The organism is Sinomicrobium pectinilyticum (assembly GCF_003725735.1).
GTDB classification, from domain to species: Bacteria; Bacteroidota; Bacteroidia; order Flavobacteriales; family Flavobacteriaceae; genus Sinomicrobium; species Sinomicrobium pectinilyticum.
Genome location: NZ_RJTM01000011.1, coordinates 57,672 through 115,342, shown reverse-complemented (window position 1 = coordinate 115,342; position 57,671 = coordinate 57,672). Strand labels below are relative to the sequence as shown.

The following is a 57,671-nucleotide window of genomic DNA, read 5'->3' as shown; positions in this document are numbered from 1 at the left end:
AGGTCCGTAACAGCCTTAAGTTCTTCTTCGGAGAAAGTCACATCCACTGCCGCGGCATTTTCTTCGAGGTACCTGACCTTTTTGGTGCCGGGGATCGGGATAATATCTTCTCCCTGGTGGAGCAACCAGGCAATGGCCAGTTGTGCCGGGGTACAGTTTTTACGCTCTGCTATTTCTCCCAGTTTATCTACCAGTTTTTTGTTATGCTTAAAGCTTTCTTCCTGAAACCGGGGTAGGTTTTTCCTGTAATCTTCTTCTCCTGCCGGGATATCTTTTAACGTTCCCGTGAGCATTCCTCTCCCCAGCGGGCTGTAGGGTACCAGGGTAATTCCCAGTTCCCGGCAAACGGGCAGGATTTCCTTTTCCAGGTCGCGTGTAAAGAGGGAATATTCGCTTTGCAATGCCGTAATGGGATGTTCGACAAAGGCTTTTTTCAGGGAAGCGGCAGAGGCCTCGGAAAGTCCCAGGTAGCGCACCTTACCTTCCTTAACCAGATCGGCCATGGCACCGACGGTTTCCTCTATGGGTACATTCGGGTCTACGCGATGGCTATAATAGAGATCTATAGTATCTGTTTTTAATCTCTTCAAACTGGCCTCACATGCTTGTTTAACATATTCCGGGCGTCCGTCAAAATAAGTTCCCGGTGTACCGCTGAACCCAGAACTGTTCTCTTTTTGACGAAAGCCGAATTTCGTTGCTATAAATATCTTATCCCGGTTCGGAACCAGTATTTCGGAGATAAGAGATTCGTTATGCCCCATACCATACATGTCTGCCGTATCCCAGAAGCTCACCCCGATATCCAGAGCGTGTTTCAGGGTATCCACAGACTGTTTATCATCTCTGGGGCCATAAGCAAAACTCATCCCCATACAACCAAGTCCAATAGCAGACAGTTTTTCTCCTGTTTTCCCAAGTGTTCTGTAATTCATGTTATTTGATTTAGATTTGTACCTCAAAGATATCCCGGAAAGAAGGCTGATCGATTGTCATATTCAAACCAAAAACTATAAAATTCAAACCATCCGGGCCGGGACACTCAAAAAATATCCGGATCGATACCGAATATCAACACTGTATATCAACACAATACAAACACAAAAGTATCAAACACTAAAAATCCGGCTTTTAACACCTATAGAAATAAAATCAACTTCTATATACTAATGCCTGGCCCGAAAACAAAAAACTTTCCGTTTTTTGCCGGAATCCCTACCTTAGCACAAATGCTGAACAACATGGAAAAACATCGATGCGGCTGGTGTGCGGGAGATCCGCTTTATGAAAAATACCACGATGAGGAATGGGGTGTTCCGGTATATGACGATGCTACCTTATTCGAATTCCTGGTCCTGGAAACTTTTCAGGCCGGACTGAGCTGGATAACCATTCTGCGCAAGCGGGAAAACTTCAGAAAGGCCCTGGACAATTTCGATTACCGGAAGATCGCGGATTACGAGGAAGACAAAATACTGGAACTCCTGGAAGACCGGGGCATCATACGCAACAAGCTGAAAATACGCGCTACCGTAAGCAATGCCCTTGCCTTTATAAAAGTACAGGAAGAATTTGGCAGTTTCAGCAGCTATATATGGGGGTTTACAGACGGAAAACCTATCCGGAACGAACTTTCCGACTATCGCCATGCGCCTGCCAACACCCCGCTCTCGGACAAGATCAGTAAAGATATGAAGAAACGGGGGTTTAAATTTGTGGGGACTACGGTAATCTATGCTCACATGCAGGCCACGGGAATGGTCAACGACCATGAGGTACATTGCTTCCGTTATCCCGAAGTGCAACAGCTGTAAAAAGGCATCAGTGATGGTGCCCGTTTTCTTCTTTTAATATTCGTATAAAAGCACCCCGCGATATTTCCCTTGCGCCCAGGCTGGCAAGATGTGAAGTATATACCTGGCAATCTATCAGCTTATAATTCTCCTTTTTCAGTTTTTCCGTCAGGGTAATAAAACCTGCCTTGGAGGCGTTACTTATTCTGGAAAACATGCTTTCTCCACAAAATACATTTCCCAGGTCCACACCATACAGTCCCCCTGCCAATGTATCTCCCTGCCATACTTCCACGGATTTTGCATGCCCCAGGGCATGTAAATGACAATATGCCTCTATCATGTCGTCGGTTATCCACGTATCGTCTTGTCCCATTCGTTTTATTTCCGCACATGCCCGGATAACGGAACGAAAATCCCGGTCAAAGGTTACCGTAAAAATCTCCCTGTCGAGTATTTTCCGCATACTTTTGGATATTTTCAATTCTTCCGGGAAGAGCACCATCCTCGGATCGGGGCTCCACCACAATATGGGACTGTCCTTGTCGAACCAGGGAAAGATTCCGTTCCGGTAGGCCAGCATGAGGCGTTCTGGAGAAAGGTCGCCGCCAATGGCAATGAAACCTTCCTTGGATGCCCGGGAAACCGGAGGAAAAGCCAGCGTTTTATCCAAGAAGAACATAACAAAATATTTCCAAAATGTTTTTACCCGCTAAAAAAATAAAAACATTTTTGATTTTACAAATTTTTTATTCATATTTGTCATGTCTTTGTGAGCATTTATTTTTCATCATTGCTTTTTGAGTTTGTCACAAAGGCAAAACCTAAAACCACAACATTAAGTCCCGATTCAACCTGTCGGGACTTTTTCTTTGTAAGCACCTATTGCAGGTTCGCAACTTACGGTATTTTCCCCGTAATTTTTTATCATACGTACCTGGGTCTTCGTATAAAAAACGAATCCCGGGCCTGTGAGCCCGGGACACCATTATTCTTGTATGCGGCTACGCCTGTTTAAAAAGGCAGGTCGTCGTGTTCTTCCTCGTTAAAATCATTGGCAGGCTCAAAAGCATCGGCCGGGGGTACCGGAGGCATCCCGGGAGAAGGCTGCTCTGCCTGTACGTTTTCTATACGCCATCCCTGGATAGAGTTGAAATATCTGGTTTCTCCCTGTGGGTTTACCCATTCTCTTCCTCTGAGGTTAATTCCTATTTTGACCTGTTGGCCCACCTGGAAACTATTGAGCAGATCACATTTATCCTGAACAAACTCTACCAGGATATGCTGGGGGTATTGTTCCTCTGTCGTTACAACTACCTCACGCTTCCTGAACCCGTTGCTACCATAAGATTTCGTTTCGTCAATAAGCTTGATTCTTCCTTGAACTTCCATAATTAAACTCTCTTTTATCGTTATTTCACCTGTATTTACGTATCTAATTACTTTTCATGAACGTGATGTTCTATATTTTCCCGCCGCTCGGCCAGCAAAAGCTTCCAGGCCGACTGAACGTCATTTTCTCTCAAATATTCCTGCGCTTTTTTGTGGATCTTATCCTCATCATCCGAGCTCAACAATCCTTTTATCTCCACGGAACCCTTCACAAAATCCTCTATCTCTTCTGTTGAAGGCAGTTGCTCAACATTTCCCAGCATCCCGAGGTCATTACCGGTAAGCACCCTGCTTTTCCGGATCATTTCCGGGACCTGGTCTATTCCGATACCCAGGGTCGCCAGAGGTTTGGGTATTTCAAAAAAACCATCCCTGGCCCTCGAATAATAATTTCCTCCCGCTCTTGCCACCAGGTCAATTTTATACTGGTCTATCTGCCCGTCCTCGTCCATCACTGCTTCATGGACATGCATTTTCAGCACTTCGCATATAATAAGGTTTCCGGCTCCTCCTTCTTTACCGAGCTCTACCACCTCTTTTACCCTGCACTCAAACTGTACGGGAGATTCGGCGACCCGGAACGGCTTTACCATATCGGAAGGAAGCATCGTAAGCCCGGCTTTTACAAATTCATTGACGCCTTCCGGATATTCGGTACTGGACAATGAAGCCTGCTGCACTATGTCATAATTCACCACATTGATCACCACTTCTTCCGTAGCCCTGGCATTTTTCAGGGTGTGTTTGGTGGTATTGTCCCGCACCCTCCTGCTCGGGGAAAAAATGAGGACCGGCGGATTGGAGCCGAATACGTTAAAAAAACTGAAAGGCGACAAATTAGGGTTCCCTTCCGCATCTACGGTACTGGCAAACGCTATAGGCCTGGGAGCCACCGCACCAAGTAGCAATCCGTGAAATTTTGCTGTGGGAACATCTTTGGGCTCTATGGAATACATACCTCGTTTTATAAAAACAAAAGTAATTAAACCTACAGATATATAAAATCTTTATACCACATAAACAATAAATTTGCGGCTTTTACTTTATATTTATTGAAGTTATCCGAATAGCCCATGACCTCCGTCAAACAAAAAAGCATAGCCAAATGGATCCTGATAAGTATGTCCGTATTAGTGGTTTCCCTCATTTTGTGGAACACCTATGCTTTTTTTCAGCGCTTTAAGGAAGAGGAACGTATTAAAATGCAGATATGGGCAGCAGCACAGGCCGAGCTTTTGCAGACCTCGGACCTGGATAAAGACCTGGGGGAACTTCCTCTGAAAGTCCTCACCAACAACTCCAGCACCCCCATGATACTGGTCAATGTAAACGGTATCATTACCCCCGGGAACATGAGCGAAAAGGTAATCAAGGACCCGGAAATGATTCAAAGGAAGATACGGGAATTTGCCAGGGAAAACGAGCCCCTCGAAATCAGCTATAAAAACGAGAAGCTCGCTACGCTGTACTACGGAAATTCGGACGTACTCACGAAACTCAAGTATTATCCCATAGCCCTTATCCTTATTATTCTGCTTTTTATTGCCGTGATCCTACTGTTCTACAGGACCTCAAAAATATCGGACCAGAACAGGCTATGGGCGGGAATGGCCAAGGAAACGGCTCACCAGATCGGTACACCACTATCTTCCCTGGTAGGATGGGCGGAAATCCTGAAAACCCAGGATACGGACCCCTCTATAATTGTCGAAATAGAAAAAGACATTACGCGGTTACAGACCATTACGGACCGTTTTTCCAAGATAGGATCTGTACCGGTACTTACGCCGCTGGATATTGTCGAGGAAACCAAAAGTGCTTTTGATTATTTAAAAGAGCGAAGCTCCAAACTTGTTTCGTTTGAGTTTATAGCCCCCGATCACCCCATCATGGTCAAAATAAATGCGCAATTATTCAGCTGGACCATAGAGAACCTGGTAAAGAATGCCATCGATGCCATGAAAGGCAAAGGAGATCTCCGGCTTGAAATAAAAAATTCGGGAAAGCATGTAAACCTATTGGTCACAGACACGGGGAAAGGTATCCCGAAAAATCTTTACAAATCTATTTTTTCACCGGGGTTCACCACAAAAAAAAGAGGATGGGGACTGGGATTATCCCTGGTACAACGTATCATAGAGGATTACCATGAAGGGAAGGTAAAAGTGTTGCACTCGGATATAGGTAAAGGAACAACCATGCAAATTACGCTAAAAGTCATTTTTTAACGTTAAATAAAAAGATCCAATCATAACAAACACTTAACAGGCCATGTCTTCAAGTGAAAAACTTATTCCTATCAGAGAAGCTTCTCTTTCGAATAACTGCCCCGAATGTTATACGGATTCCGGGCTTACGCTTACTTTTTATCAAAAGCATATAGAAAACCGATGGTTTAAAAAGGTTACCGGCGAAGTTTCCAGTACCCTTCGTTGCAATAAATGCAATTCGACCATTTATCCGGTAAAATGGACAGATGATATAGAGCGGGTTATGGACTATTATACCAAAACCGTCATCCCTAACAGGGCATCCTTCCGGTTATCCAGGTTGTCTGCTATCCTTATTCTGCTTTTGATAGTGATCGTAGCGGGAATTTTCGCCATACTCCACTACATGGGATACGGACAGGAGATCACAACTGCTCCCTGATCTTTGAGGCTATTGCTTCAAATTCCTCCCGGTCCATGGATACCTTATGCTGAAAGGTCATTTCCTTCATTTCGTTAAGGGGTATCAGGTGCACATGTACATGGGGCACTTCCAGGCCAACCACGGCCACACCTACACGCTTGCAGGAAACTGCTTTTTCCAGGGCCAGGGCCACCTTCCTGGAAAATGCCATGAGCCCCGTATATGCTTCCTCATCGAGGTCGAACAGTTTATCTGTTTCTTTTTTAGGAATACATAAGGTGTGCCCTTTTGCGTTCGGGTTGATATCCAGGAAAGCAAAATGATTTTCATCCTCCGCCACTTTATAACAGGGAATTTCCCCGTTAATGATCTTGGTAAATAGGGTTGCCATAGTAAAGTTTTTCTTTTTATTCCGGTTTATATGTTCTGTCCCGGAGACCGGAACATCGGTTATTCTCTATATTTACGACCTGCACCGGGGTTCATGTTCCGGTTGCGTTATGTGCTAAAAATAAAAAATCCTTTTCTGAACACATCAAAAAAGGATTTGTTTTTCTTCGGAAAAAGTTTAATCCCTGGTAATCTCAAGGACCTCTAACTTCAGAACGCCGTTAGGCACCTGGATCTCGGCAATATCTCCGGCCTTTTTCCCCAGAAGCCCTTTCCCTATGGGAGAACTTACTGATATTTTCCCGGTCTTGAGATCTGCTTCGCTCTCGGCCACCAGGGTGTATTTCATTTCCATACCGTTGTTAAGGTTCTTGATTTTAACCGTAGACAACACCAATACCTTGGAAGTATCCAGCTGAGATTCGTCTATAAGCCTGGCATTGGCCAGAACTTCTTCCATTTTAGAGATTTTCATTTCAAGCAGGCCCTGTGCCTCTTTTGCGGCATCGTATTCTGCATTCTCGGATAAATCCCCTTTATCTCTCGCATCCGCTATGGCCTGGGATGCCCTGGGTCTTTCCACGCTCTTAAGGTGGTCCAGCTCGTCCCTTAACTTCTTTAATCCTTCTGCCGTGTAATAAGATACGTTACTCATAACTTCATTGTTTAAATACAAAAAATCCCCTTCAGGAGAGGATTTAAGCAAATATACAAATTTTTAGATAATTTTAATTCTGTGCCTACAAACAATACTCAGATTGCCGGAACGTTTTATAGCATAAACTCTTTACCTTTACATCCGTATAGCAAAAACGACTAAAACCCGCATCCGTGAAAACAAAAATATTCGTAGCCGTTTCTCTTCTTTTACTGTTTATCTGTTCCTGTAGTGACAATTCGAGGGAAAGGAACCCCTATCTGCTGGAAACAGAATTCAGCTTTGACATCAATCTGAACCTTCCGTTGTACAACAGTCTGAATACCCCCGGAAATTCCGTATACATCGGTAATGAAGCCGTTGGGCTCAGAGGTATTTTTGTCATAAATACCGGTGGCGGTTTCTACGCCTGGGAAGCCAGTTGTCCGAACCACTCTCCCAACGATTGTTCTACCATGGAAATAAAAGGAGGTACCAATTGTATATGTCCCTGCGAAGACTACGAATACAACCTGTTTAACGGACAAATGCTGAACAGGCCGGACACGGAGGAAAGGACATATGACCTGTTGTTCTACCAGACCCAGGTACGCGGCAGTACCATAAGGGTCTACAATAATTAAAAAGGCTCTCCGCTCCGATGGTTATAATGTTGCCCGCACACCTTCGGATGCGGCAACAACGTGTTCCGGAAAGCCCGTTTGTTCCTTCGATATTATTACTAGAACTTCAGCGTTGCTCCCACTAGGAAGTTGATCCCGGCTTGCGGATAATAACCCGCCTCTTCTACTGTGGTTATACTTCCCGGATTAACCTGATCGCTGTCGTAGATATAAAAGAAACCGTTGGATTCATATTTGACGTCAAAAATATTGTTCACAAGGCCATTCAGAATAATCGATTTAAAGATGGTATTGGTTTTTATTTCGTACTGTACATTAAAATCATTCACAAAATAATCATCCAGTTTAGAGCTTTCGGCATCTATATTTCCCATATACTGCTCTCCGACATATTTGGAAAGAAAGGAAATCTGCAGATCGTCGACCGGTAGAAAAGTGAGTATGTTCCCGGCGATGATCTTCGGGGAAAATGCAATATTGGTATTTCCGAGATCGTGAAGTTCCCCGTCGCGACGGAAAACGAAATCGACATTCCTGTTATCACTCCAGGCTACGTTTGGCCTTAATACCCATTTATCGGACAGGAAAACGGTAGCATCGGCTTCCAGCCCCAGGCGATAACTGTCCCCGCTATTTTCCCGGATCGGTGCGCCTACATCGTTGAGTTCGCCGGTGAGCACCAACTGATCTTTATATCGCATATAATACGCATTAACATTGAGTTTGACCTTCCCTGACAAATACCGCCATCCAAGTTCGAAATCGTTCAGGTATTCCGGCCGGGGGTTCCCGTCTTCATAATCGTTCCTGTTGGGTTCCCGTCCTGCCCTGGCATAAGAGAAATAAAAATTGTGGAAAGGATTAAGGGTATAAGTCACACCTGCCTTCGGGTTAAAGAAATTGAACGAATCGTCAACCAAACCCGTATCTTCTCCGTTTGCCTCATACCGGATAGTCCTGTACTGCATATCTCCGAAAAGGCTCCAGTGTTCGTCCAGCCGGTAATTTGCTTTTGCAAAGACATTTAAATCCGTTTTCCTGGAAGTATCGTCGTAATACCTGTCGCGGATCTCGCTCTGAGAAGCATAACGTGCCCAGATAATCTCCCCGAAATGGTCTCCTTCGTATTTATTCCACGCCCCTCCGATAATAAGGTCTGTTTTATCCTCTTCATAATGTGCTGAAAACGTGGTTCCGTAAAAATCATTATCCAGCCACCGCCGGCGGATAAGATCCGTACGGTTTACAGTATCGTTCTCGGAAATAACGGGTGCCAGTCCGTATATGGAAAACGGATCATCTTCCCGGTATTGTTCAAAATACCCCCTTCCATAGGTATAATGGAATGCGAGGTTGGTACTCCAGTTTTCTGATAATTTCTGGTTCCAGTGCAACTGGGCATGGTCCTGTGCATAATCGTCCACCTCGTTATCGTAGAAGCGAATATTCCCCTGAGCATCTGTGTATCTCCCTGCGGAGTTGTATGTCCTGTTGGTCTCCAGGGTTTCGGCATCTACACCATTCCACGCCTGGTATGTGGTCTGGTGGCCCCCAAACACCAATGCCTTGATAAGTGTATTGTCGCTAACATAAGCCCCTTGCAGGAAATAGGACTTAAGATCGGAAGAAGCCCTGTCTATATAACCATCCGAACGTATTACGGAGAGACGTCCTGCCATTTCAAAATGGTCATTTAATTTCCCCGTACTGAACTTTACCGTATGTTTCCTGGTATTAAAACTTCCGTACGAATTCGATATCTCTCCGCTGGCTTCTTCGGAAACTGCGTCCGTAAGCAGGTTAAGACTGGCCCCAAAAGCTCCGGCGCCATTGGTAGAAGTGCCTACCCCGCGCTGTAATTGCAGATTTTCTACCGATGAAGCAAAATCCGGCATGTTAACCCAGAAGGTCCCATGCGATTCCGAATCGTTATACGGGATACCGTTGATCGTAACATTTACCCTGGTAGCATCGCTTCCCCTCACCCGGATACCGGTGTATCCTACTCCGGCGCCGGCATCGGTTGTAGTCACTACCGAAGGCAGATAATTCATCAGTACGGGAATATCCTGCCCCAGGTTCCGGGGGGCCATTTCCGTTTTATTCAGATTACTGAAAGTCACCGGGCTCTGGGCAGTAACCCTGACAGCCGAAACCAGAACCTCATCCAGTGACACCAGTTCGGACATTGCGGAATCCTTCTCTTTTTCTTCCTGTGCCCAGGCCTGTAACCCAAAGCCCATCAATAAGGCCAGGGTTAACAAACTTTGCGGACGGAACAGTTTTCCGTCTTTCGAAAATCCATACAACATATTCATTCGTAACAATTTTGCACGAATAAAAGGGGTCATTATTCCTCGGTTAAAAAATCGATTGTTTCCGGCCGGAGAGATCTTCTATATAATTTAAAAAATCCCCGTATGCCTTATGGCTTCCCGAAATCCGGAAATCTAAATTCCCGGACACCCGGCCCTCCCTAAACAGCATTACCTGTTCCAGGTTCTATGGGTATGATCTCAGCTTGCCTCCGCCGTGTCCTGTAGACCTTAAGGCGGAGTTTAAGCACCCCTTTTGAGATATTTAAGCTCCGCAAAATTACAAGGTAAAAATATATTTTCCATACTACAGCCTGATTTTTTTAATCGCCCTGTCTTTAAAAATCAATAACACATTTACATAAGTTTGGCAGGAACTTTGTACTTTGCTCCCGTATGCCGGGATTTCGCTCCCGTATTCCTATTTTTGTTTTATGAGCACCAAAAAAAGCACAATTACTTATAAGGTCCTTCTGAGTTATATTGCCCTGGCTATACTTATTATGGCCGTAGGCTGGTTTATGTATGCCGAGTTCCAGATATTCACAAAAAATCAGAACACCAACGCCTTTGAAAGCCAGAAGCTACTGATCACAAGTTCACTCATTGCACACCTCTACGAAACAGAAAGCATGGCTCGAATGACCTTACAATCGTCTTCCTCCGATGATTTTAATGCTTTTATGAACGAAACAGCCACTTTATTTGATGAGATCGATTCTCTAAAACCCCTTATAGACAATCAGAATCAGGTAGGGCAACTGGACAGTGTAAAACTCCTGCTGGATAAAAAAGTAGATAATATCCGGGAACTCCGGACTCTGAAAAGCAGGGATGAAACAGATGTTTCCCTGGAAAAGGCAATTGCCGAAATTGCACAGATAGAATCAACAGCAGATAAACTCCGGGTACAGGATTTTGTCAACCCCGACGAATTACAGGATTTCCAGAAAAATGCTATTCAGGACCTGGTAAACCTGCTAAACGAAAATATCCCGGAGGACTCAACTGATAATGAAAAACGCCAGAGAATTGCCGATTCTGTCCTTTCAGCATCTAAAGAACTCCTTAAAAATCTGAAAATAAAAACCATAAACATAAAAAGGTCTCTCACCGTTAAAGAAAATGAACTGTTACGCAATGACATTACCATCTCGCAACAATTGCGAGAAATCCTGTCTTCCTTCGAAGGGGATATTATCAATACCACCAACACACTTAACAGGCAGAGGGATTTGGCCTTAAAAAATACGATACGGATAATTACCATAGCAGCTGTCATAGGGTTATTGCTCACTATTTTCTTTTCCTACCTTATACTGAATGATTTCTGGAAAAGCCAGTCCTACAGGAAACAACTGGAAAAGGCCAAGAATACTACAGAACAACTCTTAAAGAGCCGGGAACAGCTTATCTATACCGTGGGCCATGATCTCAGAACCCCGCTCAGTACGATAATAGGGTATACGGACCTTCTGCACAATACGGAGATCAACCCAAAACAGGAACAATATGTATCCAGGGTCAGGAATGCATCCGAGTATGTAAGCAGCCTGGTAGATGACCTTCTGGATTACAACAAACTGGAGGCAGGCAAAATTAAGATAGAAAATACCTTGTTTTCACTGGAAAACATCATAACAGATACGGCAGAAGGTACCCGGGCGATATACCCCGCAAAGGCCATTGACCTCATCATAGAAATAGATGAACGCCTGAAACACCATCTCGTGGGCGATCCGTTCCGGATTAAACAAATCCTGACCAACCTCATCGGGAATGCCTATAAATTTACGGAAAAGGGACATATTCGCATCAAGGCCGGAGTACTGGAAAAATACAGTAACACATACCGCGTCCGGATCGACGTGGAAGACACGGGAATAGGGATACAAAAAGACAAACAGGAGATTATTTTTAATGAATTTACCCAGGCGGAAAGTGCCATAGAAAAAAAATACGGCGGAACCGGACTGGGACTCACCATTTCCAAAAAACTGGCAACACTTCTTAACGGCACTCTGGAACTGAGGAGTGCCGAAGGAAAAGGCAGTAATTTTACATTAAAAATACCTCTTCAGGTACCGGCTGAAGAAACAGAAAAAGTAACGCCGGCAAAGGCTGTTGCTCCAAACCTTCAAAAGAAGATAAAAGCTATCCTCGTAGATGATGACGAATCTGTCCTGAGCCTTACTTCCGAAGTCCTGAAACAACAATCGTGCAGGGTAAAAGGCTTTTCGAAAGCATCGGAGGCTCTCGATTATATAAAAGAAAATGACTTTGACATCATACTTACGGATATCCAGATGCCGGAAATGAACGGTTTCCTGTTCCTTGAGGCCCTTCACAACGACGAAAGCTTTCGCCATTCCGGCAAACCGGTAATTGCCATTACCGGAAGGGCGGACCTGAATACCGAAGAATATATAGAGGCAGGTTTTGCCGCTGTTATCCAAAAACCTTTTGCACCAGGTGCCCTCATCGAACTTATCTCCGCGCTTCTGGGAGAAAGCACTATGGACGCCGGGGATTTTCAAAACCCTGCCCGGCCGGAAGCGGAAGTCCATCTCCCTCCCGACAGTGCCGGATTGTACAACCTGGAAACACTGCGGAAACTATTGCAAAACGATGAAGAGGCATTAAAAGAAATTCTGCTGACCTTCATAGAAGCTACAGAAAAAAATATGGATACCCTCACTACTCAGTTCAGGAATAAGGATATAGAAGGGGTAAAAAATACGGCGCATAAAATGTTGTCCATGTTTAAACAAATAGAGGCCTGGGAAGTTGCCGAAATACTGGAGATCCTGGAAACCTACCGGCAGGACATCTCTGATGAAGAAGCGGAAACATACGCCAGGGAACTACAGGAAAAAATACCTGTCATACTCCGGGAATTACAAGAAGAAGCGGGGACAGCACAGCCATGACCCGTAAACAGAAAAAAACAGAAAACTAGAGTTCTATATTGTACAGCTTCAGTTTATTGTACAGGGTCTTGCGGTTCATCTTCAATAATTCCGCAGCTTTACTTTTGTTATTATTGGTTTCGCGAAGCGCATTGAGTATCATTTCCTTTTCGTTTTCGGTTTTAAAGAAACTATACTCCATTCTTTGGTTCTCCGGTTTGAAAATTTCCTGTGGAAGCGCATCTTCCTGAATATATTCGGAAGTGGTCAACAGGGTAGCGCGTTTTATCACATTCTGTAACTCACGGATATTTCCGGGCCAGCTGTAATTCTGAAATGCTTCGATCACTTCGGGAGAAAATCCCAGCACGTTTTTCCCCAGTTGCCTGTTTGCCAAATCCAGGAAATGGTCTATAAAAAGCATCAGATCGTCCCTTCTCTGGGACAGACTGGGAACATTAATAGAAAATTCATTCAGCCTGTGGTAGAGATCTTCCCGGAAATCTCCCTTGCGAACTGCTGCCTGGAGATCTTCATTAGTCGCAGTGATGAGCCTTATATCCACTTTTATCTCCTTACTGCTTCCTATCCTTTTGATCCTTCTTTCCTGTAACGCCCTTAGAAGCTGAATCTGGTTTTCGTAAGAAAGGTTTCCTACTTCGTCCAGGAAAATAGTTCCGCCGTTAGCCGCTTCGAAATGCCCTATTTTGTCATTCACCGCACCGGTAAACGATCCTTTGACATGCCCGAAGAATTCGCTGGCCGCAATCTCCTTCGGTATGGCCCCACAGTCTACTGCAATGAAATTTTTCCCGGACCTCGAACTCTTATTGTGAATAGCTTTGGCAACAACTTCCTTTCCTGTTCCGCTTTCGCCGATAATCAGAACGGACATGTCCGTAGGCCCCACAAGGTCTATGTACTGAGTGAGTTTTCTTGAGGCCGCACTGGCACCCGCAACAAACTTCTCGCCTGTATCCGGTTGCGGCATTTCTGTTTTTGCAGAAGGGGAAGGATACTTTTTCTCTACCGGGCTTTCTTTCGCTTCCCGCAGTGCTTTATTAATAATTAAAAGCACTTCATCCGGATTGAATGGTTTGGATATATAATCAAAAGCTCCCTTTTTCATAGCCTTGACAGCAGTATTTATATCTGCATAACCTGTCATGAGCACAACGGGGATCAGGGGATAATCCTGTTTTATTTCACTGAGCAGATCCAGTCCGTCATAATTAGGGAGACGTAAATCCGTAATAATGAGATCAAATGTTTTTTCTGCTATTTTACTTTTGGCCTCGGAGGCTGAAAAACTGGTGGAAATTTCGTGTCCGTTCTTGGTCAAAAATTTTTCCAGCACCTTGCAAAAGGCCACATCATCTTCTATAATAAGGATATCGGGCATCAAGTATTTAAATTAAGTAATCTAACATCAGGATATTGCAGCCTTAAAGATACATTTTATATCCGTACCGGTAAAGCCCGCAAGTTTTTGGTAAATTTCTGGTCAAACCCGCTGTTTCACAAAAGTAAACACTTCAAACCATTTCGTCCGTTAAAAAAATAAAAAAAAGAGACCGCCTCCGCGATCTCTTTTACTAACCAACCTAATCTTGGACACAAAATCACTTCTGTATCCACTCACCGTTTTTATTAGCATTAACTGCCGTTCTTTTTTGCATAACAATCATTCCCGTTATTTATGGTACCGGTCACCTTTTTTATTCTTCCGAATTCATTTTGCTTTGTCTGCATTTGGTAGTGGTCTATTGTACCGTATTCTGATTTATATAATGAAATTATAGTGCCATTCCTGAATTTCATTGCGCCCTAATTACAAAATACTGACAAATAACACATTACCATTAACGCACAAATATGCGGTTTTACGAAGTGTGTAACCCATTATGTGTAAAGCCGGGGCTAATGTGTAATTTTTATACAAAACAAGCGGTCAGCTCAGTTTCCGCAAGGGTTCCCGCCTCCTATAAATATAGCACGACAACCTGAAAATTAACAGGAGATAACCCGCGGACCAATCACCAAAGCACACCATATTTTTCCGAATATTTCCGCCAACACACCGATCAACTCCATACCTAAGAATAAAAAAGACTTTTCATCCCTAAACTGTTAAGAAAGGGAATGATCTCAATGACCATCCCTTTTATTAATCTTCCAAATTCTTTTTTTGGCCGGCCTGTTATCTTTTTGAAGAAGGTTGCTGTTATCGTATTCCTGTCAGAAAAGGGGAATTTATACCAGAGTAGAGTGTTTATAATAAAAAAAGAAAGGCCGCCTGTAGGAGACCTTTCTTTTAGCTAAATCAAGTGTATATAATAGAGGGGACTTATCCTATTTCTGAATCCATTCTCCATCTTCGCTTGCGTACAATACGGCAGCAGTACCGTCAACGGTAATGTCCAGTTTGTACTCCTTGTCTTCATTCACAGCGGCTTTGTCTAAAGTTGCATTAGGGAAATCTGCAGCCAAAGCATCTTTTACAGCCTGAGGCACATCATCTGCAGATACCTCTGTGTATTCTTCCTGAAGAACCACATCCATTATTCCATCGTGAAGCATCGGGGTGGTAGCAGAAATTGCAGTGAAACTTCCTAACGCTAATACTGAAGCAAAAACTAATTTTTTCATAACACTAAGTTTTAAGATTATACTTGTTTTTCAATTCTTATGTTTTGTATTATGAAATTATAGTGCCCTTTTGATGAGTATATATCAAAATTTTAATAAACCGTTGTTTATTAGATACTTGTGGTTTTCACTGACCGTTATAAAAGTCCGGAGGGTGTGTAGAATCCCGTGAAAACCTATACAACAGTGTGTAACGATTACACAATTTTCACTTCAAAACAACCTGATATTAAACCCTTTACACATTAAAAAAATCCCGTGACTTCTTTCCTTGACCGGAAAGCTGCTCCACGGGATGTGTTTTTGTTACGGGCTTACGGTGATGAAAAAAACTATCCTTTTTCCTTCACCTGATGGGCCGGTTTCAACAGATCGTTCACTGTTTTTACCGGGTTAAAGGTAATCAGCGGGACTTCCACGAAAACTGTGTTCCAGAAAGCCATACCGCCATTCCATAGGCCGGGGCGTTCCAACGCCTTTAATTCCTTTCCTTCTTTGGTCTTGGAAGTAATAAAGGCCTGTTTCGGATCTACGAAGTCCGGAAGGTGGTATTTCTCCCCTTTATAGTTCCTTATTCCGCATACAATATCTACGGGATTAAAATGAGTGGCCCTATTGAGTATCTTGATTTGTCGTTTGTTGTTCTTATCTATCTGTGCAGACTCTATGATCTGCAGGGAAATTCTCCCGTTTTCATCTTTTACCCAAAAAGGGCCTCCTCCGGGATCTCCCTCGTTCTTTACCATACCGCATACCCTTAAGGGCCTGTTCAGTTTCTCCTTAAGGTGCTCTATCTGGTATTTCCTGGTGTATTTATGAAAATCCGGGGCAGTTAATGTATTCAACTTTTCGTGCAGGAAAGATTTTATCTCGTCGATCTGTTCCGCTTTTACTTCTTCCTCGTCCAGCATCCTGGCATAAGAAAATACCTTATCACGGTATTTTAATAATATTCCTGCCAGCATCTTTTTATAATCGGCCATCTCCTGCTTATACCTGTACACTACCACATTATCTATGTTCTTAATAAAGATAACATCCGCATCCTGGTCGTTCAGGTTTTCTATAAGGGCCCCGTGCCCCGCCGGCCGGAACAGTAACGAGCCATCATCATTCCGGAAAGGCTTATCTTCGGGAGTAACAGCAATAGTATCGGTAGATTTCTTCTGGAAAGAAAAGGAAATCGTAAAAGAGGCCCCGCTCTTTTCTTCCACATTACTCTCTATACTATTAAACTCCGCATCAAATTTACGGGCATGTTTTTCCGAAATGGTAAAATGGAGGTTTGCCACGCCATTGGAGACATCGTACAATGCCGCTTCATATAGATGTTCTTCGAAAGCCGTAGCGCTATATGTTTTATATTTATGGAAGGGCAGAAGCCCTTTGGGGAAGGCCCCAAAATTGAACCCGTCTTCGGACAGCATTTCCTTAACAAAAAGATATTTCTGTCTGTCATCCGGCAAACGATCAAAACCCGGGTCCTTATCCCTGAGGCTTTGCATAACCTGGTCGTAAAAAGGGAGTTTTTCCACGCCGACGAAAAAAGTCTGCATGTCCTGTGCCTTTTCACGGTTCACATAGGTGTTAAAAGTATCCTTTTCCGGGTTAAAGCTTTCCAGGAAACGGAATAAGGCCCGGAACATACGGGTGGCCGCACCCGAAGCGGGAACAAACTTCATGACATCCAGGGAATCCTTTTTTTCGTCATAAAGAGAGATAAAACGTTGTTTGTCTTCTTCGGAAACAGCTATTATTCCATTATTTACTGTGGCAGATTCCAATAAATTGACAAAGGGCACCCCTTCTTTAAAAATCTTTATTTGCTGCATTACCTGTTCTACGGTTATCCCTTTTTCCCGAAGTAGTTGCTGATCTTTTTCAGTAAACATGCTTTTTTTGTTTTGGGTAGATTATTTTTTACTTGTAAGATTTTCTATATGGGCAATCGCCTCCCGAAATCGTTCTTCTTTATTTCCTTTAAGGATGACATAAGGCTTGCGGTATTTTTTGAGCGTATTTTCAAAATACCGGAATATCGGCTCCCGCTCGCCCGGTTTGTCTCTCAAATCATCCTCTTCCCAGGGAACGTCAATATACGTCAAAAAGTATAAATCGTACTTATTACGTAAGGCAAATTTCTCCAGAACCGGATCGCATTCACCATAGTAGATCTCGGAATATACTTTCAGCTCCAATAAATTCGTATCGCAAAATAAGAGAGAATCCGCAAGTGCCGTTTTTTCGTTTTCCAGGCCCATCTGCCCTTCGGCAATAGGCAGCATATCTTCCGGTTCACAGATTTTCCGTTCCCTATTCCATTTCTCCTGGAGGTACTCCCGCATGTATTCGGGCACCCATAGCGTATTGTAATGGGCGGCAAGTTGCCGGGACAGTGTGGTCTTCCCGGTAGATTCCGGACCGAACAATACTATCTTAATAAGGTCTCCGGGCTTTTGTTTAAGTTTTTCTTCCATGCTAAATATCCGAATATAGCTATTACGGTGAAAACAGCGTACTGCAGTGACGTAAAGACAAGCCCTTTATACATATACAGCGGTACGGAAATAAGATCTCCTATGATCCAATAGGTCCAGTTTTCCAGTTTCTTTCGCGCCATGAGCCACATTCCTACAAAGAAAATAGCCGTGGTAAGAGTATCGGCATAAGCCGTCCAGCTATCCCAGCGATCAAAAGCTTTATATACCCCGAATACGAACCCTATGGTCAACACGAAAAGGATTACGGACCATATTTTTTCTTTAGAGGTGGTTCTCGTAACCGGCATAAAATGCGTAGCATCGACCTTTCGGGTCCAGAAATACCAGCCATAGATACTCATGGAAAAATAATACCCGTTGATAAGCATATCTCCCAACAGGCCATAAACCCACAGGATATATACATAAATGGCCGTACTTATGATCCCCGTAGGGTAGACCAGGATATTTTCCCTCTTCGAATAAAGTACACTCAGGAGACCGAAGACCATGGCAATGACCTCCAGTACGATCAGGTGTAACGGAACATCCTCATACTGGGCAAAAGCCCAATCAAAAATGTGGTTCATAATCGCTGCGGTCCGATTTTACGATCTTCATGTACAACAGCCCCCGCTCTACCAGTTCAAAAGCTTCTTTTATTTCCGTGGTCAGCAGGGCCATCACCTTGTCATAATCGCCATATACCTGTGTACTCAGCGGGTTTTCCAATACCGTCAGCCCGGAAGCCCGAAGTTTTTTAATGAAATGAACAATCGCATCTTCGTATTCGTCCTGTAGCGGAGTTAATGTAAGTTCTACCGAGATTTTCATATTATTAATACCGTTTTTATAAATGATTAATTATTTGGTGTGATGAGCGGTGGCTACCTTGAAATGATCGATCTATTTCCGTTATAATTCCCTCAGGGCATAAGCACAACTGAAACCTTCAAATTCCAGAAAAGGCACGCGGTATTTTCTCACCTGTTCTTCGTAATGTATCCATGCAACGGTTTCTCCTTCTTCCAAAACGAACGGAATAACCTTGGTATGATCTTTAAAACTCATTCCCCGAACCGCAAAAACCTTGTACAGACTCTCTTTGGCACACCAGATAACAGTAAGTTTCCGCACCAGTTCCTTATCGTTGAGATAGCTGAACTCATAATCTACGAACTTATCGGCTATAATCGTAATTTTTTCCCGTTGTTTCTCAATATCGATACCTACGGGGAAGTCGCTGATAATTACCGCCGAAAATTCAAAGGAATGCGTAATGGAAATATGTTTACCATCCTTGAGATGTGGTTTTCCGTTTTCATCATAAAACAAGGCTTCCGCTTCATAGCCCGCTTCTTTCAGCAATTGCCGGACACTTAAAAAGCCCCTGCGATGAATATCGGATTTCATGGAATGTACCCGTTGCAGGCATCTTTGTGTTGGATTTATATTCTGCAGAAGTTTTTCGTAGCTTTCTTCAATTTTCCAGATCCGTATGGTAGTATTCGCGTTTACCGCTATGGTTTTATACAGAGGCATATAAAGGTTTCCGTTCTGAAAGCCCCTCCGGGCATTTGACAATACAAGCTGAAGTTGGCAAAACCGAACTATATAGCTGCTATATTTTACTTAGATAAAGTTATTGCGTAACTTTGTCCCCTCTTTTCCTTTTTTCTGGAAAGGAGACGATAAACCGCTCAAAAAACAAATATACGATTATGAATACAAAAACGGCGCCCTACGTAGCATATAAAGTGAAAGATATTTCACTGGCCGACTGGGGAAGAAAGGAAATAGAACTGGCGGAAGCCGAGATGCCCGGCCTGATGTCGCTCCGTGAGGAATATGGTAAAGAGCAGCCTCTCAAAGGGGCACGTATTGCAGGTTGTCTGCACATGACCGTACAGACTGCCGTGCTCATAGAAACCCTCGTTGCCCTCGGCGCAGAGGTTACCTGGAGCTCCTGTAATATTTTCTCCACACAGGACCATGCCGCCGCGGCCATTGCCGCTGCAGGAATACCGGTTTATGCCTGGAAAGGCATGAATGAAGAGGAATTCGACTGGTGTATCGAGCAAACGCTGTTTTTCGGAGAAGACCGCAAACCTTTAAACCTGATACTGGACGATGGCGGAGATCTTACCAATATGGTACTGGACCGCTACCCGGACCTGGTTCCCGGGATCAAAGGACTTTCGGAAGAAACTACTACAGGGGTTCACCGTCTTTACGAAAGAATGAAGAACGGTACCCTGCCCCTTCCCGCAATCAATGTTAATGACTCGGTAACCAAATCCAAATTCGATAACAAATACGGCTGCCGGGAAAGTGCCGTAGATGCTATCCGAAGGGCCACCGATGTGATGCTTGCCGGAAAACGCGTTGTAGTTTGCGGCTACGGAGATGTAGGTAAAGGGACTGCAGCTTCTTTCCGCGGAGCCGGAGCTATTGTTACGGTAACCGAAATAGACCCCATCTGTGCCCTACAGGCTGCCATGGACGGCTACGAGGTAAAAAGACTGGAAACGGTAGTAGGCAAAGCCGATATCATTATTACCACAACAGGGAACAAAGATATTGTGGCAGGTCGTCATTTCGAGCAAATGAAGGATAAAACTATTGTATGTAATATCGGTCATTTTGACAATGAGATCGATGTGGCCTGGCTGAATAAAAACCACGGGGCTTCCAAAGTGAATATCAAACCCCAGGTAGATAAATATACCGTAAACGGCAACGATATCATCCTGCTGGCCGAAGGGCGACTTGTAAACCTCGGATGTGCTACCGGGCACCCGAGTTTTGTGATGAGCAACTCATTCACCAACCAGACCCTGGCACAGATAGAATTGTGGAAAAACGAAGATCAGTACGAGAATAAAGTATATACACTGCCCAAACATCTCGATGAAAAAGTGGCCAGGCTCCACCTGGAAAAAATAGGCGTGGAACTGGAAACCCTGAACGAGGAACAGGCAAAATATATCGGAGTTACCGTAGAAGGTCCGTATAAACCGGATTACTACAGGTACTAAACCATATTCCCGCACATAAATTACATAAGGCTGTTTCAAAACAATTTTGAAACAGCCTTAAATTTTACCTCTCGTTTTTACGGAGAAAAACCCCGTATTCTTTAATTTAGCATAAAACAATTTCATGAAGATCATTTCCTATAATGTAAACGGCATAAGAGCAGCACTGGCCAAAGGCTTTCTGGAGTGGCTGCAAAGTGCCGATCCTGATGTAATTTGTATCCAGGAAACCAAGGCAAGAACGGACCAGCTTGACCTTTCCCTTTTTGAAAAGGCCGGTTATCCTTATCACTACTGGTTCAGCGCCGAGAAAAAAGGATACAGCGGAGTGGCCATTCTGTCCAAAATACAACCGGACCATGTGGAGTTCGGAACGGGGATAGATTATATGGATGCCGAGGGACGAAACATCCGTGCCGATTTCAATGGTATTTCGGTTATGAGCCTTTACCTCCCTTCCGGTACAAATATCCAGAGACTGGATCATAAATTACAGTATATGGCCGATTTTCAGGAATATATAAACCGGTTGAAGCTGGAAAAACCCAACCTGGTAATTTCAGGAGATTACAATATCTGTCATCGTGCCATAGATATCCACGACCCGGTGCGCAATGCCAATGTATCCGGTTTTCTCCCCGTAGAAAGGGGCTGGATCGACAATTTTATTAACAGCGGGTTCATTGACAGTTTCCGGCACTTTAACCAGGAACCGCACAACTATTCGTGGTGGAGTTACCGCGCCAATGCCCGTAACAATAATAAAGGGTGGCGCATCGATTACAATATGGTAAGCAAGCCCCTGCAAGAAAACCTGCAAAGGGCCGTTATATTACCAGAGGCAAAGCACAGTGACCATTGCCCTATACTGGTAGAATTAAACATATAAAAAACTGTAATCATGTTGCGAAATATAATTCTCGGTATCGCTTGTATTTCCCTGGTGTCCTCCTGCGTATCCTCCAAAGTATATAAGGACCTGGAGAGCCGTTATCATTCCCTGAAAGAAGAGAGGGACACCCTCGCCGGTAAAAATCAGGAACTCGAAACTGCAAAGAACCGCCTGGAAAACGAGCTTTCGGCTTTGCAAAAAGCATACGATGATGCGGTTGCGGAGCGGGACAGGCTGCAACGGGAATATACGGCAGCAAAAAACAATCTCGAAAATTTACAGGAATCCTACGACGCACTCGAAAAAAACAGCAGCACAGCCATAGCAGAAAACTCCAAAAAGAACCGGGAACTCCTGGCCGAACTGGAAGCTAAAGAAAATGCCCTGGCCGAAGAAAGTGCCCGCCTGGACGCACTGAAAAAACAACTGGAAACCCGGTCGAGACGTGTGGATGAACTGGAAAGCCTTATCGCTTCCAAAGATGCCGCCATGCAGAAACTCAAAGATGCCGTCTCCCGCGCCCTTCTCGATTTTGAAGGCAACGGGTTAACGGTAGAGCAACGGGACGGCAAGGTATATGTTTCCATGGAAAACAAACTGCTGTTCGAAAGCGGAAGCTGGGCCGTGGGTGCAGAAGGCCGGAGAGCTGTGGTTGAACTGGGAAAAGTACTCGCCCAGAACCCGGATATTTCCGTCCTCATCGAGGGGCACACGGACAATGTACCTTACCGGGGCAGCGGACAGGTGAAGGACAATTGGGACCTGTCTACAAAAAGAGCTACGGCCATTGTTCAGATACTGCGTGAAAATGCGAATATCAACCCGCAGAATCTCACTGCCGCCGGAAGAAGCGAATACGCCCCGGTTGCTCCCAATACCACTCCGGAAGGAAAAGCAAAAAACCGGAGAATAGAGGTCATACTCACACCCAAACTGGATGAAGTGTCCAGGTTGCTCAACGAAATATAATCTCTCCCCGTGAATGACCGAACGTTCCCGGAGAAGCCGTATCATCCTTCTTTTCCGGGTTTATTTTTATTTATCAGAAAATTACTATGAAATATACCACACTTCCCAATACCAACATTAAAGTAAGTAAAATATGCCTGGGCACCATGACCTGGGGACAGCAAAACACCGAAACAGAAGGTCACGAACAAATGGATTATGCCCTAGAACAAGGGGTTAATTTCTTTGATACTGCCGAGCTGTACCCGGTACCCGCACGAAAGGAAACACAGGGAGCCACGGAAAGGATCATCGGCTCCTGGTTCAGAAAGACCGGGAACAGGGACAAAATCATCCTGGCATCCAAAGTAGCCGGACCGGGATATTCCAACCAGCACATCCGGCAGACCGGTTTTCAGAAAGAAGCCATACACGAAGCTATCCACGGCAGCTTACGCCGCCTGCAAACCGACTATATCGATCTTTATCAACTGCATTGGCCGGAGCGGAACACAAACTTTTTTGGCAAACAGGATTATACACATGACGAAAGCGAAAAATGGGAGGATAATTTCGCTGAAATCCTGGAAACACTTAACGGACTTATCAAAGAAGGTAAAGTACGCCATATCGGGGTATCCAACGAAACACCTTACGGCATAATGCGTTTCCTCGAGGAAAGCAAAAAGCACAGTCTTCCTGAAATAATAACGGTGCAAAATCCGTATTCCCTGTTAAACCGGCTCTATGAAGTGGGCCTTGCGGAAATATCCATGCGTAAGAACATAGGCCTGTTACCGTATTCTCCCCTGGCTTTCGGGGTCCTTAGCGGAAAGTATCTGACCGGACAACCGGCAAATGCAAGGGTTACCTTATTCCCTAATTTTAAACGTTACAGTGGCAACCAGGCTACCGAAGCAGCCCGCCAATATTACGAACTGGCAAAGAACAGCAATCTCTCGCCGGCTCAAATGGCCCTGGCCTTCATAAATCAGCAACCCTTTGTAACCAGCAATATTATCGGGGCCACCTCTATGGAGCAACTCCGGGAAAATATAGACAGTATTCATATACAACTGGATGAGACAGTAATACGTGAAATAAACAATATTCACAAGCAAATACCTAATCCGGCTCCTTAACCCGGAATGAGCCGCCTACTGGAATTTAGCACATGGTTTCCCGGGGAACAAATCCTTTTTTAGTATTTTTGAACCCGGATACGGCTAAAGGCGCATTCGCAACTTCAATTTTGAACCTATGAGTGAAATAAGACACAACTGGACCAAAGAAGAAATACTTGAAATATACAACAAGCCATTGATGGAGCTGCTTTACGATGCCGCTACGGTACACCGCAAACATCACGATCCGAATACCGTACAGGTTTCCACGCTTTTATCCATAAAAACGGGAGGATGCCCCGAAGATTGCGGTTATTGCCCCCAGGCAGCACGCTATCACACGGATATCGAAGGCAACGACCTGATGAGTGTCCAGCAGGTAAAAGCACAGGCTCTCCGCGCAAAATCCGCAGGAAGTTCCAGAGTATGTATGGGAGCCGCCTGGAGAAATGTAAAAGACGGTCCGGAATTCGATGAAGTCCTGGAAATGGTACGTACCATCAATAAACTGGAAATGGAAGTGTGCTGTACCCTGGGCATGATTACCGAAAACCAGGCAAAAAGACTTGCAGAAGCCGGCTTATATGCTTATAACCACAACCTCGATACTTCCGAAGAATATTATAAAGAAGTCATTTCCACCAGGGGATACGAAGACCGTTTGCAAACTATAGAAAATGTACGTAAGACCAATGTGACGGTTTGTAGCGGTGGTATTATCGGGATGGGAGAAAGCACTGAAGACCGCGCCGGGATGCTGGTTGCCCTTTCCACTCTCGACCCACAGCCGGAATCTGTACCTATCAATGCCCTGGTAGCCGTAGAAGGCACCCCGATGGAAGACCAGGAGCCCGTGGAAATATGGGAAATGATACGTATGGTAGCCACAACACGTATTGTAATGCCTGAAACCCAGGTTCGCCTTTCGGCCGGGCGGACAAGTATGAGCAGGGAAGGACAAGCCATGTGTTTCTTTGCCGGTGCCAATTCCATTTTTGCCGGCGATAAGCTACTCACCACCCCCAACCCGGATGTTCATGAAGATATGCAGATGTTCCATGCCTTAGGGCTCAATCCGCAAAAACCCTTTACCAAGAAAGACCAGCCCCAGACGGTGGAAGCTGAAAATTCCCTGTTCCAGCCCCTGGGAGAAAAACCCAAATGGAGCAGACCGGGCCATATGATCCCCCGTAATGAAATGGCGAAACAGAAAAGTAAATAATGCAAACAAAACACTAGTCTGCAAACAGGCTGCTTTTTGCAGTACATCATAAAAAAACCATCTGGATATCCGGATGGTTTTTTCTTTATATAATAAGAACTACGGAGATTATTGGGCCATTGTTTGCCGGAACCCTCCTGTAGTGAATACCGCCAGCATCCGGTCTTTTTGTCCTTCGGTAAACATATTCAGGCACTCGTCATCCGAATAGTCCATGAAATTCATGGTCATATTATTACTTCCGCAAGCAACTGTCGGATAAACGGGGCATCCTCTGCTTGGCCCGTCCGCATCCGGAGTATCATTTACGAAATCGCTGGCGCCACAACCGCCATCACCCCATATGTGACGAAGGTTTAACCAGTGCCCTACCTCATGTGTTGCCGTTCTCCCCGTAGAATATTGCGTATCTCCGGTAAATCTGTGATCCAATACCACCCCGTCCGTAGACCAGTCTCCTCCCGGAAACTGGGCGTATCCGAGAATATTTCCACCGCGGTAGGGCATGTTATTCACCACCCATATATTTAAAAATTCCTGTGGATTCACTACATCACTGCCCCCACTCGAAGTAAACTTCATGGAATCGTCCGGTCTCCACTGGCGTTTATTGCTGTTTACCCGGATCACCTGCTCTAAAGTAAAGCGGATATTTATATCGGATTCCACCGCAGCAAATTCAGCCGGTATTCCATTTCTGCCGGGGTTGTTGAGATTAAAATCCTCGTTAAGCGCATTTAACTGGGATTGTAATTGCGAATCCGGTATATTTTCGCTTTCCGTCCTGTAGATCACATGAAAGATCACGGGGATTTCAATAACGCCGTCCGCAGCCAATCTATTTGTTAATTTACTCTTAATCGCTTCTTTACTATGGAGTTCTACCGCTTCCATCCGGGATGCCAGCTCCGGGTTCTCTGCTAATTTCTCATTAAGAACTCCCATAGTACCACATTGGTCCTTAGACACTGTGAACTCTTGATTTTCAGAAGACAGGTTTTGCTCATCTACTTCATTTACCGAATTTTCGCATGAAGTCAAGACTAAAGCCATTACAGATAGGCTCAAAAATACTTTTCTCATGAATTTAAGATTTTTTGTTAATGTTTTGTTAATACAATTATACAAATTTTTAACAAAAAACGAGATAAATGTTTATTTTTTTTATTTTTCCGTATTAAGGATTACCTTCAAAAGCACTTTTCAATTTAGGTGAATATCAAATAATATTCTTCCATTCTCAGTATCCGGAGGCATACACCCACTTACTAATCCGTATTTTTTACGCAGTTCTTAAAAAAAATCTTTCCGGTTAGATTAAATTTATTAGTTTTGCAATCCATTTGCCTCGGTGGCGGAATTGGTAGACGCGCCGGATTCAAAATCCGGTTCTTTCGGGAGTGTGGGTTCGATTCCCACCCGAGGTACGAAAAAACCCTGTGAAACAGATGTTTCACAGGGTTTTTTATTTTTTCGAGGACTACGAACGGGGCAACAATTACAGCCTTAAGACCTAAGCAATCCTCTTACAAAAATCTTATCTTCCTCTCTTGTCTTGAATATGTTATTTAATTTTTCGTAATCAGGTTTTCAAAGTGTGTTAAATCATTTATCAAAACCTCTTTATCTATAGAATGACTAACTAACTTCGTTTTACTGACAGGAAGAATTCACACCGGTTTTACATAATTCGCCCGATACCTCCAGTAACTGATGCCGCCAAGAATTAATAATCCAAAGACAATATATTTCACATAATCCGGGGTAATGGCTGCAGAACCCGATTGCGCGTAGCTATGAAGACCGACTAGATAGAAATTAACACCAAAATAGGTCATCATAATACTACCATAGGCCGCTACACTCATAAAATTGTAAATCCATCTTCCTCTTAGGCCAGGTACCAATCGCATATGTAGTACAAAAGCATAGACCATGATGGAAATCAATGCCCAGGTTTCTTTGGGGTCCCATCCCCAATAACGTCCCCAACTCTCATTGGCCCATTGTCCACCCAAAAAGTTACCAATGGTGAGCATCACCAAACCTACTGTCAGGGTCAGTTCATTGATAATGGTCAACTCCTTCAGGTTAATTTCCATTCGCCTTTTGTTCTTTTTGGTCGTCAGAATAATAAGAATCAATGAAACCACACCCAAGATCATGCTTACTGTGAAAGGGCCATAACTGCCTACAATTATCGGTACATGAATCATCACCCAATAACTGTCCAAAACAGGCACCAGATTAGCAATGGAAGGATCTACCCAACTTTGGTGCCCGATCCAAAGCAGCATCGAAGCAACAAAAGCACTTGCGGCCAGGGTTAGGTCACTTTTTCTGGCAAAAAGTAATCCCATACCTACTGTAGCCCAGGAAACATACAGAATACTTTCATAAGCATTACTCCAAGGGGCGTGGCCCGAAATGTACCAACGTAATACCAAGCCTGCGGTATGCCAAATAAAAAACAGAATAATCACCCCCTTTAAGAAGTAGGTTGAGGCGCTCCAGATTTTCCTGTCCTTAAAAATCCTGAAAATGAGAATTAAGAACAAAAGCCCCCCTATCATCATATAGTATTGATACAGACGATTGAAGATATCCAGCTTATTGTAAATGATTTCGGCTTTTATCTTTTTCTCAGATAACATTACTTCCGAACCATGATTTCTCTGGTTCTGTTTAAAGGCTTCCAGCAGTTTATCGGATTCAGAATAATCTCCTGTAGCAATAGCATTCCGTAAAGTATTTACGTAATACGGAAGACTATTCGTCATAAAATTGGCATACAGGGAATCTTGTACCTGATATTGACCGGAACGGAATTCCAAGGCAGAAATCCATTTGTTGTTCTCATCGTTCAACAACGGAAATATTTTCAATATGTTTCCGCTCAATGCCATTTCCAACAAGGTGTAACGTTCATGAACTTTGATAAAGTCTTTTTGGAATTCATTGGGATTGGTCGTAGAGCTGGCTTCTTCCAGGTAAGGCCTTAGTTTATACATGCCTGTAGCATCGAACAAGTCAACCGGCTTAATGAACTTCTTCGTTTTTTTTACTCCCAATATCTGACGAATACTATCATTTTGCCATTTACCGATTTTGATAAATTCTGTATTGTACCAAAGGCGCGGGTTTATCATCATGGAAAGGAATACCTGATCGGAATTCATGTCCTTGAATTTGTCATTGCCACTGAGTTTACGCAACAACTCTGAAGTAAAAGTGTGCAAAGGTTTCATCCGCCCTCCTTCATCCTGGATTACCAGTTCCCCGAATTTATCCGCATGTTCCTCACTAACAGTCGTGGCCTTGATAAGCGAATCTATTTGTTCCTGAGTGGGTATGTTGGTATGGTTTTCCTGATGTGCTTGCTGTGCAAATCCTTGAAGGCAGCCAATCAGGAATAACATAACTGCTGCCATTTTTGCCTTCTTCTTTTTTACTTTTCCTAATGCCTTGGTCAAGTCCATAAATCGAGTTTTACCGAAAAACATAATTCCTATTAATCCGGCATACAGCAAGAAGTAGCCGATGTAAGTAATCCACGTCCCCCAAAAATCATGATTAACACTCAAGATCGTACCCTTTTCATCCGGCATAAAACTGGCCTGAAAAAAGCGATATCCGCCATGATCCAGAATATGGTTCATATAAATATCATAATCAAAGGGGCGTTCATCCTCAATAGTCACTTTGCTCATAAAGGATTTGTATACATTGACCGTTCCGGGATACTTTTCCGCAATAAAGTCATTGAGTTTCACCCCAAAAGGTAATTGATATATTTTGGAGCCATATCTCAACGAAAATTGCAAATCCCCTAAGGAAAACGGGGCAGCAAAATCTGAGGGTCCCTTACTGCCCAATAACTTCTTTTCTACCGTTTGTCCGTTTGCAGTAACGGCAACGACCAATGCGTCCCGGGTCTGTTCCGTAATTTCATTCTCGGGGACTTTGACCACGCCATAACGCCCTTTAAGTAATGGTTCCGGTACTACAAATTGCATTCCGCCCATAGAATACAGCGAACGTAGCTGTAATTCCTGAAGGCTATCTTTTACCACTTTTCCCTGCAACTGGTCAGCCATTCGCATAAAATTGCCTTCAAAGGGAGCTTCTATAAAATATCCTCCATCCCCAGTGTAAAAGTTAATGGCTCCCCTGGTCTCTTTATTAAGTGCAAACAGCACATTATGGATGCTGGCAACAGTTCCATTCTCTAAAAAATGTTCGTGCCGTTGCCCGTTTCCTGCCTCAACAATTTTTAAATATTCCTTGCCATTTTCATCGGGAATAAGTCCTTCCTTAGCCCCTTTGACAAAATCAACATATTCAATTCTGAATTCATGCCCGTTAAAATCATCGTTCCAAGGCAGACTTGACCTTTTCCCTTCCCGGGTGACCAAAATATCGTCTTCTAAAACCTTGCGCCTGAGTTGTCCCTCAATTTCGCCATCAATATAGGCGGTGAGATAGGTCTTATCCGAATAAAAGACATTTTCCGTCCGGCCTTCCCGAATAGGCATCATGCCTTCGTAACTTATGTATCGTGTTACAAAAGCCCCTGCAATAATCAGTATCCATGAAAGGTGTAAAATCAAAACAGGCCATTTTTTCCATTGCAGAAGGTTGTACCTGTAAATGTTCCCTAAAAAATTGATGACAAAGAAAACCATAATGGCCTCGAACCAGGTGGCATTGTAAATGTAAATACGGGCGGTTTCGATGCTGTATGAAGTTTCAATAAAAGTTGCCATACCCATTGCAGCAGCAAATAGAAGAAACAAAATGGCCATTAATTTGGTCGAGAACAGGGTTTTCTTAAGTAAATCGAACATAATGGATTTGCAATTAGGTTGCGAAATTACGAACTAAAGAGGACTTTTAAGAATAATTGGTTTGAAGTTCAATTCATAAAATTCACCGAGGCTCTGCCTCAGGTGTTGCGTGATTATTATATTGATAGGTGTAATCTAACATATCCATAAGAGTCAAAACAAGAGTTTGTTGTTGTATCATTTCGTATGTCCCATAAAATATAGGCCTGATGTTCTGGACAATCATCTTGCTAAGACGTTCCTCTCTGTCTGCCTTGGTATAGAAGAGTGTTATGAGATTCATTTTTTGGAGACAGGCCTTGATGGTGACCATGTCCATTTTTTGATTCAGGACGTACTAACGATTTCGCCAGATTAAATATGACGAACATCAAAAGCCTCATAATTTTTTCAGCTATCATCTTTGATTTTTCATGAACAAAAAAAGTGATTTCCTTGCACGATTTCAAAATTACAAGCAGCATCCGTCTCATTTCCCAATCTTTCTAATCGCTTCCCAAAATAATTCTTGAGGTAAAGTTGACTTCTTATTCTTAAGCGATTATGCTCCGGTGAATATCTTATCCGGACCAACGCTACGTCATCATCCAAAAAAAGAGGTTGACCACGAAGGCAACCTCTTTATTACTGCTCTGCAAAGGATACCCCTACCCTTATTCGAAAGCAGCTCCACAGACTGTGAAAGACAAAACCATCCCGTTTAGACCATATGGGATAATAAGAACGTGTTTTGCTTCCGAAAGCCTATGTTCTCCAAACAACCTAATCTTTATAGCAGTATACTGTAATGCATTTTTTTATGACCGCGGGATACAAATATATACAAAAAACATAAAAACTAACCATATATCGTTAGAAAGAGGTGCTGAAAATTTTGGACTTTTCTTTCATCTATGGATAAACGGCATTTTAATCATCTTTTGGGAGGCTTTATCCGGTCTAAACGTGAAGAAATAGGCTGGACACAGTCCGACCTGGCTTCGCGTATAGGCAATAACTCCCAGAATGTTTCTGCCATAGAACGGGGCATGGTAAGCCCCACATTATACTGGTGTAGTGAAATTTTGGCTCCTGCGTTAGACATGACCTCCGTAGATTTCTTAACCGAATTCGAAAAATTCAAACAGGATAAATAGGCGCTATCTTCTTTTGTTTAAATCATCCGTATTTTAGCCATAGCACAAAAAAAGACCGCTCCTTACAGAAACGGCCTTCTCCATCTTTATTATTCGAATACCGGGAGTATTATACGGTAATATCTACATGAGCTTCCCTGATGGCCCCGAATCCTCCGGCCACATCTGCAAAGTTGTGGATCCCCCTGCTTTTCAATATGGAAGCAGCGATCATGGAACGATATCCCCCCGCACAATGAATATAGAACTTCTCTCCTTCGGGGAATTCCGCCAAATGATCATTAAGATAATCCAGGGATGTTAAATGTGCTCCTTTTACGTGACCGGCTTCATACTCGGTTTCCTTACGGACGTCAAAAACGGGTACTTCGCCTTTCTTTTGCATTTCTTTCAGCTGGTCGGCAGTAACTGAATTTACCGTATCGTATTCCCTGCCGTCCGCTTTCCATGCTTCAAAGCCACCTTCCAGGTACCCCAAGGTATTGTCAAAACCAACGCGTGAAAGCCTTGTGACGGTCTCTTCTTCCCTTCCTTCGGGGGTAACCAGCAAAATGGGCTGGGCGGTATCCATAATAAGGGCACCCACCCAGGGCGCAAAACTCCCGTCAATACCGATAAAGATAGACCGGGGGATGTGTCCTTTCTCAAAATCGGACTGGTGCCGTACATCCAGTACTACAGCGCCGCTTTCGTTTGCCAGGGTCTCAAAGCCGGAGGGGTTTAACGGGCTGGCACCGCGTTTGAGCACTTCATCGATATCCGCATATCCTTCCTTGTTCATACGTACGTTATGCGGAAAATACTGCGGAGGGGGTAACAGGCCGTCGGTAACCTCTTTGATAAATTCTTCACGGGTCATGTCTTCCCGCAGTGCATAGTTTACCTCCTTCTGGTGGCCGAGGGTATCTACGGTTTCCTTCATCATGTTCTTACCGCAGGCCGATCCTGCTCCGTGACCGGGATATACAATCACATGGTCGCCCAAAGGCATGATCTTTTCGCGGAGGCTGTCATAAAGTAGCCCGGCCAGTTCTTCCTGGGTCATATGTGCGGCCTTCTGGGCCAGGTCAGGCCTTCCCACGTCTCCCAGGAACAGGGTGTCGCCACTGAAAATGGCATAATCTTTCCCGTCTTTATCGCGAAGGAGATAGGTAGTACTTTCCATCGTATGTCCCGGAGTGTGCAATACTACAATGGTTACTTCCCCGAGAGGAAATTCCTGTCCGTCTTCTGCAATAATCGATTCAAAATCGGGGTTTGCGGTAGGGCCATACACAATGGGAGCACCTGTTTCCCTGGATAAGGTAAGGTGCCCGCTTACAAAATCGGCATGAAAATGGGTTTCGAAAATATATTTGATCTTCGCCCCGTTCTTTTCTGCTTTTTCCGTGTAAGGGTGCACTTCCCGCAAAGGGTCTATAATTGCCACTTCGCCCTTACTCTCTATGTAGTAAGCGCCCTGGGCAAGGCATCCGGTATATATTTGTTCTACTTTCATGTTAATATTTTTTATCATTTTCGACTTAGCTCAATCCAAGCATTCTTTAACAGTTTAACGCCCTCTGTTTGATGATTAAAAGAATCTCCGAATACACGAGGCAACGACTATTTTAATCTTTTCCGGTTTCATGGTACAAATTTAACAGGTTGTTTTCCTTCCCGGCATAACACCACCAAATTACCATCTCCGGATTGGTTTTTATATGACTTTTATCAGTTACTCATCATAAATGTGTAAACTCTTCTATAAGGATATATATTGCCATGACCAGTACAAACCAGCCAAAGCCTCTTTTCAGCTTCTTTCCATCTGCTTTTCCGGAAAGGTAACTACCGGCAAATATCCCTGCAATAGCTATTCCCGTAAAAATGAGCAAAAGGTTCCAGTCTATTTCCATCACACCAACATCTCCGGCAAAACCTATAATGGAATTGATAGATATGATAAGCAAGGAAGTGGCTACCGCTTTTTTCATGGGGAGTTTGGCAAAAAGCACCAGAGCGGGAATAATAAGAAAACCGCCCCCGGCCCCTACAAAACCGGCGACAACCCCTACCAGTATACCTTCGAGAAAAAGAATATGGTAATGATAGTCGGAAACATTGGTTATAATATTTTTTTTCTTATTACGCAGCATGGAAATGGAAGTAATAAGCATTATTACGGCAAAAAACACCATAATAACATGGTCTTTGGTCACCTCCGTTCCGCCGACAGTAAAGAGGTAGTGCGGAATAGCGGGCATCACAAACCTTCGCATAACATATACCACGACGAAAGCAGGGAAGGCAAACACAAAAGCCGTTCTTACCTGCACCAGTTTTTTCCGCATATTGATAAACGCACCGATAAGCGAGGATACTCCAACCACAAAAAGGGAATAGCCAGTAGCCGTGGCAGGGCTTACCCCCATGAGGTAAACGAGGACAGGAACGGTTAAAATAGAGCCTCCGCCACCGATAAGACCGAGGATTATACCTATGAGAAGAGCCCCTACGAAACCCGCTATGTGGAGAATATCCATGATACTGTCTTACAATTTGCTACAAAAGTAGGATATCCGGAAGAGGTAATCGGTAACAAAGGTTACATGGCAGGGTAGACGCATCTTAAAAGCTAAATAGTTTTGGAGATACTTTTTTTATGATTCCGTCATAGGTTAAACCCGGAGCGGGGATCAACCCTCTTCCGCTAAGACCGGATATCCTGACGGGCAGAACACAAATGATTTACTTTTACGGAGCAGGTCTCCCAAAGCTATCTCTCTCCGGCCGGGCAACTAAAACGCTATCCTACTTAAAGCACTGTTGTTTAATTTCCGTATCCGTTTGCCCCGGGTTGTATGGTCTCAATCCATTATAAAACCAAGCTGCTATCGGATTGCAAATTATAAATCTATAACCCTAATACTGTTTCTGAACAACTGTATTTTCCCCTGGTTTTCAAGTTTTTTCAGCAACCTGGATATCACTACCCTCGAGGTGTTCAGGTCACGTGCTATGTCCTGGTGGGTAGTGTGGATGACATCGTCATGGGTTATCATGGCTTTGTCCCTGAGATGGCGCAACAGGCGTTCATCCATTTTAAGGAAGGCTATAGAATCGATCGTATCGAGCATTTCCATAAGCCTGTCGTGATAGCTCTGCAGGATAAACTGGCGCCAGCTTTTATAGGTTGCCATCCAGCTTTCCATTTTTTCTACCGGGACCATTACAAGAACGGTATCGGTTTCGGCTACGGCACGGATCTCACTTTTAGCAAGCCCTACACAACAGGAAAGAGTCATGGCACAGGTATCTCCCCTTTCTATAAAATAGAGTACCAGTTCGTTGCCTTTTTCATCTTCGCGTAAAATTTTTATGGCCCCTTCCAGAATAAGGGGCATCCCTTTTATAGGCTCCCCGATATCCATAAGCTGGAATCCTTCGGGTACTTTTTTCAGCTGGCCTACCCGGCTTATTTCCTCCAGGAGAGGGGGTTCAAAGAGGTAACCGTAATTTTGCTTCAAGGCTTCTATCATGCACCTAAGATAAACAATAATCGGTTTTACGCCATAAACGCACTGATGCCAGTTTATTTGAAAGCGTTAAAGCCTGTTATATCGGCACCGGTAATCAACAGGTGTATATCGTGCGTACCTTCGTAAGTGATTACGCTTTCGAGGTTCATCATATGGCGCATTATGCTGTATTCTCCCGTAATTCCCATCCCCCCGAGCACCTGTCTTGCTTCACGGGCTATCTTTATGGCCATTTCCACGTTGTTGCGCTTTGCCATGGATATTTGTGCCGTAGTGGCCTTTCCTTCGTTCCGTAATACGCCGAGCCGCCATGCCAGTAACTGCGCCTTGGTGATCTCCGTGATCATTTCGGCCAGTTTTTTCTGTTGAAGCTGGGTAGCTGCAATAGGTTTACCGAACTGTACCCTTTCTTTGGCATAGCGAAGGGCCGTATCATAACAATCCATTGCCGCACCTATAGCGCCCCAGGCGATGCCGTAACGGGCAGAATCCAGGCAGCCCAGGGGCGCCCCAAGGCCGCTTTTTCCGGGCAAAAGGTTTTCCTTGGGTATTTTTACGTTATCAAATATGAGTTCCCCGGTAGCCGAGGCCCGGAGCGACCACTTGTTATGTGTTTCCGGTGTGGTAAACCCTTCCATGCCGCGCTCTGCGATAAGGCCGTGTATCCTTCCTGCTTCGTCTTTGGCCCAGACCACGGCAATATCTGCGAAAGGTGCATTGGATATCCATAATTTGGCCCCGTTGAGGAGCAGGTGGTCTCCCTTGTCTTTAAAATTGGTAACCATGCCTCCCGGGTTGGAACCGAAATCGGGCTCCGTAAGCCCGAAACAGCCCATAAATTCTCCGGAAGCAAGCTTAGGCAGGTATTTTTTACGTTGTTCTTCGCTACCGTATTTCCATATGGGATACATGACCAGGGAAGACTGTACGGAAGCCGTGGACCGGATGCCGCTATCTCCTCTTTCGATCTCCTGCATAATAAGCCCGTAACTGATCTGGTCCAGGCCTGCACCTCCGTATTCTTCGGGAATATAAGGCCCGAAAGCACCTATTTCGGCCAAACCGCCGATAAGTTGCTTCGGGAATTCCGCACGCTGTGCATATTCTTCTATAACAGGCGATATGGCCCGCTTCACCCAATCCCGGGAAGCGGAACGTACCAGTTTGTGTTCTTCCGACAAAAGATCGTCCAACTGGTAATAGTCCGGGGCTTCAAAAAGGTCTGGTCTCATGTATGAATGGTTAAATTACCCTTCAAATATATCTAATGAAATATAACATCACAAGGTTTATTTGTTATATTTATCAGACAACATCTTTTCCATCCGTCATATACCATGAATTTTACAGGGATACAAACAAAAACACCTCCCGATTTCCAAAGAACCGGAGGTGTTTTTATTTCAGGTAATAAAAAAGGGAGAAGCTTATTTATACAATTCTTTATTAGGCTTATCTGTCATGTAAAAGGTCAGTTTTCCTCCTTTGAGGATATCGCCGTGTTTCAGGAAAGGTTCCTTTAAACTCTCTCCGTTGAATTCCACTTTCTCCACAAATACATTTTTTTCTGACTGGTTCTCTGCCACGATCTCCAGCATATTACCGTTCTCCAGGTGGATATTGGCATGTTTTACAGCCGGACTTCCGAGAGCATAATCTTCTGAACCCGGTGCTACAGGATAAAACCCGAAAGCGCTGAAAATATACCATGCACTCATCTGGCCGAAATCGTCATTTCCGCCGAGACCGTCTTCACCGGTCTGGTACATCCTTTTGAGTATCATCCGTATTTTATCCTGGGACTTCCATGGGGTGTCCGTCCAGTTATACAAGTAGACAACATGGTGCGACGGCTCGTTACCATGCACATAGTTACCGATAATCCCTTCCCTGGAAATATCCTCGGTCTTTTCAAAATATTTATCGGGCAGTTCCATGGTGAAGAGGGAGTCCAGCCGCTCCGAAAAGCGCTCTTTTCCTCCCATCATGGTTATCATGGTCGCGGGATCATGTGGTACGTAAAGGCTGTAATTCCATGAATTCCCTTCTATAAATCCCTGTCCGTGAGTATCCAGCGGATCAAACTCTTTTTTGAAACTACCGTCACTTAACTTCGGACGCATAAAACCGGACGCCTTGTCGTAAACATTCTTATAGTTCTCCGATCTCTTTATGAATTCCTGATAAATATCCTCTTTACCCAGTTTCTTTGCAGCCTGTGCAATAGCCCAGTCATCATAGGCGTATTCCAGGGTTTTGGATACGGAAGCGCCGTTTTTGTCTTCCGGCACATACCCCATATCCAGGTAGTACTGTAACCCGTCATAATACCGCGTACGTGCAGTTTGCACACAAGCTTCCAAAGCGTGTTCCGCGTCAAAATCCGCGTTCCCCTTTACAATGGCATCGGCAATGACCGAAACACTGTGATAGCCTATCATACACCAGTTTTCATTGGCATAGTGCGACCATACGGGGAGCATAGGGTGCACACTCTGATCGTAATGAGCGAGCATGGATTGTACCATATCCGCATTTCTTTCGGTCTGCATCAGGTTAAATAACGGGTGCAGTGCCCGATAGGTATCCCACAGGGAAAAACTGGTATAATTGGTAAAATCCTTCGTTTGGTGAATGTTCATATCCAGCCCACGGTATTTTCCGTCTACATCCATGTATTCCGTAGGCCCGAGAAACGCATGGTACATGGCCGTGTAAAAGTTGACCATGTCCTCTTCGGAAGTGGTTTCTACGACAGCTTTGTTGAGTTCCTTGTTCCACAGTTCCCTGCCTTCTTTTTTCACCTGTTCAAAATCCCAGTGCGGGATCTCGGCTTTCATATTGGCCAGGGCTCCTTCGGTACTGACCGGGGAGATGGCAAACTTTATTTTTATCTTTTCATCTTTCCCGGTCTTAAAATCAAAATATGTTCTTAGTTTTTCACCGGCCATTTCGGGGAAGTTCTCCTCCTGATCGAACTTTCTCCAGAAACCTTTGTACACGTTATCATCATAATTGGCCTGTCCGTATTTTACAAACGGTTTGCTGAAAGACATGGCAAAATATACTTTACGGGTACGCGCCCATCCGTTAGTTTGCCGGAAACCGGTGACCAGGGTATCGTTTTCAACCCGGACGAAGGTCCATACATTCTTCTCATCGTAATTATATATCCCTGCCATCAGATCGAGAACAATATGTGCTTCATCCGATTCGGGAAAGGTATACTGGTGCATTCCCACCCTGCTACTCGCGGTGAGTTCGGCTTTTATATCATAATCTTCCAGTTGTACGCTGTAATACGCCGGTTCGGCCGTTTCCGTATCATGAGAGAAAGCGGAGCGGTAACCGTTTTGGGGTTTATCCGCTGTTCCGGGATTCAACTGTAATTTTCCCGTTGTCGGCATAATGAGGAAATCGCCCAGGTCGGAATGCCCGGTACCGCTGAAATGGGTATGACTGAAACCTACGATAGTCTTATCGTCATACTGATACCCGGCACAGTACTTATAGACATCCGGATTGTATTTACCGTCCACCGCATAGGGTATGGTATCGGTATCCGGGCTCAACTGTATGCTTCCAAAAGGTACTGTTGCCCCGGGATAGGTATGCCCCATTTTGGCCGTGCCTATCATAGGGTCTACATAACGAGCAAGGTCCGCAGAGGGGAAATTCTTTTCTGTTTTTATTGTTCTTGTTTCCTGTTTATTCGTACAACTGACGGATAACAAAGAGACCACTGCAAAAAGCCCCGCCCATCCCTTCGGATAAAAGGGACGAAACGGGGATACTTTTTTACTTTTAAAGTTTTGCGACATACATTGGGATTATTGATTGGAAAGGGAATAAGGGAAGTCCGCTTTCTTCGTTCCTCGCTTCTTATTCGGCGCATCGGACATCTCTATATCTATAACGGCACCTTTCATCAGGGCTTTATGGCTCAACCAGTTTTTGGTGTATTCCTTACCATCTATACTGACCTTGTTTATATAGCGGTTGGTATCACTATTGGCAGGAGCGTTTATGATCACCTCTTTACCGTTTTCGAGAGTTATGGTCACCTTTTTGAACAATGGTGCCCCCATTACATATTCATCCGTTGCAGGGCAAACGGGGTAGAATCCCATTGCCGAAAATACATACCAGGCCGAAGTCTGGCCATTGTCCTCATCTCCGCAATACCCGTCCGGGGTAGGCCTGTACATCCTGTTCATGGTCTCTCTTACCCAATACTGGGCTTTCCATGGTTCCCCGGCATAATTATAGAGATATATCATATGCTGTATTGGCTGGTTACCATGCGCATACTGCCCCATATTGGCTATCTGCATTTCCCGGATCTCGTGAATGACACCGCCGTAGTAGCTTTCATCGAAAACAGGGGGAAGAGAAAACACTTTATCGAGTTGTCCTGTGAATTCCTCTTTACCTCCCATAAGATCTATAAGCCCCTGTATATCGTGAAATACGGACCAGGTATAGTGCCAGCTGTTCCCTTCGGTAAAGGCATCACCCCATTTAAAGGGGCTGAAGGGCTTCATAAATTTGCCATCTTCATTTTTTCCCTGCATCAGCTTGGTCTCGGGATCGAACAGGTTCCTGTAATTGAGACTCCGTTTTTTGTATAGTTCTATTTCTTTTTTGGGCTTGCCGAGGGCTTTCCCCAACTGATAGATCGTAAAATCGTCATAGGCATATTCGAGGGTACGGGCGGCATTTTCATTAATTCCCACATCATAAGGCACATAACCAAGCTTGTTGTAATATTCTACCCCGGCACGGCCCACAGCTGTAAGAGGCCCGGCATTATTGGCACCGTGTATCAATGCTTCGTACAGGGTCTCTATATCGTATTTATATTTTCCGTCTATTTTCAGATAGGCGTCAGATACTACGGAAGCGGAGTTGTTCCCTACCATTACATTCCGCAATCCGGGACTAGCCCATTCCGGTAACCATCCGCTTTCTTTATAGGCATTAGCCAAGCCTTCCTGCATCTGTGCGTTCAGTTCGGGATACATAAGGTTCAGGAAAGGAAAGAGGGAACGGAAAGTATCCCAGAAACCGGTATCGGTAAACATATAGCCCGGGAGTACTTCCCCGTTGTAAGGGCTGTAATGTACTACGTCCCCGTTTTCATCATATTCGAAAAACTTTCTCGGGAACAACAGGGAACGGTAAAGGCAGGAATAGAAGGTACGCATTTGTTCTACGGTGCCTCCTTCTGCTTTTATACGGCCGAGTTCTTTGTTCCAGATATCCCTTCCTTTTTTCTTTACGGTATCAAAATCGTCATTTCCGATTTCTTTCAGATTGCGTTCCGCCTGTTCGAAGCCTATGAAGGAAGAAGCCACCCTCGCATTTACTTTTTCTCCTTTTTTGGTCTTAAACCCGATAACGGCGCCTGCATGATCTGCTTCCATTTCCAGAGCATCCCCGAGTTTATCCCCGTTAAACGTAGAAGTTACCTCAAAGGCTTTGTCAAATTCGATAACGAAGTAATTTTTAAAGTTTTCCGGGACGCCGCCACTGTTTTTGGTCGTATACCCGATCACTTTATTTTCGCCCGGTATTATTTTTACGTAAGACCCTTTATCCAGGGCATCGATAACCACGTAAGAACTGTCTGTTTCAGGGAACGTAAACCGAAAACGTGCCGCCCTTTCGGTAGGGGCCAGCTCGGTAGTGACATTATGATCGGCCAAATATACACTGTAGTAGTACGGTGTTACGGTTTCCGCTTTATGGGAATACCAGCTCGCACGATCGTCTTCATTGAATCGGAGCTCTCCGGTCACCGGCATAATGGCGAACTGACCGTAATCGTTCATCCAAGGTGAAGGCTGATGTGTTTGTTTGAAGCCTCTTATTTTATCGGCAGTGTACATATAGGCCCAGCCATCTCCCATTTTTCCGGTTTGAGGGGTCCAGAAATTCATTCCCCACGGCAGTGCTATGGCAGGATATACATTACCGTTAGAGAGGCTGTACTTGGAATCGGTACCCATAAGGGGACTCGCCCAATCTACGGGATTATCCACTTTTTCCACCATCACGGTCTGCGCCCGTGACATCTGGAACAGGGCAATAACGGCAAAAAGAACTATTGTTAATGATTTCTTTTTCATAGGAGGTTTTTAAATGGTTTTAATGCCTTACCAAAATAGTAAAAATACGGAGAGGGATATGAATCATCCCCCTCCATAATTGCTTTAGATTTAATATCCAGGATATTCTGTTCTAAGTTAACGTGAGTTCGATATAAAACCCAAACTATCTACTTTGATATCCTTCATTTTGAGTCAGGTTCGGATTGCGTTGCAACTCATTTAACGAAATAGGGAACACCAAATCTGTTGGTTTAAACGTTGCTCCCGCTGCATTCTGAGCCCCTATTAAATCTACATAAGTCACTTCCCCCTTGGCGGATTCCGAAACCTGTGGAAATTTCATAGTCCTCACACAATCGTCCCAAATTTTAAACTCCAATGGAAATTCTCTGAGTCTTTCTGTCCAACAAGCTTCTATAAACTCCTGAGTAGAAAGCATCATCAACTCACTCTCAATATCCGCAATAGACGATCCCTCAGTATTAGCTCTTACCTGTATCTGCGCCAAATAATTTGCAGCTTCGGGTGTCACCCCTTCCGTTTGCGCAATAGACTCTGCATAATCGAGATACGCCTCCGCCAAACGGTAAATATTCCAGTCCTTAGTAGACCTACCCGTATTCAGCACAGCTTCTTCATCAAAATAATACCAACACCCGGCTTGCCCTTCCGGAGCAGTCCAGGTCTTATTATTAGTCGGGTTAGTATAACTCCAATGAAAAAACTGTCGGGGTTGAATACGCAAATCGTCCTCCTCATACACATTCAAAAACCGGTTGACAGGACCGTAAACCCTTTCAAAAATAGAATACGTACTAAATACTCCTGTAGCCGAAGAAGTAAACGCATAAGTTGGCCACCAACCACCGTCATTAATTGTAGCATCGTATTCCTGACTGTAAATCACCTCATTTAAATCATCGATAGTACGCAACTTATTATAAGCACTACTCCCCTCCAGATCATCATTAGTCGTCAAAGTATGCGGAGAATCAATTACCATTTTCGCATAAGTCTTGGCATTCGCATAATCTCTCGTATAGAAATACACATCCGTAAGTAACATCGCTGCCACATATTTGGAAATACGATGCCCGTTTGCGGCAAAGGTCTTCTCCGGCAACACTTCAATAGCATCCTGAAGATCTGATACAATCTGATCGTATATGGAACTGCTCGGTGCCCTTTCCGGATACAACTCATCCAGATTAGAAGGCTCTAACAAAAGCGGCACATCGCCAAATGCCTTCACCAGATAAAAATAATTAAACGCCCGAAAAAACTTTGCCTCAGCAACAAGCTGATTTCTCTTTCCCTCATCCATATCAATTCCGGGAATACTCACAATAGCATTATTAGCCACATTAATCGCCTTAAAGCAATTGTCCCACATACCATCGGAGTTCGCCGAAATCTCATTAGTATGATCCTGTCTCGTCAATAATCTGGAATACCTGCACACCACTTCTTGTCCTTCATAACTATTCGTAAAATAGCCGGTTAGCATTCCCATCACAGAAGAGTGAGACCCTACATACGCACTGGGAGCAGCCGCAATACGCTGGCTGGCACCATTCCTGTACAGGTAATTCACATTAGATTCCGCCTGAGCTTCAGTTTGATAATAATTTCCACTAGACACAGTGGACTTAGGATTCTCATCCAAAAAATCGGAACACGATACCGATAACAGAAGAGTCGATATCGACAATATTTGCCATATGTTTTTTATTGTAATTCTCATCTTAGTCGGTTTAAAAAGTTACATTTACACCTAATGTCCACGTTCTTGCTCTCGGATAAGAATAGAACGCCATATTTTGTCCAAATTTATTCGTACTGCCTTGCGATGTCGCTTCGGGGTCATAACCGTTAAAGTCACTGGAAGTTACAACAAAAGCGTTATTTACATTCATATATAACCGAAGTTGTGAAAGCCCGAGGGTAGCACTTTTCTCAGAAGGGAATGTGTACCCCAACTGGATCAGGTTAGCACGTAAATAAGACCCGTCGGCAATCCATGATGAATCCACCGTAGTATCCTGACCTGCATGTCCGGAATTAGTCAAATAGATAGCCTGCTGCATCGTATTCGGGTTCGTTCCGTCGTAGGCGTCGTACAAGATATTGGACAACCCGTTAGTAATACCAAACCGGTCATACGCAGGGTGATAGAACTGTTGCATGGTTTCTACACCCCAAACAAACTGCATATCTACCGTCAGGTCAAAATTCTTATAAGAAAACGTATTGATAAAACTTCCTGTCCAATCCGGCATACCTTTACCTATAATCTCCTTCTCGCTAGTCCGCTTAGCACGACCTATCTGGTCTCTGGTAATATCGCCATTTTCGAAATCCTCTTCCGTATAAACTCCCAATCTTCTATACCCGAAAAAGCTACTCAGGTTTTCCCCTACCCGCAAAATACTATTAGAACCACCTACCCAGTTATTCAACTCAATATCCTCATTGTTCTCTCCCAGCTGAAGAATCTCATTTTTGTTATAGTTCATATTCAATGTAGTATTCCAGGTAAAATCCTCTGTCTGCACCGGATATGCATTCACCATAATATCCAGTCCTCTGTTCGCTACCGAACCTATATTCTTATAAAAGAAACTAAATCCTGTAGAAGTCGGCAGTGGTGTTTCTAACAGCAAATCCGTTGTCTTTTTATGATAAAAAGAAGCCTCCAGGTTCAACCTGTTCTCAAACAATCCCAGGTCTACCCCTATATCAAACTGAGCCGTTTTTTCCCATTTCAAATCCGGATTCTCAATAGTATTTATATAAGACCAGGGTACACGTGTACCATCTTGCAGTTGTGTTCCGGAATCCACTAGCGCCAAAGACTGATAGGGATCGATTTCCGAATTACCTGTCACCCCATAACTGGTGTGCAACTTTAACTTACTGATAAGGTTGCTATCTGCCAGGAAATCCTCCTGAGAAATATTCCACGCCAGACCTGCCGAAGGGAAAAACGCATATTTATTATTATCCCCAAACTTGGAAGACCCATCATAACGACCTGTAAGCGTAGCCGAATACTTATCATTAAAAGTATACGCCAATCGCAGGAAATAAGAATTCATCGCCCAGCGGTTAAAATCCGAATCAGGTGCATCGGGGGTAGTTCCGGCCCCCAAATTAAACCACTCAAAAAAGTCATCGCTAAAACCTTCGGTATACGACCGGTCATAATTGTACTTTCGTTCCTGCCATGAGAGTCCTGCCATAGCATTTATCCGATGCTTGTCAAATGTTTTGTTATACGTCAAATACGTTTCTTCCTGCCAGTAAAAAGTATTCGTATGTTGCACTTCCGCCCAACCATTTGGCATAGAAAGGTTATTCAAATCAATAGAGGAATACCCTCTATAGGTAATATTGTGACTATCCACACCGTATTGCGTCTTCAGATCCAATCCGTCCGCAAGGTGAAACGTCAAGGCAGCATTACCAAAAATCTGGGTATTGTAATTCATCCGTTTCTGCTTCTCTAAGATCATCACGGGATTAGACATCCCTTCAAACCCAAATCCATCGGCCATAGTTGTACTGGCCGACGTCGTATAATTCCCATCAGAATCCCTAACCGGCATCCACGGCAACATTTCTATCATAGTCCTACGAGCATCCTGACCCCCTCCGGTTTCAGGTGTATACCTACCCCAGGTGTGATTCACCATTAAATTGATGGAAGTACTCAACCAATCTGTCGGATCCGCATCAAAAGCCACCTTGGCATTCACCCTCTTGCTATAGGTGTTATTTACAACCCCTTGTTGATCGGTATAATTTAAAAACGCCCCCACGGAAGATTTCTCACCTCTCGACTGAATCCCCACCTGATGATTGTGCGACAATGCCGTTCTGGTAGCCTCTCTTTGCCAATCGGTATCGTACAGAGGATTACCGTTCTCATCAAAAAATTCCCTATCCGAGAACCAGTACGACCTGTCCAAAGGCCAGTCATACCCCATATACTTATTCTCATTCTCCAAACCAATCATAAAAGCATCGGTCCACTCTTGTGCATTTAAAACATCCATATAGCGCGCAGGCGAACTCAAGCTCACAGAACTTTGGTACGTAATAGCAAGTCCTTCCGACTTTTTACCTCGTTTGGTAGTCACCAGGATAACCCCGTTCGCCCCTCTGGCACCGTAAATCGCCGTAGCAGAAGCATCTTTCAAAACCTCCATACTCTCAATATCGTTAGGGTTCACCAATCCGAAATCCTCCATAACCACCCCATCTACCACATACAGAGGAGTAGAGGAAGAATTAATAGTAGACAACCCACGTATCACTACACGACTCTGATAAGCTCCGGGCTGACCGGAATTGGAGTAAATATTCACCCCGGAAACCTTACCCCTCAAATTATCCAATGCACTAAATTGCTGATTCTTAACCAGGTCCTCTCCTTTAGCAACAGAAATAGATCCGGTTACATCCGATTTCCGCATCGTACCATATCCGACAACCACAACTTCATCCAGAGCCTGGGCATCCTCCCGAAGCGTTACGTTTATGGTTGTTCTCCCGTCCACCGGAACTTCGTTATTCTTATAACCGATGTAACTAAAAACGATAACGGCATCTTCGGGAACATCATTCAACGTATAGTTCCCGTCAAAATCGGTTTGGGTCCCGTTAGTAGTACCCTTTACCACAATGTTTGCCCCGGGTAACGGCCCGCTGGCATCCGACACGGTCCCGGAGACCGTAATCTGGGCCTGTACTGCTCCTACAGCACAAAACAATGCTGTAAAGAGTGCAAGCTTTTTCATTAAAATTGTCTTCATGAATGCTGATTTAGTTTAGAATTAAGTTTTTTGGCTACCCCCGTTTTTGGCATATTTTGGATAAATACGCTAAAACGTTTTAGCGATCTGATAAAAATTTTAGTGCCTTTTCAGTACCCGACACTAAAACCAAAAATTAACATTTTATTAGCACGGTGCTATTTTACGAAAAAAAATCTATCTCGCAAAAAAAGACTTGTTTATTTATTAGGTCTGTAAAATTTAAATGTTAAATCCACGGTTTTCGTTTTTGCATTTTTAATTAATTCCCGGTAAGATCTGTTATTTTAACGGAGTAAAAAGATGTTTTGCACACAGGAAAAGTACGAATTACCCTCAGCCCAGACATAGAAAAAGCCAGCCGCAGGTTTTCCTGCGACGGACTTTCGTACAACAATCTAAAACATGAAAAAATTTAAGACAAAAGGAGGGGGAGTTGTTATACTACCTATACATTGTAGTTCTCCCAATCCATAATTTCTCCCCTGTCTTCCGGTTTAATGCTGTTTTGCAACATCTTCTCATCATAAGCCATTCCGTGTTTATCCAGAACATCCTGCGGCACTCCATCCCAGACATTAGGAGTATTCCCCACATAGCCGAGGTCTTTTATGCCTATCTGGCTGGTATAGAATCCGGTGGCAACCAGGTTTCTTATCCTCGAAAAGAAAACTGCTCCCTGTTTAAGCTCCGGGATCACTTCTTCCGGATAGGCTATATCCTTCACTATGTTTTCCCTTTCTTCTGCCGAGCAGGATACAATCTGTTTGTTATATCTCTGACCGCTTTCACGGTCCAACCACATCAGCCCACCCCGTAGCGGCACTTGGTGTTCAGGAATATCCTTAACAATAAACTCTATGAATTCCGGGACACCGGCCTCGGTTGCAGAGCCTGAAGTATCGTCGGCGGGAATGATGATATCCGCCAATACGGCAATTGTTGCCATTTCGTGCTCGGTAAAGAAGGTTTTTCCGTTCAGTTCCGCATCGCGTGCCGCTTCTTCCGGAGTACGTCCGTAACCCTTACCATTATCTGCAGGCTGCGGGGTGGCTTCTTCCTTCTTTTCTTCTACGGGCACACATCCGTGAAGCATGAACCCGGAGGCTACACCTCCTATTACCAGCGTTTTAATTGTTTCTCTTCTGTCCATTTTTTAGTTTCTAGTTGGGGAGTTGATGAGTTTGGGATGGGAAATTATCTCCCTCTGTCTGCGACATCTCCCCAAAAGGGGAAAATATGTTTTTATTAACTCATTATCAAATTGGCTCATTCTCTCATTAGCTAAATATTCATTCTTTTCATTTCTTCCTTCAGGTAATCCGATGCTCTCCAGGCCAGTGCCAAAATAGTCCAGGTAGGATTTTTGTCTGCCTGGGACACAAAAGGGCCTCCGTCCACTACAAAAAGATTGGGAACATCGTGTGCCTGGTTGTACCTGTTAACTACTGATGTTTTGGGATCATCCCCCATACGGGTGGTCCCTACTTCATGTATGATCCTTCCCGGGTTTTCCAGACCGTAATCGGTTTCCGCACCGGGCCTGTCCCCCAGGGCAATTCCACCCATCGAATGGATTACCTCTTCGAACGTATCGTGCATATGCTGCGCCTGTTTCCGCTCTTCATCGGACCATTTGTAATGAAATTTCAATACGGGAATACCATATTTATCCACTACATTCTGGTCGATCTCACAAAAGTTGTCTTTTCTCGGAATGCTTTCCCCCCTTCCGGCCATGCCGAAAGTAGCCCCGTAGAACCTGCGAAGATCATTTTTGAAATCCAGGCCGTATCCGCCTGCTTTTTTCATCTTCCCGTCTTTTCCGGGAACCTGGCCATTCATTTTTTCCATACCGAAACCAAATCCATAAGCCGGCATGCCCATACCACCCCAGTATTCTATATGATACCCTCTGGTAAAACCGAGATTCTTACTGTCGTTAAGCCACCATGGAGTATACAGGTGCATTCCGCCTACACCATCTTCGTTGTAACGCTTTCTGTCCAGGAGGGACGGAATTAACCCCATTCGGGAAGCCCCGGTAGAATCGTGCAGGTATTTACCGACAAGATCGCTGGAATTAGCCAGCCCGTTAGGGTGTGCCGCCGATTTGGAATTTAATAATATCCTTGCGGAACTACAGGCGCTGGCAGCCATGATGACCACTTTTGCCTTTAATGTATATTCCTGAAGATCCTCCTTGTTTACATAAGAGACCCCGGTAGCCCGTCCCTCATCATTGGTGAGCACCTCACGTACCATGGCATTGACATAGAGATCCACGTTTCCGGTCTCCATCGCCGGATTTACCAGGACGGAAGACGAAGAAAAGTCGCCATAAACACTGCACGAACGGGAACATTGATTACAAAAAAAGCAGGCCCCTCGTTTGTTGTTTATCCTTTTGGTAAGGATCGAAAGCCTGGAGGGGATCATAGGCACACCTACCTTTTGCGCTCCTTTTTTAATATACAATTCGTGTAACCTCGGCTTGGGAGGAGGCAGAAAGTAACCATCGGGCTCATTAGGTATATTTTCCCTGGTACCGAATACCCCTATCATTTTATCCACCTTATCGTAATAAGGTTTCACATCATCATAACCGATAGGCCAGTTATCACCTTTGCCATCAAAGTCTTTGCGCTTAAAATCGAGCGGACCGAAACGGAGGGATATGCGTCCCCAGTGATTGGTTCTTCCTCCTAGCATACGCGAACGGAACCAGTCGAACTCTGTTCCCTGCTCTTTGGTATAGGGTTCTCCATCTATCTCCCAGCCCCCGTAAGCCATATCAAAATCACCGAAAGGTCTTACTGTTCCTGCGCCACGCCTGGGAGACTCCCATGGCCATCGCAATTGTGTACGTTGCTCCGCATTGGCAGGATCGAAATGTGGCCCCGCTTCCATCAGCGCTATTTTAAATCCGGCTTCCGAAAGGACATGGGCTGCCATACCTCCCCCGGCACCGGAGCCTACAATACATATATCGTAGGTCTTGGTCTGTTCTTTAATCTGAAACGACATTCTCTATTTTTTACGGGTCTTCAATTAAACTGGTTAGTAATTCTATGCTTTTTAATCGTCTTAACAGCTGCTCATTCCAACGGATCACTTTTTACCCCTTCAACGGTGATCTTAACCGGAAGGATAAATCCGTTATCATCAAAATGCATCTCATCAATGCAGGTTTCCCTGGAGTTCCTGTCGGTTTCATCCAATGGCCGCCGGTGATAAACAATATACCATCGGTCTTTTCGGGGAACTTTGATCACCGAATGGTGGCCGGCACCGGTGGCAATATCCATATCCTGTTGCAATATTTTATCAATACGCTTAAAAGGCCCCATCGGAGAATCGGCAATGGCATAGGCCACACTGTAATCCGGACCTGTCCACCCTCCTTCGGACCACATGAAATAATACTTTCCGTCACGGATGAACATAAAAGGCCCTTCCACATAATTCTCCGGGGTAATTTCCCGAAAAATTTCTCCATTCTCAAAAGGAATAAAACCGGTGAAATCATCATTGAGCTGTGCTATGTTGCAGTGCTTCCATCCACCGTAAATAAGATAGTGTTTTCCGTCCGCATCACGGAATACAAACTGGTCTATGGGTTGTGCACCATTGTGGAATTTATCAATAAGCGGTTTTCCCAGATAGTCTTTAAACGGACCTTCCGGCCGCGATGCAACTGCAACGCCGATACCACCGTACTCCTCATCACTCTGGATATCATTGGCCCCGAAAAACAAAAAATACTTATCGCCCTTTTTGATAATGGAAGGTGCCCAAACAGCTCTCTTCGCCCATTTCACCGAAGTTGTATCCAGTACTTTTTCATGTTTTGTCCAGTGCACCAGGTCCGGAGAAGAAAATGCATCAAAAAAGACCTGTTTGTCATAAGGTGCGGAGTATGTAGGGTAGATCCAGTACTTATTATCAAATATAATCCCTTCCGGATCGGCATACCACCCTTCAAAAACGGGGTTGTTATTGTGAACCGGATTTGCCGCCCCTTCCTGGGCGTTTATCGAAAACCCCGAAATGAGGAATAGGCAAAAAAGTACTGTGTATTTCAAAATCTGTTATTTTTTGCAGTTATATGACCTTTAAACCTCCTCATAATATTAAAAAACTTCCACTCCATACCGGACATTTGGCATAAAAAACATGCTAAAACGATTTAGCGTAGCTTTGGAAAATTTTGCAATTTTATGGTGTTTCCTGTCTTTTCGCATCTTGCGTCTTTGTCAACAAAGGAGGCTGACTAAACATTCATCGTGCTATTTTACGAAAAAAAATCTATCTGGCAAAGTACAGGTGTTTTTTTTACATAAAAATCAATAAAGTGCGAGGATAAATAGAAAACAGGCAAATATTTTATTGGGAAAAAACCCGCATAAATACAGGATAATAGCTGCCCGGAAAACATTAAGAATAAAAAACTTTATACGGGTTTCTTCTTTCCCGAAGACGATTCCCTTACCACTAGCCTAGCGGATAATTCAATTTCATTTCTAAGGATATCCCCGGCAGCTTCTTCCTGCATCAATTGGTGCAGTATACTTTCCACCAACTTATGGGATATTTCCTCTACCGGCTGGGTAACAGTAGTTATCGCCGGCGTATGCATCCTGAAAACTTCACTATCGTCAAAAGCAATGACTCCGATATCCCCGGGGATAGATAAATTCTTTTGTCTCACTGCTTTCAGTCCGCCTACTCCCAGGTAATTTGACGAAAAGAACAGACTGTCTATTTCCTTGTGCTCCGATAAAAATTCCATAACGGCATTTACGATAAAAGACTCTGTACTGCCATAGGGGATCCGCAGAACAAACTGTGGGAGACCTGATGCTTCCAGGGCGTTGACATAACCAAGATAACGGCCGGACATCTGGGTTTGGGTAGAATCGAGCGTAACAAAGCCTATCTTCTCATACCCCTGCTCTATGAGATGCCGAATAGCATTCCGGGTACTTTGTTCATTGTCTATCACCACATATCCGGTAGAAAGTCCGGCAAAATACCGGTCGAACAGCATAAGAGGCACCCTGTTGGCAACCAGGTTTTCTATTTCCTTTTCGATACCTTCTGTCGGGGTAATAATATAGGCGTCTACTCTTCTGTCTTTAAAGGTCTTTATAAGTTCCCGGGTTTTTTCTGCATTATTTTCCGTACTGCAATAAACAATCTTGTATCCGCTGTTGTTGGCACTGTCCTCAATAAGCCTTGCAATACTGGAAAAAAAGGGATTGGATATATCTTCTGCCATGAAAGCTATGATCTTCGACTTCCCGTTCCTCAGGCTCCTGGCGAAATGATTGGGCCTGTAATCCACTTCCTTGACAAACTTTAATACCCGGTCTATCACTTCCTGGCTGATCCTGTTCTCCCTGGCTTTTCCGTTAAGCACCAGGGAAACCGTAGTAATGGATAGCTGAAGTTCATTTGCTATATCCCGGATGGTTCGTTTGTTTTTCATTTTTTTATTTATGCTTATTCAAAAAACACGGCTCCTCTTATTTTGCCGTTTTTTTAACAAATTCGCCACAAATATATTAAAACGAAAATTAGAAATTCCGCCGGAAGGACAAAGAGTTCCGGACTTACATTTTCAGGTAAAAATCGCGGGTAAGATTTATATATTGTTCCGTGTACTGATGTCTTTCCTTCTCAATGACAAGCTCATCGATTTTCACTTCCTTCTCTTCAAAAGAAAATGACAAAAGAGACCTTTTAACTGCAGTCTTCCCTTTCTCTTCCGAACCCCGGACCCGGGTTATGCGGTACGGGAACAGCCCCTGCTTACCCGCCATCTCCTTAAAGCTTTCTTCTTCTTTATAAGGGAGGATAACATGGAAACTGCCTTCTCCGGAAAGTAACCGGGATACGGATTCCAGCAATTCTTCGAAAGGAAGGGAAATCGCGGCCCGTGCCATATCCCTTTGCCTATAGCCGGAAGGGACGTTCTCTGTAAAAAAGGGAGGGTTGGAGACTATAAGGTCATAAGTATCTTCTATTTCTTCCGCAAACTCATCCAGTGAAGCATGATAGCAAAACAACCGATCGTTCCACGGTGAATTTTCAAAATTTTCCATACACTGTTCATATGCTGCCTCATCTATCTCCAGGGCATCTATCAGCTCCGCACCGCTGCGTTGTGCCAGCATTAGTGCTATCAGTCCCGTACCCGCTCCTATATCCAGGATGGAAAAAGGGTTTCCGGAGATATCGGCCCATGCACCTAGCAGCACACCATCAGTCCCTACTTTCATGGCGCATTTGTCCTGGGACAGGGAAAATTCTTTAAAATGAAATGGCTTATCAGACATATGCGGAAATTTAGTCCGTTCGAAAATAACCGCCCTTTTGCATAAAGCACCGGGCTACACCGGAAAAATTATCGAAAAAACTTTGACAAGTTATAAGTACAGTTCTATCAGACCCTCAGGAGTATTTACTGTGATCGTACGCTTATCCCGGTCTATTTTTTCCACGAACTCATCGTTCATAGGAATAAGTATTTCCTTATCCTCCCGGTCTATCAGAAAGAGGGATTGGGCCGTAGTATCGTTCACCCCTTTAACAATCCCCACTTTTCCGAAATTTTTATCTTCCACCGTAAAACCTATGATTTCGTGAAAGTAAAATTTGTTCCCGGAAAGCTTGGGTAATGCGGTCAACGGAAGGTAAAGTTCCGTCTTCATCAGGGCATCCGCATCTTCTTCGGTAGTAACATCTTCTAGCCGAAGCCTCAACAGGTCGGACTTATGCAGGGATGATTCTTCAATAAAAAAAGGAACCAGGTCATGGCCTATGGCTATGAACACTGATTCCAGATTTTCGTACAATTCGGGTTCATCGGTATCCAGTTTTACCAGCACCTCACCCTTAAAGCTGTATTTCTTGACAATTTTTCCGAGATAGAAGCAATCTTCTTTCTTCATCCCTTCCAAATTTAACTACTCCGCAGCTTCCTTGTTCTCTTCAGCGGCTTCTTCGCCGGTCTCTGCCGCAGCCTCAGCTTCTGCTTCAGGTGCAGTTTCTTCCACTACTTCCTCTTCAGGAGCTTCATCCTGTACAGCTTCTGCTTTTCGCTTCTCGCTGATCTCTCTTTCCGCTTCTAATGCTTTTGCTTTTGCTTCTTCCTTAGCTTTGGCCAACCCTTCGGTCTTTTCAGAGACCTTTCCGGTCTTTTCTTCCAGCCATGCTTCAAATTTGGCTTCCGCTTCTTCCTGGGTCAATGCCCCTTTCTTCACTCCGCCAAGTAGGTGTTTTTTAAGTAACACTCCTTTGTAGGAAAGAATCCTTTTGGCAGTTTCCGAAGGTTGAGCACCATTTTGCAACCATTTTACAGAACCGTCCACATCGAGCTCTATCTGTGCAGGATTAGTGTTGGGATTATAAGTCCCCAGTTTCTCAAGAAACTTACCATCTCTTTTAGCACGTGAATCCGCAGCTACAATCCAATAAAAAGGCTTTCCTTTTCTACCGTGTCTTTGCAATCTAATTCTTACAGGCATAATACATTAATTATATGGGGTTCCCGACCCCGGTTATTAATTACAAATACTCCTTACAAAAAGGAGGGTGCAAATATAATGATTTTTTGCCGTATCCCGACCCTATAATTTATTTTCTTTTAGGACATTACTTTTTCGCGCTAAAAAATCTAATTTTGAAGCGTCCTTCATCAAATCATATATAAAAATAAGGTCTTGAAAAAAGCAACGATATTACATATAGACAGCAATCACCCGCTGTTATGGGAACAGTTGGAACAGGCAGGTTTTGAAAACCATAAAGATTACACTTCTTCCAAAACGGAAATCGAGGAGAACATACACCAATACCAGGGTATTGTCATAAGGAGCCGTTTTAAAATAGACCGGGAATTTTTGGACAGAGCCGGGAAACTCCGGTTCATTGCCAGGGTGGGGGCCGGCCTTGAAAATATAGATTGCGGCTATGCCAAGGAAAAAGGCATTCACCTCATCGCAGCTCCCGAGGGCAACCGGAATGCCGTAGGAGAGCAGGCACTCGGGATGTTGCTTTCCTTGTTTAACAACCTAAATAAGGCAGACCGGGAAATCCGTGAGGGACAATGGCTCCGGGAAGCCAATCGCGGCCATGAACTGGACGGAAAAACGGTGGGTATCATCGGTTATGGCAATACTGGAAAAGCGTTTGCACGAAAACTGAGGGGATTCGATTGTAAAGTCATCTGTTATGATATTCTCCCGGACCTCGGCGATGAAAATGCCAGGCAGGTCTCTCTTGGGGAACTGCAGAAAAAAGCCGACGTAGTAAGTCTGCACACTCCCCTTACCCCCCTTACGGATAAAATGGTGGACAGTGATTTTATCCGTGCTTTTGCCAAACCTTTCTGGCTGATCAATACGGCAAGAGGGAAAAGTATTATTACCAAAGATCTGACCGAAGCATTAAAAGAGAAAAAAGTCCTCGGTGCCGCACTGGATGTACTGGAATACGAAAAAACTTCCTTCGAATCCCTCTTCTCCGAAGATCGCATACCCGAAGCATTTCAATACCTGCTGCAAGCCGATAATGTACTGCTGTCCCCCCACGTGGCAGGATGGACTTTTGAAAGTCATATTAAACTGGCACAGACTATCGTTAACAAAATCAAAAGCTTTTATAACCTTTAGCCATAACAAGAGTGTTCAAAACAGATAAAATTACCGGCCTTCCGGAAAGCCGATTTTAACAAAAAACCGGCCGGGTCGCTGCCATATAAAAAATTTTCATATTTTTAACATACTTAATCAAACCGAAATCAATTTCAATCATGAGTGAAGAAAATAAAGACGAGAAAAGCTTTTCTGACAAAGCAAAAGCAATGGGCGAAGAAGCGAAAAAAACCGCCAGGGAAATAGGTGACGAGGCCAAAGAGAGCGCCCGTGAATTCGGTGATGGTGTACAGGAAACCATTCACAGTCAGGAAAACAAAAAGATCCTTGCCGGTGTACTGGCCATAGTAGTAGGGGCCTTTGGTGTTCATAAATTCATCCTCGGATATAACAAAGAAGGGATTATTCAGATACTTCTTTCTTTCCTGTGTGGCATCGGTGGTATTATAGGCCTGATCGAAGGTATTATATACCTCACGAAATCAGACGAAGAATTTTACAACACTTATCAGATCGGTAAAAAACCCTGGTTCTGATATTCATCCAGGCTACATCCATAAACGCAATACCTCAATAATTCAAGCTATAGCTTTAGAAGCTAAGATAAAATATATTAGAGGATATAGTTTGAACTGTTTTTGAAACCAATCAGGAAGGGCTACACCCTGTAAACCATAATTATAGAAGCTATCGGAGTATTCCGGTGGCTTCTTTTTTAATATAAAACAAGATACGGAATCTAAAAGACGGAAATACATTTGTTAGTTCATCGGCAACAGACTTCAAAAAAACAGTTACCGATTTTCCCTTTTACACAAAGCCATTATCTTTGTCCGAAACCTTCGTATCTGTCAAAACAATGCTAGACGTTAAGGATATCTCATTCCGTTTTACCGAAAAACCGGTGCTAGATACGGTAAGCTTCCAGGCCCAACCCGGGCAGGTCGTATCTGTAATCGGGGAAAGCGGATCAGGAAAAAGTACGCTTTTGCGCGCTATTTACGGCCTTTATGACCTTGACCGGGGAGAAATTTACTGGAAAGACAAAAAAATACTTGGCCCTGCACATAACCTGGTCCCGGGAGAGCCTTACATGAAATATCTCGCACAGGATTTTGACCTGATGCCATATGTATCGGTGAGAGAAAATATAGGAAAGTTCCTGTCCAATTTTTACAGGGAAGAAAAGTCCGAAAGGATAGACGAACTCCTGGAAATGGTGGAACTGGAGGAATACGCAGATACAAGACCGGGAAACCTCAGCGGGGGACAGCAGCAGAGGGTAGCCCTGGCAAGGGCCGTTGCCCAGCAACCGGAAATACTATTGCTGGATGAACCCTTCAGCCATATAGACAGTTTCCGTACCCACAAGCTGCGCAGAGACCTTTTCGCCTTCATCCGGAAAAAGAATATAACCTGTATCATTGCCACTCACGACAGTGTGGACGCACTTTCGCATGCAGACAAAACCCTGGTTATGAAAGACGGAAAGATTATTCGCGAAGATGATCCGGAGCAGCTGTATCAAAAGCCCGGCAATAAATACATCGCTTCCCTCTTCGGGGAAGTCAATGAAATACAGGCAAACCTACTTTTCCCTGCAGAAAATTATCCCGATGACAAAAAAGTACTTGTATATACTCATGAATTGCACACCACCGAAACATCTGCCCTGCGTGTACGAGTCAAGGAATCCTATTTCGAAGGCAGTCGTTACCTCATCAGAGCCCTGCACCGTGGGACTCCTCTCCTTTTTGAACATCCTTCGTTTATAGCACCGGAAGAAACCGTCTACCTCAAAGCAGAAAAAAAGATAGTTAAAGAAAGAATAAAAAATTAAAAGAAAAACCCGCTAATCCGTTCGGCAACTTATATTTGCGCCTGAAACCAGTAGTGGTTGGCCATATTAGATAAAAACCTGTTATGAAAAAAATTTTGTCTTATCCGCTTTCTGCCCTGTTTTATTCGTGCTTTGGCCTGTGCCTGGTCATATTCCACGGCATTCAGTGGATATGTCTCAACGTTTTCGGGTATACCGCCCATAAGAAAAGTGTATCCATACTGAACTTTTTCCTCGTACGCTGCACCAACATACTCGGCACAACCTATACATTCGAAAACCGTCACCTTGTGCCGGAAGGAGTGCCCCTCATCATTGTTGCCAACCATCAGAGTATGTACGATATTCCTCCTATCATCTGGTATATGCGAAAATTTCACCCGAAATTTATAAGTAAGAAGGAACTGGGCAAAGGAATCCCCAGTGTTTCCTATAACCTGAGGCACGGAGGTTCGGTGCTTATAGACCGGAAAGATCCGAAACAGGCGCTTCCGGCTATAAAGAAGATGGCGGAATACATCGAAAAACACAACAGGGCCACGGTTATTTTCCCGGAAGGCACCCGAAGTAAGAACGGCGTCCCGAAACGGTTTTCGGAGAATGGACTGAAAATTTTATGTAAATATGCAACATCCGCGTATATTGTACCGTTAAGCATAAATAATTCGTGGAAAATTGTTAAAAATGGCAATTTTCCCTTAACTTTGTGTAATCGGCTAACCTTCACCATACAACAACCATTTGCCATCCAAAATGTTCCTTTTAATGAAATAATAGAGAGAACGGAAAACGCAGTAAAACAAGGAATAATCATATAAATTTATTATGTCTATAAAAAACGTGCGACTGGAAGTAATGCGACTTCTGGAGAAAGATATCGATACTTTTGTGGATAAATATTTAATCCCTGTGGACACCATCTGGCAGCCCAGTGATTTTTTACCGGATTCCGAAAATGAGAATTTTCTGGAAGAGGTAAAGGAGTTACGCGAACTGGCCAAGGAAATGCCATATGATTTCTGGGTAGTACTCGTTGGGGACACCATTACGGAAGAAGCACTGCCTACTTACGAATCCTGGCTGATGGATGTGGAGGGGATAGACCAGATCGAAAGAAATGGTTGGTCCAGATGGGTAAGGCACTGGACAGGTGAGGAAAACCGCCACGGAGATGTACTGAACAAATACCTCTATCTCTCCGGAAGAGTTAATATGAAGGAAGTGGAACGCACTACACATCACCTTATCAACGACGGATTTGATATCGGCACCGATACCGATCCTTACAAAAACTTCGTATATACCAGTTTTCAGGAACTTGCCACCTATATTTCCCATAACCGGGTAGCCAAACTCGCAAAAAAATACGGCAACCAGCGACTCGCCAAAATGTGTAAGATCATTTCGGGAGACGAAATGCGCCATCACCAGGCTTACAGCGAGTTCGTAAAGCGGATTTTCGAAGTAGACCCAAGCCAGATGATGCTGGCATTCCAGTACATGATGAAACAAAAAATAATCATGCCCGCACATTTTCTGAGGGAGTCAGGTCAAAAGCTGGGAGCTGCCTGGGAACAATTCTCGGACTCTGCACAACGTATTGGAGTATATACCTCTTATGATTATGTGGATATCATCCAGAAACTGATCGCCAAGTGGCAGGTAGACAA

48 protein-coding genes and 1 tRNA gene (2 of these 49 cut by a window edge) are annotated in these 57,671 nt (G+C 44.1%); 18 read left to right on the top strand and 31 right to left on the bottom strand.

What is annotated here, in order from left to right; translation table 11 throughout:
• A protein-coding gene (locus ED312_RS02470; RefSeq protein ID WP_123214417.1) for an aldo/keto reductase crosses the window boundary here: on the bottom strand, positions 1 to 935 show its 5' portion. 67 nt of this gene lie to the left of the window's left edge; the window shows 935 of its 1,002 coding nt (coding positions 1-935); its start codon is at positions 933 to 935; its stop codon lies off the left edge, out of view.
• Between the two features lie 306 nt (positions 936 to 1,241).
• On the opposite strand from ED312_RS02470, the gene ED312_RS02460 reads away from it, so the two are divergent.
• Positions 1,242 to 1,814: a DNA-3-methyladenine glycosylase I gene (locus ED312_RS02460; protein ID WP_123214447.1), complete on the top strand. Its 573-nt coding sequence runs from the start codon at positions 1,242 to 1,244 to the stop codon at positions 1,812 to 1,814.
• Positions 1,815 to 1,821: 7 nt separating this feature from the next.
• Here the strand turns inward: ED312_RS02460 and aat are convergent, their stop codons facing one another.
• The 3 genes from aat to ED312_RS02445 form a co-directional block, all read right to left on the bottom strand.
• Complete coding sequence (gene aat, locus ED312_RS02455) at positions 1,822 to 2,475, bottom strand: leucyl/phenylalanyl-tRNA--protein transferase (RefSeq protein ID WP_123214415.1); 654 nt, start codon at positions 2,473 to 2,475, stop codon at positions 1,822 to 1,824.
• A 332-nt stretch (positions 2,476 to 2,807) separates the two neighbouring features.
• Positions 2,808 to 3,185, bottom strand: coding sequence for a DUF3127 domain-containing protein (locus ED312_RS02450; RefSeq protein WP_123214414.1), 378 nt, complete (start codon positions 3,183 to 3,185; stop codon positions 2,808 to 2,810).
• A 47-nt stretch (positions 3,186 to 3,232) separates the two neighbouring features.
• The gene (locus ED312_RS02445) at positions 3,233 to 4,141 is read right to left on the bottom strand and encodes a flavin reductase family protein (RefSeq protein WP_123214413.1); all 909 of its coding nucleotides are present in this window, start codon (positions 4,139 to 4,141) and stop codon (positions 3,233 to 3,235) included.
• Between the two features lie 117 nt (positions 4,142 to 4,258).
• On the opposite strand from ED312_RS02445, the gene ED312_RS02440 reads away from it, so the two are divergent.
• Positions 4,259 to 5,413, top strand: coding sequence for a sensor histidine kinase (locus ED312_RS02440; protein ID WP_123214412.1), 1,155 nt, complete (start codon positions 4,259 to 4,261; stop codon positions 5,411 to 5,413).
• A 43-nt stretch (positions 5,414 to 5,456) separates the two neighbouring features.
• Positions 5,457 to 5,837: a hypothetical protein gene (locus ED312_RS02435; RefSeq protein ID WP_123214411.1), complete on the top strand. Its 381-nt coding sequence runs from the start codon at positions 5,457 to 5,459 to the stop codon at positions 5,835 to 5,837.
• On the opposite strand, the gene ED312_RS02430 is transcribed toward ED312_RS02435, so the two are convergent.
• Positions 5,821 to 6,210, bottom strand: coding sequence for an HIT family protein (locus ED312_RS02430; protein ID WP_123214410.1), 390 nt, complete (start codon positions 6,208 to 6,210; stop codon positions 5,821 to 5,823). The genes ED312_RS02435 and ED312_RS02430 overlap by 17 nt on opposite strands.
• 177 nt (positions 6,211 to 6,387) lie before the next feature.
• Positions 6,388 to 6,864, bottom strand: a complete 477-nt coding sequence (greA, locus tag ED312_RS02425) for a transcription elongation factor GreA (protein ID WP_123214446.1) — start codon at positions 6,862 to 6,864, stop codon at positions 6,388 to 6,390.
• 176 nt (positions 6,865 to 7,040) lie between these two features.
• On the opposite strand from greA, the gene ED312_RS02420 reads away from it, so the two are divergent.
• Entirely contained in the window at positions 7,041 to 7,490 is a 450-nt protein-coding gene (locus tag ED312_RS02420) for a Rieske (2Fe-2S) protein (RefSeq protein ID WP_123214409.1), read from the top strand.
• 98 nt (positions 7,491 to 7,588) lie between these two features.
• Here the strand turns inward: ED312_RS02420 and ED312_RS02415 are convergent, their stop codons facing one another.
• Complete coding sequence (locus ED312_RS02415) at positions 7,589 to 9,808, bottom strand: TonB-dependent receptor (RefSeq protein WP_123214408.1); 2,220 nt, start codon at positions 9,806 to 9,808, stop codon at positions 7,589 to 7,591.
• A 431-nt stretch (positions 9,809 to 10,239) separates the two neighbouring features.
• On the opposite strand from ED312_RS02415, the gene ED312_RS02410 reads away from it, so the two are divergent.
• Positions 10,240 to 12,735, top strand: a complete 2,496-nt coding sequence (locus ED312_RS02410) for an ATP-binding protein (RefSeq protein WP_148044200.1) — start codon at positions 10,240 to 10,242, stop codon at positions 12,733 to 12,735.
• Between the two features lie 25 nt (positions 12,736 to 12,760).
• Here ED312_RS02410 and ED312_RS02405 read toward each other — a convergent pair whose 3' ends face one another.
• From ED312_RS02405 to ED312_RS02375, 7 genes are all read right to left on the bottom strand, one after another.
• Entirely contained in the window at positions 12,761 to 14,116 is a 1,356-nt protein-coding gene (locus tag ED312_RS02405) for a sigma-54-dependent transcriptional regulator (RefSeq protein WP_123214405.1), read from the bottom strand.
• 950 nt (positions 14,117 to 15,066) lie between these two features.
• A complete protein-coding gene (locus ED312_RS02400; RefSeq protein WP_123214404.1) occupies positions 15,067 to 15,363 on the bottom strand; it encodes a hypothetical protein in 297 nt (98 codons plus the stop codon).
• Positions 15,364 to 15,695: 332 nt separating this feature from the next.
• Positions 15,696 to 17,255, bottom strand: coding sequence for a DUF4301 family protein (locus ED312_RS02395; RefSeq protein ID WP_123214403.1), 1,560 nt, complete (start codon positions 17,253 to 17,255; stop codon positions 15,696 to 15,698).
• A gap of 21 nt (positions 17,256 to 17,276) precedes the next feature.
• Positions 17,277 to 17,840 (bottom strand): AAA family ATPase, encoded by a 564-nt coding sequence (locus tag ED312_RS02390; RefSeq protein ID WP_123214402.1) that lies wholly within the window; start codon positions 17,838 to 17,840, stop codon positions 17,277 to 17,279.
• Positions 17,795 to 18,433 (bottom strand): nicotinamide riboside transporter PnuC, encoded by a 639-nt coding sequence (gene pnuC / locus ED312_RS02385; RefSeq protein WP_123214401.1) that lies wholly within the window; start codon positions 18,431 to 18,433, stop codon positions 17,795 to 17,797. Before pnuC ends, ED312_RS02390 begins: the two co-directional genes overlap by 46 nt.
• Entirely contained in the window at positions 18,417 to 18,677 is a 261-nt protein-coding gene (locus ED312_RS02380) for a thiamine-binding protein (protein WP_123214400.1), read from the bottom strand. The genes pnuC and ED312_RS02380 overlap by 17 nt, the downstream gene beginning before the upstream one ends.
• 81 nt (positions 18,678 to 18,758) lie before the next feature.
• On the bottom strand, positions 18,759 to 19,385 hold the full coding sequence (locus ED312_RS02375) for a 4'-phosphopantetheinyl transferase family protein (protein ID WP_123214399.1): 627 nt from the start codon (positions 19,383 to 19,385) through the stop codon (positions 18,759 to 18,761).
• 179 nt (positions 19,386 to 19,564) lie between these two features.
• Here ED312_RS02375 and ahcY point away from each other — a divergent pair, with 179 nt between their 5' ends.
• From ahcY to bioB, 5 genes are all read left to right on the top strand, one after another.
• Positions 19,565 to 20,881: an adenosylhomocysteinase gene (gene ahcY / locus ED312_RS02370; protein ID WP_123214398.1), complete on the top strand. Its 1,317-nt coding sequence runs from the start codon at positions 19,565 to 19,567 to the stop codon at positions 20,879 to 20,881.
• Positions 20,882 to 21,005: 124 nt separating this feature from the next.
• The gene (locus tag ED312_RS02365) at positions 21,006 to 21,770 is read left to right on the top strand and encodes an exodeoxyribonuclease III (RefSeq protein ID WP_123214397.1); all 765 of its coding nucleotides are present in this window, start codon (positions 21,006 to 21,008) and stop codon (positions 21,768 to 21,770) included.
• Between the two features lie 12 nt (positions 21,771 to 21,782).
• Entirely contained in the window at positions 21,783 to 22,742 is a 960-nt protein-coding gene (locus ED312_RS02360; protein ID WP_123214396.1) for an OmpA/MotB family protein, read from the top strand.
• 86 nt (positions 22,743 to 22,828) lie between these two features.
• The gene (locus ED312_RS02355) at positions 22,829 to 23,863 is read left to right on the top strand and encodes an NADP(H)-dependent aldo-keto reductase (protein WP_123214395.1); all 1,035 of its coding nucleotides are present in this window, start codon (positions 22,829 to 22,831) and stop codon (positions 23,861 to 23,863) included.
• 118 nt (positions 23,864 to 23,981) lie between these two features.
• Entirely contained in the window at positions 23,982 to 25,067 is a 1,086-nt protein-coding gene (gene bioB, locus ED312_RS02350; RefSeq protein ID WP_123214394.1) for a biotin synthase BioB, read from the top strand.
• 108 nt (positions 25,068 to 25,175) lie between these two features.
• On the opposite strand, the gene ED312_RS02345 is transcribed toward bioB, so the two are convergent.
• Positions 25,176 to 26,150, bottom strand: a complete 975-nt coding sequence (locus ED312_RS02345; protein WP_123214393.1) for a zinc metalloprotease — start codon at positions 26,148 to 26,150, stop codon at positions 25,176 to 25,178.
• A gap of 262 nt (positions 26,151 to 26,412) precedes the next feature.
• On the opposite strand from ED312_RS02345, the gene ED312_RS02340 reads away from it, so the two are divergent.
• Positions 26,413 to 26,494, top strand: a tRNA-Leu gene (locus tag ED312_RS02340).
• Between the two features lie 243 nt (positions 26,495 to 26,737).
• On the opposite strand, the gene ccsA is transcribed toward ED312_RS02340, so the two are convergent.
• A complete protein-coding gene (gene ccsA / locus ED312_RS02335; RefSeq protein ID WP_123214392.1) occupies positions 26,738 to 29,914 on the bottom strand; it encodes a cytochrome c biogenesis protein in 3,177 nt (1,058 codons plus the stop codon).
• Between the two features lie 166 nt (positions 29,915 to 30,080).
• Here ccsA and ED312_RS24460 point away from each other — a divergent pair, with 166 nt between their 5' ends.
• Together ED312_RS24460 and ED312_RS02325 are read left to right on the top strand one after the other, a co-directional pair.
• The gene (locus tag ED312_RS24460) at positions 30,081 to 30,272 is read left to right on the top strand and encodes a transposase (RefSeq protein ID WP_394342839.1); all 192 of its coding nucleotides are present in this window, start codon (positions 30,081 to 30,083) and stop codon (positions 30,270 to 30,272) included.
• A gap of 535 nt (positions 30,273 to 30,807) precedes the next feature.
• Positions 30,808 to 31,050, top strand: a complete 243-nt coding sequence (locus ED312_RS02325) for a helix-turn-helix domain-containing protein (RefSeq protein WP_123214390.1) — start codon at positions 30,808 to 30,810, stop codon at positions 31,048 to 31,050.
• A gap of 109 nt (positions 31,051 to 31,159) precedes the next feature.
• On the opposite strand, the gene ED312_RS02320 is transcribed toward ED312_RS02325, so the two are convergent.
• The 15 genes from ED312_RS02320 to ED312_RS02250 form a co-directional block, all read right to left on the bottom strand.
• Positions 31,160 to 32,548, bottom strand: coding sequence for an MBL fold metallo-hydrolase (locus tag ED312_RS02320; RefSeq protein ID WP_123214445.1), 1,389 nt, complete (start codon positions 32,546 to 32,548; stop codon positions 31,160 to 31,162).
• Between the two features lie 226 nt (positions 32,549 to 32,774).
• Positions 32,775 to 33,575 (bottom strand): sulfite exporter TauE/SafE family protein, encoded by an 801-nt coding sequence (locus ED312_RS02315; protein WP_123214389.1) that lies wholly within the window; start codon positions 33,573 to 33,575, stop codon positions 32,775 to 32,777.
• A gap of 363 nt (positions 33,576 to 33,938) precedes the next feature.
• Positions 33,939 to 34,571: a Crp/Fnr family transcriptional regulator gene (locus tag ED312_RS02310; RefSeq protein ID WP_123214388.1), complete on the bottom strand. Its 633-nt coding sequence runs from the start codon at positions 34,569 to 34,571 to the stop codon at positions 33,939 to 33,941.
• A gap of 53 nt (positions 34,572 to 34,624) precedes the next feature.
• The gene (locus tag ED312_RS02305; RefSeq protein ID WP_123214387.1) at positions 34,625 to 35,803 is read right to left on the bottom strand and encodes an acyl-CoA dehydrogenase family protein; all 1,179 of its coding nucleotides are present in this window, start codon (positions 35,801 to 35,803) and stop codon (positions 34,625 to 34,627) included.
• Between the two features lie 195 nt (positions 35,804 to 35,998).
• The gene (locus ED312_RS02300) at positions 35,999 to 38,392 is read right to left on the bottom strand and encodes a GH92 family glycosyl hydrolase (protein WP_123214386.1); all 2,394 of its coding nucleotides are present in this window, start codon (positions 38,390 to 38,392) and stop codon (positions 35,999 to 36,001) included.
• A 9-nt stretch (positions 38,393 to 38,401) separates the two neighbouring features.
• A complete protein-coding gene (locus ED312_RS02295; protein WP_123214385.1) occupies positions 38,402 to 40,702 on the bottom strand; it encodes a GH92 family glycosyl hydrolase in 2,301 nt (766 codons plus the stop codon).
• Between the two features lie 145 nt (positions 40,703 to 40,847).
• Entirely contained in the window at positions 40,848 to 42,428 is a 1,581-nt protein-coding gene (locus ED312_RS02290; RefSeq protein WP_123214384.1) for a RagB/SusD family nutrient uptake outer membrane protein, read from the bottom strand.
• A 10-nt stretch (positions 42,429 to 42,438) separates the two neighbouring features.
• Positions 42,439 to 45,501, bottom strand: coding sequence for a SusC/RagA family TonB-linked outer membrane protein (locus tag ED312_RS02285; RefSeq protein ID WP_123214383.1), 3,063 nt, complete (start codon positions 45,499 to 45,501; stop codon positions 42,439 to 42,441).
• A 448-nt stretch (positions 45,502 to 45,949) separates the two neighbouring features.
• Positions 45,950 to 46,654: a gluconate 2-dehydrogenase subunit 3 family protein gene (locus tag ED312_RS02280; protein WP_123214382.1), complete on the bottom strand. Its 705-nt coding sequence runs from the start codon at positions 46,652 to 46,654 to the stop codon at positions 45,950 to 45,952.
• A gap of 131 nt (positions 46,655 to 46,785) precedes the next feature.
• A complete protein-coding gene (locus ED312_RS02275) occupies positions 46,786 to 48,528 on the bottom strand; it encodes a GMC family oxidoreductase (RefSeq protein ID WP_123214381.1) in 1,743 nt (580 codons plus the stop codon).
• Positions 48,529 to 48,599: 71 nt separating this feature from the next.
• Positions 48,600 to 49,586, bottom strand: coding sequence for a glycoside hydrolase family 43 protein (locus tag ED312_RS02270; protein WP_170164429.1), 987 nt, complete (start codon positions 49,584 to 49,586; stop codon positions 48,600 to 48,602).
• 368 nt (positions 49,587 to 49,954) lie between these two features.
• Positions 49,955 to 50,992, bottom strand: a complete 1,038-nt coding sequence (locus ED312_RS02265) for a LacI family DNA-binding transcriptional regulator (protein WP_123214380.1) — start codon at positions 50,990 to 50,992, stop codon at positions 49,955 to 49,957.
• Between the two features lie 124 nt (positions 50,993 to 51,116).
• A complete protein-coding gene (locus ED312_RS02260; protein ID WP_123214379.1) occupies positions 51,117 to 51,842 on the bottom strand; it encodes a tRNA1(Val) (adenine(37)-N6)-methyltransferase in 726 nt (241 codons plus the stop codon).
• Between the two features lie 90 nt (positions 51,843 to 51,932).
• A complete protein-coding gene (gene rimM, locus ED312_RS02255; protein WP_123214378.1) occupies positions 51,933 to 52,457 on the bottom strand; it encodes a ribosome maturation factor RimM in 525 nt (174 codons plus the stop codon).
• Between the two features lie 15 nt (positions 52,458 to 52,472).
• A complete protein-coding gene (locus ED312_RS02250) occupies positions 52,473 to 53,033 on the bottom strand; it encodes a 30S ribosomal protein S16 (protein WP_123214377.1) in 561 nt (186 codons plus the stop codon).
• Positions 53,034 to 53,228: 195 nt separating this feature from the next.
• Between ED312_RS02250 and ED312_RS02245 the strand changes: the two genes are divergently transcribed.
• The 5 genes from ED312_RS02245 to ED312_RS02225 all read left to right on the top strand — a co-directional run.
• Entirely contained in the window at positions 53,229 to 54,179 is a 951-nt protein-coding gene (locus tag ED312_RS02245; protein WP_123214376.1) for a 2-hydroxyacid dehydrogenase, read from the top strand.
• A 140-nt stretch (positions 54,180 to 54,319) separates the two neighbouring features.
• Positions 54,320 to 54,697: a TM2 domain-containing protein gene (locus ED312_RS02240; RefSeq protein WP_123214375.1), complete on the top strand. Its 378-nt coding sequence runs from the start codon at positions 54,320 to 54,322 to the stop codon at positions 54,695 to 54,697.
• 323 nt (positions 54,698 to 55,020) lie between these two features.
• Positions 55,021 to 56,001 carry an ABC transporter ATP-binding protein gene (locus ED312_RS02235; RefSeq protein WP_123214374.1) on the top strand — a complete coding sequence of 327 codons (981 nt, stop codon included), beginning with the start codon at positions 55,021 to 55,023 and terminating at the stop codon, positions 55,999 to 56,001.
• 83 nt (positions 56,002 to 56,084) lie between these two features.
• A complete protein-coding gene (locus ED312_RS02230) occupies positions 56,085 to 56,819 on the top strand; it encodes a lysophospholipid acyltransferase family protein (protein WP_123214373.1) in 735 nt (244 codons plus the stop codon).
• Positions 56,820 to 56,826: 7 nt separating this feature from the next.
• On the top strand, positions 56,827 to 57,671 hold the 5' portion of the coding sequence (locus ED312_RS02225; RefSeq protein WP_123214372.1) for an acyl-ACP desaturase. It continues 145 nt past the right edge of the window; only the first 845 of its 990 coding nucleotides appear in the window; the start codon lies at positions 56,827 to 56,829; the stop codon falls past the right edge of the window.

What these genes read in the sequence shown, in the direction of transcription:
- ED312_RS02450 (WP_123214414.1), bottom strand. Translation starts at nt 3,185, where the DNA reads ATGGAAGTTCAAGGAAGAATCAAGCTTATTGACGAAACGAAATCTTAT.
- ED312_RS02375 (WP_123214399.1), bottom strand. Translation starts at nt 19,385, where the DNA reads ATGCCTCTGTATAAAACCATAGCGGTAAACGCGAATACTACCATACGG.
- ED312_RS02275 (WP_123214381.1), bottom strand. Translation starts at nt 48,528, where the DNA reads ATGTCGTTTCAGATTAAAGAACAGACCAAGACCTACGATATATGTATT.
- ED312_RS02355 (WP_123214395.1), top strand. Translation starts at nt 22,829, where the DNA reads ATGAAATATACCACACTTCCCAATACCAACATTAAAGTAAGTAAAATA.
- aat (WP_123214415.1), bottom strand. Translation starts at nt 2,475, where the DNA reads ATGTTCTTCTTGGATAAAACGCTGGCTTTTCCTCCGGTTTCCCGGGCA.
- ED312_RS02460 (WP_123214447.1), top strand. Translation starts at nt 1,242, where the DNA reads ATGGAAAAACATCGATGCGGCTGGTGTGCGGGAGATCCGCTTTATGAA.
- ED312_RS02315 (WP_123214389.1), bottom strand. Translation starts at nt 33,575, where the DNA reads ATGGATATTCTCCACATAGCGGGTTTCGTAGGGGCTCTTCTCATAGGT.
- ED312_RS02230 (WP_123214373.1), top strand. Translation starts at nt 56,085, where the DNA reads ATGAAAAAAATTTTGTCTTATCCGCTTTCTGCCCTGTTTTATTCGTGC.
- bioB (WP_123214394.1), top strand. Translation starts at nt 23,982, where the DNA reads ATGAGTGAAATAAGACACAACTGGACCAAAGAAGAAATACTTGAAATA.
- ED312_RS02250 (WP_123214377.1), bottom strand. Translation starts at nt 53,033, where the DNA reads ATGCCTGTAAGAATTAGATTGCAAAGACACGGTAGAAAAGGAAAGCCT.
- ED312_RS02295 (WP_123214385.1), bottom strand. Translation starts at nt 40,702, where the DNA reads ATGAAAAAGAAATCATTAACAATAGTTCTTTTTGCCGTTATTGCCCTG.
- ED312_RS02280 (WP_123214382.1), bottom strand. Translation starts at nt 46,654, where the DNA reads ATGGACAGAAGAGAAACAATTAAAACGCTGGTAATAGGAGGTGTAGCC.
- ED312_RS02400 (WP_123214404.1), bottom strand. Translation starts at nt 15,363, where the DNA reads ATGAAAAAATTAGTTTTTGCTTCAGTATTAGCGTTAGGAAGTTTCACT.
- ED312_RS02325 (WP_123214390.1), top strand. Translation starts at nt 30,808, where the DNA reads ATGGATAAACGGCATTTTAATCATCTTTTGGGAGGCTTTATCCGGTCT.
- ccsA (WP_123214392.1), bottom strand. Translation starts at nt 29,914, where the DNA reads ATGTTCGATTTACTTAAGAAAACCCTGTTCTCGACCAAATTAATGGCC.
- ED312_RS02360 (WP_123214396.1), top strand. Translation starts at nt 21,783, where the DNA reads ATGTTGCGAAATATAATTCTCGGTATCGCTTGTATTTCCCTGGTGTCC.
- ED312_RS02415 (WP_123214408.1), bottom strand. Translation starts at nt 9,808, where the DNA reads ATGAATATGTTGTATGGATTTTCGAAAGACGGAAAACTGTTCCGTCCG.
- ED312_RS02440 (WP_123214412.1), top strand. Translation starts at nt 4,259, where the DNA reads ATGACCTCCGTCAAACAAAAAAGCATAGCCAAATGGATCCTGATAAGT.
- ED312_RS02305 (WP_123214387.1), bottom strand. Translation starts at nt 35,803, where the DNA reads ATGAGACCAGACCTTTTTGAAGCCCCGGACTATTACCAGTTGGACGAT.
- ED312_RS02310 (WP_123214388.1), bottom strand. Translation starts at nt 34,571, where the DNA reads ATGATAGAAGCCTTGAAGCAAAATTACGGTTACCTCTTTGAACCCCCT.
- ED312_RS02435 (WP_123214411.1), top strand. Translation starts at nt 5,457, where the DNA reads ATGTCTTCAAGTGAAAAACTTATTCCTATCAGAGAAGCTTCTCTTTCG.
- ED312_RS02260 (WP_123214379.1), bottom strand. Translation starts at nt 51,842, where the DNA reads ATGTCTGATAAGCCATTTCATTTTAAAGAATTTTCCCTGTCCCAGGAC.
- ED312_RS02430 (WP_123214410.1), bottom strand. Translation starts at nt 6,210, where the DNA reads ATGGCAACCCTATTTACCAAGATCATTAACGGGGAAATTCCCTGTTAT.
- ED312_RS02320 (WP_123214445.1), bottom strand. Translation starts at nt 32,548, where the DNA reads ATGAAAGTAGAACAAATATATACCGGATGCCTTGCCCAGGGCGCTTAC.
- ED312_RS02395 (WP_123214403.1), bottom strand. Translation starts at nt 17,255, where the DNA reads ATGTTTACTGAAAAAGATCAGCAACTACTTCGGGAAAAAGGGATAACC.
- ED312_RS02265 (WP_123214380.1), bottom strand. Translation starts at nt 50,992, where the DNA reads ATGAAAAACAAACGAACCATCCGGGATATAGCAAATGAACTTCAGCTA.
- ED312_RS02380 (WP_123214400.1), bottom strand. Translation starts at nt 18,677, where the DNA reads ATGAAAATCTCGGTAGAACTTACATTAACTCCGCTACAGGACGAATAC.
- ED312_RS02240 (WP_123214375.1), top strand. Translation starts at nt 54,320, where the DNA reads ATGAGTGAAGAAAATAAAGACGAGAAAAGCTTTTCTGACAAAGCAAAA.
- ED312_RS02410 (WP_148044200.1), top strand. Translation starts at nt 10,240, where the DNA reads ATGAGCACCAAAAAAAGCACAATTACTTATAAGGTCCTTCTGAGTTAT.
- ED312_RS02285 (WP_123214383.1), bottom strand. Translation starts at nt 45,501, where the DNA reads ATGAAGACAATTTTAATGAAAAAGCTTGCACTCTTTACAGCATTGTTT.
- pnuC (WP_123214401.1), bottom strand. Translation starts at nt 18,433, where the DNA reads ATGAACCACATTTTTGATTGGGCTTTTGCCCAGTATGAGGATGTTCCG.
- ahcY (WP_123214398.1), top strand. Translation starts at nt 19,565, where the DNA reads ATGAATACAAAAACGGCGCCCTACGTAGCATATAAAGTGAAAGATATT.
- rimM (WP_123214378.1), bottom strand. Translation starts at nt 52,457, where the DNA reads ATGAAGAAAGAAGATTGCTTCTATCTCGGAAAAATTGTCAAGAAATAC.
- ED312_RS02445 (WP_123214413.1), bottom strand. Translation starts at nt 4,141, where the DNA reads ATGTATTCCATAGAGCCCAAAGATGTTCCCACAGCAAAATTTCACGGA.
- ED312_RS02345 (WP_123214393.1), bottom strand. Translation starts at nt 26,150, where the DNA reads ATGAGAAAAGTATTTTTGAGCCTATCTGTAATGGCTTTAGTCTTGACT.
- ED312_RS02405 (WP_123214405.1), bottom strand. Translation starts at nt 14,116, where the DNA reads ATGCCCGATATCCTTATTATAGAAGATGATGTGGCCTTTTGCAAGGTG.
- ED312_RS02235 (WP_123214374.1), top strand. Translation starts at nt 55,021, where the DNA reads ATGCTAGACGTTAAGGATATCTCATTCCGTTTTACCGAAAAACCGGTG.
- ED312_RS02290 (WP_123214384.1), bottom strand. Translation starts at nt 42,428, where the DNA reads ATGAGAATTACAATAAAAAACATATGGCAAATATTGTCGATATCGACT.
- greA (WP_123214446.1), bottom strand. Translation starts at nt 6,864, where the DNA reads ATGAGTAACGTATCTTATTACACGGCAGAAGGATTAAAGAAGTTAAGG.
- ED312_RS02300 (WP_123214386.1), bottom strand. Translation starts at nt 38,392, where the DNA reads ATGTCGCAAAACTTTAAAAGTAAAAAAGTATCCCCGTTTCGTCCCTTT.
- ED312_RS02365 (WP_123214397.1), top strand. Translation starts at nt 21,006, where the DNA reads ATGAAGATCATTTCCTATAATGTAAACGGCATAAGAGCAGCACTGGCC.
- ED312_RS02390 (WP_123214402.1), bottom strand. Translation starts at nt 17,840, where the DNA reads ATGGAAGAAAAACTTAAACAAAAGCCCGGAGACCTTATTAAGATAGTA.